Consider the following 51422-nt stretch of genomic DNA (forward strand, 5'->3'; position numbering starts at 1 on the left):
TGTCTCCGATTCTCATTTTTCTCTCATTATACAAGAAATACCCTATAGAATAGACCTTTTTTTAAGTGTCTATCCTATAGGGTACATTTTACACATCAGCTTGCTTTTTTATTTTGTTCATAAATATTGATTCCCGCTTCATGTAACATCCATTCAATGTGCACACCATATCCGGAAGTTGGGTCATTTACAAATACATGTGTAACTGCACCAATCACTTTTCCATTTTGAACAATTGGGCTTCCGCTCATTCCTTGTACAATACCACCTGTTTTTTCTAATAAACGCTTATCAGTAACCTTTATAACCATTCCTTTTGTAGCTGGAAATTTTTGCGGCACTGCACTTACTATGTCAACATCAAATGATTCTACTTTATCGTTATCAATTACTGTTAATATTTTTGCTGGTCCTTCTTTTACTTGATGAGATAATGCGATTGGCATCGCCTTATCCATTATCCCGTTTTTCACATTTGTATTTAGCTTTCCAAAAATTCCAAATGGACTATTTGTTGTAATATTCCCAATTACTTCATGATCTGGTGAGAATTTCGCTAACTTTTCTCCGGGATTTCCATGGCTTCCTCTTTCAATCGAAGTGACTGTCGAACGCATAATTTGCCCATCTTCCACTTGAATCGGTTTTTTTGTATCATTGTCAGAAATAACATGACCAAGCGCTCCATATTTCATGGAATTTGGGTCGATAAATGTCATCGTTCCAATACCAGCTGCCGAATCACGAATATATAGACCAATGCGATAAGATGATTCCCCACTATCTTTTTGTGGCGTTAGCTTTGTGCGAATATGCTTCCCATCCCTCAATAACACAAGATGAAGCGGTTCACCTGTTTCACCACTACTATGAATAAATGGTGCTACATCGCTCATTCTTTCGATTGTTTTTCCATTAATTGCAGTAATCATATCACCAACTTGTACACCTGCTAGTTCACCTGGTGATACTTTCCCTTTTTCCGTTTGAATTAAATGATGTCCAACAACAAGGACACCTTTCGTATTCAGCTTCACACCGATAGATTGTCCACCTGGAATAACTTTAAAATCTTTTAACACTTTTACGTTTACTTTCTTCACAGGGAAACCAGCCAATTGAAACACCATATCCGCCTCACCATTTTGATGTGAATTCACCATAATCCCCGGCGCTTTTTGTTTAGAACTTACGGTAAACACGTTATGATTGGTAGATGAAGCTTGAAAAACAGGCAGTGATTCTATTTCTGATTGTTCCCCTTCAAAAATAACAAGTTGTTTTGGAAATGAAATAAATGTACGTAATGGTTTAAAACAGACAATAAAAACTAACGAAACAAGGAGACAAATCCCTATTATTTTCCGGAAGTGTTCTAATCTCAATTTATTCACTCTCCTCGCTCCTACCCCACATTCAGCCTCTTCGGCCTCATCTTTTAATCTCTCCTTGCAACGCCCTGTTTATAACCGGAAGAATTAAGAAATCATTATTTGAACAAAAAAGCTATCCATTATTGGATAGCTTCTGCTGCTTGCTTAAAATGATTTGCTTGCGTAAGTAACTCTTTCGCATGTTCCGTAGTTAAATCCGTAATTTCTACACCAGAAATCATACGAGCAATTTCTGTCACTTTATCGTCTGGACTTAGTATTGTGACAGATGTCATTGTCCGATCATTCGCCACTTGCTTTCGGATAAATAAATGTGAATCCGCCATTGAAGCTACTTGAGGTAAATGAGTAATGCAAAGTACTTGTGAATTTACTGATACCCTGTAAATTTTTTCAGCAATCGCTTGTGCAACTCGGCCGCTCACACCTGTATCCACTTCATCAAAAATGACAGATGTGACACCATGATGTTTCGAAAAAATACTCTTTAAAGCTAAAATAATACGAGATAACTCTCCTCCAGAAGCAACTTTTGAAAGTTGTTTCAACGGTTCACCTGGATTTGTGGAAATATAGAACTCCACTTGGTCATATCCATCCACTGTTAATTTGACAGGTATTCCTTCAACGAGTGGATCTTCTATATTTCCTTCTTTTTTTGTTATTCTCACTTCAAATTTTGTTTTTTCCATATATAGTTCTTTCAATTCTTGGTGAATAGCACTTGTTAAGCGCTCTGCAAGTTCATGACGCATATCACTTAACATTGTCGCTTCTTTTAAGATTACACTTTCCAATTCTTTTAACTCTTTTTTAGCCTTTTCAATATGCACATCTTTATTTTCAATCGTAAATATTTCTTGCTCTATTTTATCTGCATACGCTAAAATCTCTTCTACAGTATTGCCATACTTTCTCTTTAGCATACGAATTTCATTTAAACGAGTTTCAATTTCATCTAAACGATTTGGATCATATTCCATCATATCTAATTTTTCTCTTAGCTGATAGGCTACTTCTTCCAGCAAATAATAGCTATTTGCTATTGAATCATGATTTTCTTGATACGATTCATCTAAATGTGCAATACTCTCCATTTGCCCCATTGCATTTCGCACATGATCAAGGCCTTGTCCATCTGCAGTTAATGAACGATAAGCATCACCTAACGCTTTATAAATCTTCTCAAAATTAGAGATTTTCAAGCGCTCCTCTGTTAATTCCTCTTCTTCATCTACCTTTAAATCCGCTTTACGAATTTCTTCATATTGGAATTGAATTAAATCCAATCGGTGAGCCATCTGTTGTTCATTTTCTGTTAAAGCTTTTAATTGTTTCTTCAATTGTTCATACTTTACATATACTTCTTGATATTTTTCTAATTGTTTTACAATTCGATTTCCATCGAAATGATCCAGCATAAAGAGATGCCGTTCTTCATTCATTAAATCTTGTGTCTCATGTTGTCCGTGAATATCAACAAGTGTTTTCCCAATTTCTTTCAATATGCTTAATGTAACAAGTTTACCATTTATGCGACATACACTTTTTCCATTCGCAGCTATGTCGCGTTTTAAAATCATCATGCCATCTTCAATTTCAATATCCAGCTCTTCTGCCTTCGCAATGCACGGGTGCTTATCGTCCTCTATATAAAACAATCCTTCAATTTCTGCTTTCTCTGTTCCATATCGAACAAATTCTGCTGACCCACGACCACCAACAAGCAAGCTAATTGCATCAATAATAATTGATTTTCCAGCTCCTGTTTCACCACTTAATACAGTTAAGCCTTTTTGAAAAGAAATATTTAATGACTCAATAATAGCAAAGTTTCTAATCGATAATTCCGATAACAATGCTTCATTCACCTCGTTATAAACTAATGCCCCATTAAGAGCTTTCATTACGTATTATTTAAATCGTTATCTTCTATATATCACATGTATCATGTATTCTTCTAACATGCTTCATTGTACCAAACATTTGTTTTATGGGTCAATCCGCCTCTTTATGTATACCATTATAAAAACCTTATTTTTCACAATAAAAAATATCTTGTTTACTTTCTCATTTTAGTAAGAAAGTAAACAAGATTCTTTTTTGTTACAGCATATTTAAGAAACGATCCGATACATTACCAGTATCTTCAGGCGTACGACAAATAATTAAGCAAGTGTCATCACCACAAATGGTTCCGATAATCTCGTCCCACTCTAAATGATCAATAAGCGCTCCTAGCGCGTGAGCATTACCAGGTAATGTTTTTAACACAAGCATATGCCCTGCTGTGTCTAATTTCACAAACGAATCAACGAGATTCCGTTTTAATTTTTGTAACGGATTGAAGCGTTGATCTGCTGGTAAGCTATATTTATAGCGACCATCATGTAATGGCACTTTTACTAAGTGCAGTTCTTTAATATCACGTGATACAGTTGCTTGCGTTACATTAAAGCCTTCGTTCCGTAAAATGTCAACTAGTTCATCTTGTGTTTCAATTTCTTTGTTCGCGATAATTTCTCTAATTTTAATATGGCGCTGACCCTTATTCATACATTTGCACCTCACACTATCTCTTACCATAGTTTAAACGTTGATATACTTCACTTATTTATGTTAACGTATAATTGTTTTATTGTACACAATTGTTTTTACAATCATTATACAATTCCAACAAAAAGAGGAACAACATACGTTATTCCTCTTTTCCCTTTTGTTTTAATACTTCATGCGCTTCTGTAACAACTTGCTCGATGGAAATTGGAGAATGGTTTTCACCAGTCTCACGCTCACCATACCATTTTAAATGGATTAAAAATTCAATATTTCCATCTCCACCTGTAATAGGTGAGAATGTCAAGTCTTGTACATCGTATCCTTCTTGTAACGCAAAGTCGACAATCATTTCGACAACAGCTTCATGTACTTTTTTGTCACGAACGATACCTTTTTTTCCAACTTGTTCTCGCCCAGCTTCAAATTGCGGTTTAATTAATGCAACTACATCACCATTTGGCGTAAGCATTGTTTTTAACACCGGCAAAATAAGCTTTAATGATATGAACGAAACGTCGATGCTTGCAAACTGCGGTAATCCACGCTCTAAGTCAGCTGGTGTAACATAACGGAAGTTCGTTCGCTCCATCACAACAACACGTTCATCTTGGCGAAGTTTCCAAGCTAATTGATTGTATCCTACATCCAGAGCATAAGATAACTTTACTCCATTTTGTAGTGCACAATCTGTAAAGCCACCAGTTGATGAACCAATATCAATCATAATTTTATCTTGCAAATCAAGTTGAAATACTTGTAATGCCTTTTCTAATTTATAACCACCGCGGCTTACATAAGGCATAACTTGTCCCTTTATTGTAATCGGTGTATCCTCAGGAATTTTTTCCCCCGGCTTATCGAGCCTCATCTCATTCGCATATACAAGCCCAGCCATAATGGCGCGCTTTGCTTTTTCACGTGTTTCAATCAACCCGCGTTCTACTACTAATACATCTACTCTTTCTTTTTTTACACTCATTTGTTACGCCCTTTTTTGTTTTGATGGAATCATTGTATGGATGCGATCTACAACCGCATCTGTTGTTAACCCAATTTCTTCTAATAATTTCGTCACACTACCGTGCTCGATAAAATAATCTGGAATTCCCATTCGTTCAATCAATGCACTATGATATCCATGTTCAGCAGCAAACTCCATAACTCCTGAACCAAACCCGCCGATTAAACAAGCTTCTTCAATTGTTAAAATCGGTATATTCTTTCCTAAAAGATCATGTAAGTATGCTTCATCCATTGGCTTAATAAAACGAGCATTTACCACCTTTACAGAAACACCAGCTTTTCCAAGACGCTCGGCTGCTTCCATAGCCATTGGAATTGTTGTCCCAAATGTTACAATAGCTGCTTGCGTACCTTCTCTTAATGTTTCCCATGTGCCAATTGGAATTACCTTGAATTCATCATCCATTGGAACACCAAGTCCATTTCCACGCGGATATCGAAGTGCAATCGGTCCATCTTCATATTGCATTGCTGTATATACTAAATGTTGTCCTTCATTCTCATCTTTCGGCATCATAAGGACGATATTGGGTAAGTGGCGTAAAAACGCAATATCAAATACTCCTTGATGCGTTTCTCCATCTGCACCAACTAATCCAGAACGATCAATACCGATGAAAACATTTAAGTTTTGACGACATATATCATGAACAACTTGATCATATGCTCTTTGTAAAAACGTCGAATAGATTGCTAAGAATGGTTTCATTCCTTGTGTTGCCATTCCAGCTGCCATCGTTGTTGCATGTTGCTCGGCAATTCCTACATCAATCATACGATTTGGAAATTCTTGATGAAACTTCTCAAGTTTAGATCCAACAGGCATCGCCGGCGTAATCGCTACGATACGCTCATCCACTCTTGCCAGTTTACGAACCGTTTCACTAACAACAGCGCTCCATGCTGGAGCAACTTCCTTCGGTTTCACAAAGTCTCCCGATTCAATCTTATATGGGCCAGTGCCATGCCAAGTACCGATTACATCGCTTTCAGCAGGTTTATATCCTTTCCCTTTCTTTGTAATCACATGAACAAGTACTGGACCTTTTGTTTTCTTCGCATATTGCAGTGTTTCAAATAGTTTTTCATAATCATGTCCATCAACTGGACCTAAATATGTAAAACCTAATTCCTCAAAAAAAACACCAGATACTAATAAATATTTCAAGCTATCTTTAATCTTTTCAGCCGTCGCTGCAACTTTCCCACCAACTGCTGGAATCTTTTTAAGAATATACTCCAGTTCATCTTTTACCCATTGATATTTACCAGCTGTACGCAAACGACCAAGTACATTATGAAGTGCTCCAACATTCGGTGCGATTGACATTTCATTATCGTTAAGTATCACAATCATATCTGTCTTTTCATGTCCGATATGATTCAGCGCTTCTAGAGCCATTCCTCCAGTTAAAGCACCATCTCCGATAATCGGTATAACATATTCATCTGTTTTCTTTAAATCACGCGCTAAAGCCATTCCCATCGCAGCAGATAATGATGTTGAACTATGACCAGTTTCCCACACATCATGTTCACTTTCACATCGTTTTGGAAAACCACACAATCCTTTATACTGCCTTAATGTACGAAACTCTTTTGCACGCCCTGTTAAAATTTTATGAACATAAGATTGATGTCCGACATCCCATAAAAATTTATCTTTCGGACTATCAAATAATGTATGCAGCGCAATTGTGAGTTCTACTACACCTAAGTTAGGAGCAATATGTCCACCTGTTTGAGAGAGCTCTTCAATTAAAAACTTACGAATATCCTCACTCAATTCCTCTAGTTCGCTGATAGACATATCTTTCAAAAAACTAGGGTTTTGAATTTGCGTTAGATCCACATGGATCACTCACTTTCATTTCATAATCTGTCAACATGTCAAATATTATAAAAAAACTTTACACAATACAAGAAGTTCTTAGCTTTTCCTACTACATTTTATCTTATCTCTACTTACTTTGATACGCCCACTTCTTTGTATGATGAAAAAAAGAGCCGCTCACACAACGTGACAACGGCAATGTAATCTAAATATATTTTTGCCAATAAAAAGAAAAGAAAAACCTTTTTCTACATTTATACCACAAAATGATAAATGACTCAACAAATGAAAACGCTGTTATACTAGTTGTTACGCTTTGCGATAAGATCACAAACAGAGAGCAAGTATGTATCTTGTAATTGCAGGGACATAATTGCATCCTTTGCTTTGGCAATCGTTTCTTCTAATATACTTTTTGCTTCGTCTATCGCAAATAATGTCGTATATGTACTCTTTTCATTAGAAGCATCGCTGCCAATTGGCTTTCCAATTTCTTCTTCCGTTCCTTCCACATCTAAAATATCATCTCTAATTTGAAAGGCAAGGCCAACATATTTTGCAAAGGCAAGTAGCTTTTCCTCTTCTTCTTTTGTTGCACCAGCAAGTATAGCACCAGCAAGTACAGCAAACTCTAATAATCTTCCTGTTTTATGCTTATGAATATACTCTAATTCATTCAGTGTAAGGTGCTTCCCTTCCGCTTCCATATCCGCTACTTGTCCAGCTACCATTCCTTCTGGCCCCGCGGCTTTGGCAAGCTCAAGTGCCAGCCTTAACTTTATTTCACTAGAAATCCCTTCATAATTATACGCTGAAACTACTTGAAACGCATAGGTGAGCAAACCATCGCCGGCTAAAACAGCCATCGCCTCTCCAAATACTTTATGATTGGTTGGCTTCCCGCGTCTTAAGTCATCATCATCCATACATGGCAAATCATCATGAATTAAAGAGTATGTATGAATCATTTCAAGTGCACAAGCTGCACCTATCCCAAGTTCTCGTTCTTTCCCAAACGCATGTAAAGTTGCAAATAAAAGTAACGGGCGGAGACGTTTTCCACCCGCTTCTAATGAATATGTCATCGCATCGCGAAGCACGTTTGGACATTGCAATTCATTCGCGTAACGCGCAAGTTCTTTTTCTATAAACATTTTGCTTTCTATTACAAAAGCATCGAAATCTCCATATGCCACTATGCTTCATCTCCTAAAGCTGTAAATGGCTCAAGCTGTCCATCTTCTCCAAGGATTACTGCCATTTGTTCTTGTACATCTTTCAATTTCTCATCACACAACTTAGACAATTCCATCCCTTCTTTAAAGTATGAAATTGCTTCTTCTAAAGGAACATCGCCTTGTTCAAGCTTGGAAACGAGATGCTCAAGCTGTGAAATCGCCTCTTCAAAGCTCAATTTATTTTCCATTTGATTCACGCTCCTTTACGCTCGATACATTACAATCTAATATACCATCTTGTAATTGCACGGAAACTACATCTCCAGCACTAACATCTTTTACACTTTTCAATACTTGATTCTTCTCGCTATATACAAGTCCATATCCTCTCATCATAACTTTAAGCGGACTTAATGCTTCTAGTTGCTTTGCTATTCTCACAAATGCAAATTCTTTCGTTTGTAACACCGTTTGCATTTCTCGTCGTAATTGTTTTTGCAACGTTTCAATCGCTATCTTTGTTTGTGAAATTCTTTGAGCAGGATGGTGCTTCTCCAAGTAAAATGAGAGCTGCTTTAACTGATTCACTTTTTTCTCCATATAGCGCTCTTTTGCTAAAACAAGTTGCTCAAGAGCTCGATCTAACTGCTCTTCTTTTTGTTCATATATTTGTCTTGGATAACGAAATGCATATGACTTTTGCAACGTTTGTAATCGCTCTTGCCTTTTATGTACTATTTCTCGCATCGCTCTTTGTAAACGAAGTGTTCTTTGCAATACTTTCTCTTGCATTTCAAGAATATTAGGCACAGCTAATTCAGCAGCTGCTGTCGGCGTCGGTGCACGTAAATCTGCAACAAAATCAGCGATTGTAAAATCAGTTTCATGTCCAACAGCAGAGATAATGGGAATCTTACTTGCAAAAATTGCTCGCGCGACTATTTCTTCATTAAAAGCCCATAGCTCCTCAATAGAACCGCCCCCGCGACCAACAATTAATACATCTATATCATTCATCTCATTTGCTGTTTGAATAGCTTGTACAATAGAGGGAGCAGCAAACTCCCCTTGTACAAGTACTGGAAAAACAATCACATTCCCAATTGGATAGCGACGTTTAATCGTCGTTATAATATCACGAATAGCCGCCCCCGTTGGTGATGTAATCACACCTATTGTTTTTGCATATGCAGGAATGGGTTGCTTATAAACGCGAGAAAATAATCCTTCTTCCTCTAGTCGAACCTTTAATTGTTCATAAGCTAAGTGAAGATTCCCCACACCATCAGGTTGCATATCATGAACATAAATTTGATAAGAACCACTTGCTTCATAGACAGAGATTTTCCCTTTTACAAGCACTTTCATTCCATCTTCTGGTCTGAATTTTATATTACGATTATGCCCCGCAAACATAACCGCTGCAATCCTTGCATTTTCATCTTTCAATGTAAAATACATATGGCCACGGCTATGATATTTAAAGTTTGAAATTTCTCCTTTTAACCAAACAGACTGCAAATGCGGATCATACTCTATTTTTGTTTTGATATAACGTGTTAATGCTGTAACGGTTAAATATTGCTTTTCCATTTCTCTCTCCTCATAGCCGCTTCAAATTATTTACAGATAAAACCTGCACGTTTAGCAGATTCAACTGTATTATGAAGAAGCATTGTAATTGTCATCGGACCAACACCTTTTGGCACCGGTGTAATGTAGCCTGCAATATCTAGTACATTTTCAAAGTCAACATCGCCGCATAGTTTTCCTGTCTCTAAGCGATTCACACCAACATCAATGACAACTGCTCCTTCTTTTATATAATCGGCCGTTACCATCTTTGGTCTTCCTACAGCTACAACTAAAATATCAGCTAACTTTGACAATTCTTTTATATTTTTCGTTTTAGAATGACAATACGTAACAGTCGCATTTTCATTTAAAAATAGTTGTCCTACTGGTTTTCCAACGATGTTACTTCTTCCAATGACAACAACATGTTTTCCAGAAATATCAATATTCGTTTCTTTTACTAATTCTAAAATGCCATGTGGCGTACAGGGAAGGAATGTATCTTGTCCTGTCATCATACGCCCAATATTAATGGGATGGAATCCATCTACATCCTTCTTAGGTGAAATTCTTTCAATGATAGCTTTCTCTTCAATATGTTTCGGTAAAGGTAATTGTACTAATATTCCATTGATACGATCATCCTCATTTAAACGATCGATTTCAGCAAGTAAACGCTCTTCAGTAATCGTATCTGGAAATTCGATAAGCTCTGAATAAATCCCCACTTGTTCACAGCCTTTTTGTTTTCCCTTTACATAAGAACGAGAGGCAGGGTCTTCTCCAACTAAAATAACTGCTAATCCTGGTACAATTCCTTGCTCTTTTAACTTCACAACTTCTTCTTTTAATTGTGCTCGTTTTTTCTCCGCAACTTCATTTCCTTTGATAATTACTGCTACCATTTTAAGATTCCCCCTTAAAGAAATTACAGTGTATCTTTTATATTAGATAAAACGCCGTTAATAAAACGACGAGATTCCTCATCCCCGAATGTTTTCGCAATTTCAATTGCTTCATTGATTGTTACATTATGCGGAATTTCTTCCATGTATTTCATTTCATAAACAGCTAAGCGCAAAATACTGCGATCAACGATACTAATACGTTCTAATTTCCATTTTTTTAAATTTTGACGAATTAACTCATCAATTGTTTCTTTATGCTCTACAAAGCCACCAACAAGTGAATCTAAAAATTCATTTGTTTCTTCTCCTTCATCTAGCGTATTCTCTACCGCTACTTTCGGATTTAATTCTCCGGTAATATCCATTTGGTATAATGCTTGCATGGCTCTTTCTCTAGCCGTCCTACGTTTCATTGTAACTCTCCTTTATACTTCAAGTCTTTCTTTATGATTTGTTATATTATTATAATTTATAAGTTCTCAATTTACTTACTTTTGTAGTTTTCATTGATTTTTCAACCTTATAATACAATGATAATAACACAATTTATCGTTTCATACACGGGTTACACAGCTGAAAAATAATAAAAAAATTAACTTCAAGTTCCACATCTTATCATAATGTACGTTTTTTAAGAAAAACATAGCCGTTCTCTTTCAGATTTCATATTTTTAAAAATAATATAATAATTAGAGGAGTTGCTTGGTGAAGAAATGAAACGACAAAAAAGGTGCCTAGTTCATGAGGCACCTTTTCATTCTTACACTGGCTCGATTTCTGTTTGTTGTGTTTCGAATGTTACGCCAACGATGTGAACGTTCACTTCTTTTGGCTCAAGACCAGTCATTGTAAAGAGCGCTTGACGAATGTTGTCTTGAATCTTTTGTGCGACAACTGGAATAGCAACGCCGAAATACATAATAACATAAACATCCACAATGATATCTTCGTTTACTAATTCAACCTTTACACCTTTACCATGATTTTTTTTCCCTAATTTTTCTACAACATCTGTCGCAAAATTCCCGCGCATTGCTGCCACGCCATCTACCTCAGCAGCTGCGATACCCGCAATCACTTCAATTACTTCTGGTGCAATCTCTACTTTTCCAAGACTTGTATCTTGACCCATATCTAACATATGTTCAGCCATAAAAAAACCTCCTTTAAATATATCCCGCATCAACAGGTAGTAAAACCCTCTTCAAAGTTCTTAGAACGAAAGAAAATCATATAGAAGGTTCCCTACCTATAAATGCCCAATTCGTGAAATCTACATGAGTGGAGCAGAACGTTCCACCAATAATCGTTTCACTTTATCACTGCGTCACAAGTTCATGTTCTTCCAAAAACTTTGTATTAAATTCACCTTTTACAAAATCCGGATGATTTAGCAATTGTAAATGGAACGGGATTGTTGTATGTACGCCTTCAATGACAAACTCACTAAGCGCTCGCTTCATCTTTGCAATTGCTTCTTCACGAGTTTTTCCGTGAACGATTAGCTTTGCAATCATCGAATCATAGTAAGGTGGAATTGAATAACCTGGATAAACAGCTGAATCGACGCGAATACCAAGCCCACCTGGCGGTAAATACATTTCAACTTTACCTGGGGATGGCATAAATTTTTTGGCAGGGTTTTCCGCATTAATCCGACATTCAATTGCCCAGCCATTAAATTGTACTTCTTCTTGCTGTAACGATAGCTTTTCTCCAGAAGCAACACGGATTTGTTCTTTAATTAAATCCATTCCTGTCACCATTTCAGTCACAGGATGTTCCACTTGAATTCGTGTGTTCATTTCCATAAAATAAAAGCTTTTCGTTTTATATTCATAAATAAACTCAACCGTACCAGCACCTGTATAATCAACTGCTACTGCCGCTTTCACTGCCGCTTCACCCATTTTTTGACGAATTTCAGCATCCAAAGCAGGTGAAGGGCTTTCTTCTAACAATTTTTGCAAACGGCGCTGAATTGTACAATCACGTTCTCCTAAATGAATGGCATTGCCGTGTGCATCTGCCATTATTTGAATCTCAACATGGCGGAAATCTTCAACGTACTTTTCTAAGTATACACCAGGGTTTCCAAAAGCGGTACTAGCTTCTTGCTGTGTAATTTGAATTCCCTTTACAAGCTCCTCTTCATGGCGAGCAACACGAATTCCTTTTCCTCCACCACCAGCTGTCGCTTTAATAATAACAGGATATCCAATTTCATTTGCAAGTTCGATCGCTTCTTCTATGTTTTTAATAATACCTTGTGAACCCGGTACAATCGGAACCCCTGCTTCTTTCATTGTATCACGAGCAACGTCTTTTGTACCCATCTTTGAAATCGCTTCTGGGCTCGGCCCAATAAAGATTAAATTACACTCACGGCATAGTTCAGCAAAATCAGCATTTTCAGCTAAAAATCCATAGCCCGGATGAATTGCATCACATCCCGTTAACTTAGCAACACTAATAATATTTGTCAAATTCAAATAACTTTCTTTTGACATCGTTGGTCCAACACAATATGCCTCATCAGCTATCTGTACATGAAGTGATTCTTTATCTGCTTCTGAATAAATAGCAACTGTTTCAATATCCATCTCTTTACATGCACGAATAATGCGCACTGCAATTTCCCCACGATTGGCTATCAATACTTTTTTTATCATTACAAAGACTCCCTTATTACGCTTTTACAAGAAATAGCGGTTGTCCATATTCAACAAGTTGTCCGTTATTAACAAGAATTTCAACAATTTCGCCCTCTACATCTGCCTCAATCTCATTAAATAACTTCATCGCTTCTACAATACATACAACAGAATCTTTTGATACGCGATCTCCAACCATTACATATGGAGGTGCATCAGGTGAAGAAGAAGCATAAAATGTCCCTACCATAGGCGATGTAATTTTATGTAGATTCTCATCTTTAACAACTTCCTTCTCTTCCTGCTTCGGAACTTTTACCTGCGCTGCTGCCGCTGTTGTTTCTACTTCTACAGCTGGAGCCGCTGCTTGCATAACTGCTGGTGCTTGCCCTACCACTACTTCGTGACCGCGTTTTTTCATTTTAATTGTTGTACCATCTTTTTTGTATTCAAATTCATCAATATTAGAGCTATCAATTAATTTAATTAATTCACGAACTTCCTGAATTTTAAACATATAAAACCCACTCCCATACTCTTGTTTGTCTCGTTTTTACAGTCGTCCTATGAGAAATAAGCGATTCGCTGTAAAAATACGATGCATTCTACTGGAAACATTCTCTTTCAAAATGTACCAATAGAAAGATTGACTAGTTCCATCTTACGATAAATATTTTCAACATTCCAACTTATATTTCTTTATTATAAGTCGAAACTCCTGTAAAAATATAATTTCATTTAATATTTTATCACCTAGTAATAATACCAAGTTTCACATGAAATTGGCAAGACCACTTCAAAAAAAAGGCTGTTTTCTTATCTATAAAAGAATGAAATGACATAATGTTTCCCATATGAATCGTATTTATAAATGTACGAAAATATATTTTACTAAATATTATTTTTTCGTTTACAAACCATTTAGTCTTCCTCCATATAAAAATAGTATGTTCAAAGGGAACGAAAATATTGTGTAGCGAGGTGCCGAAATATGATTTGGCTCATTCTATTTCTACCGGCTGTAACCGTTTGGGTCATTGTTACTTTTGTTCATATCAAATCTGTGGAAAGCAACCATCATTACCACGAACCTATTATTTTCCACTCTCAACGTATCCCTCCGTTTCGGATTGAAGAAGACCATACGAATGAAATGGAAAAAAGCTATCGAAAACGATAGCTTTTTTCCATTTCTCTCTGCCTTACCATCCACCTTTGATTACTTAACAGGATCAAACTTTACACCTACATCCTTCGCTCCAGCTTCACTTCGTACAAGTTGAATAATTTTATTTGCTTCTTTTTTCGAATGCTTTGCCGCTTTCACTGTTACTTTAATATCAGTTCCATCTGCTCTTACAAGGGCATCTTTATAACCCCCTTGCGATTTAATAACTGTTTCCAATAAGCTTTCCTTTGTCTCCATTGTAGTAATTGCATCAAAACTATCTTTCGCTTTGCTCTTTTCCTCTGCAGAAGATTTCGATGAATTAATTACATTTTGTAATTTTTCTTTCTCAGCACTACGCTGGTCTTCCATTTGCATACGAAGAGCTGTAAAATTCTCATCATTCGATTCAACAGTTACATTTCCTTCCTGTTTACTCGTTTCTTTATTACCACTATCTTTTTTCTCTGTTTCTTTACCCTCAGTTTCTTTTTTCTCTGTTTCTTGATTTGTCGTTTCTTTCGTTCCTTCTTTTTCAGCGTTTTGCTTTTCTTGTCCAATTTTTTCACTTGCTGTTGGTGTTACATTATTCATTTTCTCTGGTGTTGTTACATAATAAACAGATAAAACAACAACTAGACTTAACATCGTCAATAACCAAACTGTTTGTTTTTTCAACATTTCACTTCCCCCTTAACCTTTTTTTGGTAACACAGCAACGCGGTGTGCTGGAACATCTAACATGCGCGTTACTGCTTCTTTTACCATTGATTTAATTTGTATATTATCCACTCCCTTTGCCACGACAAGAACACCGCGTACTTTCGGCTTTTCTGTGCGCAAAACAATAGGAGTTTCTTTATCCCCTTCACGGATAATCACTGTTTTCTCGTCTGTTGACTCGTCCTCCACCTCTCTTTTCCCTCCCGTTTTATCTGTTTCTCCGGTTGTTTGGGATCGTTTTACAATATTTTTTTCGAGTATTTTTTGTTCAGAGGAGTCAAGATTCACTTCAATTGATACTTCTTTTACACCTGTAATATCTTCTAACGAAGACTTTAATTCTTGTTCATATGCTTTTTCATATTTTTCTACCACAGACATACTATCGTTATTCTTTTGTCCAAAAGTAGGTACATCTTTCTCTGTCTTTTGACTTGTCTGTTCTTTAAAAACTGGCACTTCTTCTTTCTTCGGTTGAAAGAAATTACTAGAGAACATAAGCAAGATTCCAAGTATAAGTAGGACAAGCAAAAATTTTGGTGTTACCTTTTTTCCCTTCTCCCTATCTTCTTTCTCCTCTCCCTTAAATAAGTTGCGAAAAAATGAGAACTTTGTCCCCTTATCGTTTTTGTCCATTTCCTCTACCTGTCCCTCCTTCCATTTGAACTTGGATTTGTTTATCCTCTAGCTGCCATTTGCTTGAAAAGAACTCCTTCATTTCTACATTCATTTCTTCCGTTGTTTGCTTCGGTTCTTTCGTATTGATTTCAATTGGTTTTACAGTTTCAATTGCATCATTTTTCTTCGGTTCTCTTTCTTTCAATGTTACAATAACAGACTCAATATCTTTTGCCGTTCTTACTTCTTCCTTTGTTTCTAGCGCAACTACCTCTATATTAGATACTGTCATACCATACTTTTTCTCAAACTCTTTACCGATTTCTTTTTTCATTTTGACAGCCATCTCTTCTAAACTATATGCACGTGTAAGGGCTTGTATTTCTTTTTTCTTTGCATCAATAGAATTTTTTATAGAATGATCTGTTGCATATTTTTCTGAATTAAAATTAGCAATTACCTCATTTACATCTGTTTGTAATAGCTTGAATAACGGAGTCAACATCAACACGACTAATAGTAGACTTACAACAAATTTTACATATTTCTGTAAATTAGAATTAGGAAGTAACAAATGAAGCATCGTCGCTAAAAGCAAGAATACAATAATGTTTCGAATCCATTCCGTAACAAATTGCATATTCCTCACCTCCTAGCGCATCATGAGGGTAATATTCCCTGCGGCAATCATAATTGTAATGCTAAGGAAGAACATAAAAGATACGATTGCTAGACAAGCAAACACATAAATAATGCTTCGTCCTATAATATCCAAACATTGAATGATTGCTCCCCCGCCAACTGGCTGTAAAACAGCGGCTGCAAATTTATAAATAAAGGCGATACAAAAGATTTGAATAGCTGGAAATGCTACGATTAAACATAAAATAACAAGCCCAATCATCCCTACTGTATTCTTAAGTAGTCCAGATGCACTAATAACAGTATCTGCAGCTTCTGTAAACATTCTGCCTACGACTGGTATAAAGTTTCCTGTGACAAACTTCGCTGTTTTTACAGCAATACCGTCAGCAACTGCTGTTGCTGTTCCTTGTACTGATAAAACTCCAAGAAAAACTGTTAAAAATATTCCGATAATCCCCACGCTGACTTTCTGTAAAAGTTTAGACAGTTTCGTAACTTTATATTGATCACTCATCGTACTTACGATACTTAAAATTGTTGCAAGCAACAAAAGTGGAAGAACGATATAATTCATAAGTAAACCGCTTGTATTCATTAAGAAAACGATAATAGGATGAAAGAATGATACAGATACAACACCGCCTCCAGTCGCTATTAAAGCCAACAAAATTGGAAGCAATGCCAATATGAAATCTACCATCGTTTGAATGGTTTCTCTTGCATAAGTCATGACTACATAAAAGCTATTTAACGCAAAAATAATGAGCACCATGTATACAACAGCATCTGCAATTTTACTAATGCTACTTTTTGCAAAAGCGGATTGCAAAGATTGTAATAGTGCACTAAAGATTGTGAGCATAATAAGAGTCCCAAGTAATTTTCCATTTGCAACAAGCTCATGGAACAAATATTTGAGTAAACCTATCATCCACTCCTTTATCGAAAATTCTTTTTCTCCTTTCACAAATTCCATAAAACTTCCCTTTTGACTTTCTGGTAAATAACCGTCATATTTAGTAATCAGCCCATCCCAAAACTGCTTCACATCCTCAATTCCAAGTTTGTCCAATTGCTGATCAACGACGTTTTGTTCTATGGGAGAAGCTTGTACGACAATTGGTAAAGAAAAGAAAAGGAAGCAAGCAAATAACAGCTTAGCTCCAAACTTCCGCAACATCTACTCCCCCTTATCCCGTAGGTAAAAAGCCAAGAATGGTTTCAATTACAACTGTTAAAATCGGAATGGCCATAACAAGTATTAATATTTTCCCGGCTAATTCGATTTTAGAAGCGATTGCTCCTTGCCCTGCATCTTTTGTAATTTGCGCCCCAAATTCAGCAATATAAGCAATGCCAATAATCTTTAATAGTGTTTCTACATAGACATTGCTCACCTTTGCTTCACTGGCAATTCGCTCAATCATTTTTAAAATAGAATGAATTTGATCGATTAATAGAAGAAACATTACACTACCAATAAAGACAATAAATAATGATGTAATGCTAGACTTATGTTGATTTAATATAGCCGCTAAAAAAGTTGCAACGAGGCCTAATCCGACAATTTGAATAATTTCGATGCGAATCGCCTCCTTTACTGGAAGAGAAAGACACTTTTAATCTTGTCGAATAATGTATTGATTAGAAATGCTACGTGGAATAAAATGACTACAAAACCGACAAGAATGACCCAATTTGCAATATCTTCCCGCTTTAATTCTTTTAATACCGTATGAATGAAAGCTAATATAATGCCAATTCCGGCGATTTGAAATATTAACCCTACGTCAATGGACATCGCCTTTCTCCCCCCTTTATAGCAGTAAAATCACAATAAGTAGCCCTGCTAATACCCCTAGGCTTTTAATCATTTTTTCATATTGCTGCTGCAATGCTTTCGCTTCTCCTTCCTCTCTTTCTAAATGTGTAATGCATAACCGAATATGTTTTTGTTGCGACTCTCGGTCATGCTGCCCTAACGTTTCACCAAATTGTTGCAAAATCTCATATTCAGCTTGTTTAAGAGATGTGAGCGCCCAATTTTCTTTTAAACTATCAAGCCAGGACTCTCTAACAGTTTGTTCACCGTTTTCAAGCCGCTTTGAAAAGCTTTGAAATATCCAATTTAATGGTTTCGGCATTTGTTTGACTAAACGTTCTGCCGCTTCTGATAAAGGGGTATGTCCATACATAATTTCAGCCTCTAATGATTGAAGGGCTGCTTTTAAAAGCCGTAATTGGCGCGGACGCTCACTATATCTCTTCGCATGTGAAAATCCAAAAAAAGTCGTTACTGCTACAATTAACACCGCACCAAATATTTTTATCATACGTTTTGAACCTTCTTTCGCCTTTGAATCGGTTTCCCTTCTCTATCCTTCACTTGCACTACAGTACCAGGCCCTTTTGCTTTTGAGAGTTCAATAAAACGCTCAAACACTCCAAATTCCATTACTGCTTTTAAAGATGGACGCTTTCGTATATCATCGAAAGAAAATCCATGTGCACTTATGAACAGTTGTACCCCTGCATGAACAGCCTCCATAATGGCTTCGCTATCTTCCATGCGCCCGATTTCATCAACAATTAATATATCTGGACTCATAGAACGAATCATCATCATCATTCCTTCTGCTTTCGGACACGCATCAAGCACATCAACACGTGGGCCGAATTCATATTGCGGAATCCCTTTTACACAACCTGCAATTTCTGATCTCTCATCCACAATGCCAACTTTACAAGAAGGGATGTTCGCAAAGCCCACTCCTTGACTCATACAGCGTGCTACGTCTCTAAGAAGCGTTGTTTTCCCCGTTTGTGGAGGTCCAATTACCATCGTATTTAACCAACGTGATTCGTATAAATAGGATAAAAGCGGTTCAGCTATTCCCATTTTTTGACGAGCAATCCGAATATTAAAAGATGACACATCACGAATCATCTTGACCGCACTTTTCTCCGTAATCACTTTCCCTGCGAGACCAATTCTATGCCCACCACGCAGCGTAACATAGCCACGCTTTAATTCTTCCTCTATCGTATAAATAGAAAATTGACTCAGTTTATTTAAAAGGTGCATAGCATCTTCCGGTGTAACTATATATTCATGAAAGAATACTTTTCCATGTGCAATACATTCAAGCGGTCTCCCAATTCGAACGCGAATTTCTTCTAACGCGTTATATTCCTTACATCCTTCAATTAACTCCCTCATCATTTTTGGTAAAACCTCTAATACTTCTTTCATCGCCTTCTCTCCACTCTAATTGACTTTCTATTTCAACACTGCGATAAAAATGCAAGCAACCCCAAGAGTCAGAAAAAAAAGCTTTAAAAAAGAGATTTCACTTGCGACACTTGCAATGCCAATTGTCATTGTCAAAATTAATACAGTAGGCCCAACAAATGCCAACATACCATTTATAAACAAGGCCTTTTTCGCATCATTTACATAAAGCATAAGCAAAGCGGCGCATATTTCCACGCTTCCAGAAAACACCCGAAGTAATCCCATAACAAGCACAGAAGTTTCTATTGCCGCTAGCCATTGTTTCATTCTTTCACCTTCTCTCCTCACAACGACTCTTTCGTTTGCTAAAAATGCTAATTTGAAAAAGAATATATTTGTACAACCATATGCAGTGGTTGTCTATTTCAGAAGTAAAAACATATTTTTTTGCATAACGTAACGAAATTTTCTGAATATTAAATTAAATCATGTTATACTTACGATTAGAAAGGAGTAAAGCCATGAAGCACGTAACATTATTACCACTGGATTTACAATATGCAGAAATTATTTTCACATTATCAAGTGATGCACAGGTAAAAAATGCATTAGGAATAAAAGTAGAGAAAATCGAAGACACAAAGGCGTTCCTTCTTTTCGCAATAGAAGAAGAACGCCAAAAGAAATCTTTATCGAGAATGATTGTAAATGAAGAGAATGAAATAATCGGTCTCACCACGCTTAAGCATATTAATTATGAAAAGAAACAATCTCACATTGGTAGTTGGCTTGGCTATCCTTACTGGGGAAAAGGATATAATGAGGCTGCTAAAAAAGAAATCTTTAAAATCGCTTTTTTAGACTTACAACTTACATATGTATTCGCTGGTGCTAAAAAGGCTAATATTCGTTCTTTAAAAGCACAAGAGAAATTACCTTACATTTCATTGCATGTGGAAGATAGATTCCCCGATGAGCACTCTGCTTTAGAGAAAGAAGTAAAATCTTCTTGTGTACTGCATGTCGTGTCACGTGAGAAATTTCTAAATTGGCTAGACCTACAAAATGAGGAGGAAAAATATGAGGGGATTAAAAATTAGTTTAACCATTGTAGTAGAATTAGTCCTTATCTATCTTTTTTCAAAATGGGTCGGTTGGTCATTTATGGATACCTTTTTCCTCGGTACTTTAACAATATTTGCAATTACATGGCTCATTATTATGAGTAAACATAGAAATAACATGACAAATCACGCAATAAATAAAACATTAGCTGGCGTTGAGACCGGTGAAATACGACCATTTCAAATTGTTGCGACTCCGTATATTATAGGCACCCTTTTCCTTGTCTTCATAAGTTTTGTTATCACCGCTATTTATTATCTGCCCTATTTCCTATAAAAAAGCACTCGTGATTATCACGAGTGCTTTTCTACTATGCACGAGAAACGTATTTACCTTCTGCTGTATTGATAACAAGCATTTCACCTTCATTAATGAAGATTGGTACTTGTACAACAAGACCTGTTTCTAATGTAGCTGGTTTTGTTACGTTAGAAGCTGTATCACCTTTAATACCTGGCTCTGTTTCAACAACTTTTAACTCAACAGTGTTTGGAAGCTCCACACCAAGTACTTCACCTTGATATGTCATAATTGACACTTCCATGTTTTCTTTCAAGAATTTTAGTTCGCGCTCGATTTGAGCTTCACTAAGTTCAATTTGTTCATACGTTCCGTTATCCATGAATACGTGAGCCTCACCGCTCGCGTATAAATATTGCATACGACGGTTTTCGATATGTGCTTTCTCTACTTTTTCACCTGCGCGGAATGTTTTCTCTTGAATAGCTCCTGTACGTAAGTTACGTAATTTAGAACGAACAAATGCCGCACCTTTACCTGGTTTTACGTGTTGGAATTCAATCACCTGCCAAAGGTCGTTATCCACCGTAATTGTTAAACCTGTGCGAAAATCGTTTACTGAAATCATGCAAAAAATCCTCCTGTATGTTACAAAATAATAAGTTCTTTTGGAGATTTTGTAATTACTTCATTACCTTCACTCGTTACAATGATATCATCTTCAATACGTACACCACCAACACCTGGAATATAAATACCTGGTTCTACTGTCACAACCATCCCTGGCTCAAGTACTGTTTCAGATCGGTATGCTAATCCTGGTGCTTCATGAACTTCAAGGCCCAGGCCATGACCTGTCGAATGGCCAAAATACTCACCATATCCTTTTTCCGCTATGTAGTCACGTGTTAATGCATCGGCTTCACGACCCGTTAACCCAGCTTTCATGCCATTTACACCACGAAGCTGCGCTTCTAAAACAACATGATAAATTTCTTTTAATTTATCTGACGGTTCACCGACTGCAATGGTACGAGTAATATCAGAACAATATCCTTTATAATAGGCGCCGAAATCTAACGTTACGAAATCTCCTGTTTCTATCACTTTTTCAGATGCCACACCGTGCGGCAATGCTGAACGTAGTCCCGAAGCAACGATAATATCAAACGAAGAAGATGTTGCTCCTTGTTTTCTCATGAAAAATTCAAGTTCATTTGACACTTCAATTTCAGATACTCCTGGGTGAATGAATGATAGAATATGTTCAAAGGCAGCATCTGCAATCTGTGCAGCTTCCTTTAATATCTTAATCTCTGAATCCGTCTTAATCAAGCGTAACTTTTCTACAAGCCCAGAAGTCGGGATAAATTCTGCTGCAATGGCTTCTTTATGTGCTGTATAAGAACTATATGTGAGAGTATCTTGCTCAAAACCAAGTTTTTGAATTCCTAAGTTGTTCACTTGGTTCGCCACTTCATCAAGAATCGGGCCTGTATGCTGTACAATTTCATAGCCAACAGCTTGTTTACTAGCTTGCTCTACATAACGGAAATCTGTAATGAATAGAGCATGCTCTTTCGAAATCAGTACGACACCCGCTGTCCCTGTAAAACCAGTCATATATCTACGGCTATATTCATTCGTTAATAAAATCCCATCAATACCAGCTTCATCAAACGCACTTCTTAATTTCGTAATCTTTTCCATTGATTTAGGCCTCCCCCAGTTTCTCCAACAATGCAAATAATGCTAGCTTATAGCCATAAAAACCAAATCCAACAATCTGACCTGCGCAAACTGCTGCTGTCACCGATTCATGACGAAATGATTCACGCTGATGGATGTTAGAAATATGTACTTCAATAACTGGAATCGAAATGCTTGCAATAGCATCTCGAATCGCATAGCTATAATGCGTAAATGCTCCTGGATTTAGAATGATTCCCTCATATATGCCATCCGCTTCATGAATGGTATCAATAAGAGCACCTTCATGATTCGATTGGAAACATTCTAATCCTACTCCCAATTTTTCAGCTTCTTGTTTCATATCTGTTTCAAGTGTCTCTAACGTTCCTTTCCCATACACATTTACCTCTCGAACACCGAGACGATTTAGATTAGGACCGTTTACGAGGAGTACTTTCTTCATCTTTTTAAAACTCCTTAATATAAAGAATATATATTTCATATTCTAACATAGGAGTCACTTATTTGAATAGTTTGTCTTCTCTGTATCTTCTCCTTGATTTACATTATTCGCCTCAAATGAAACAGAATAGGAGATGAATACACCATATAAAATAAAAATGCAAATTGTGGTTGTAACGGTTTCTTTCGGTAAATGCATTGCATTTTTAATAACCGGCGCAATTGAACCTAGTCCTAAAAATAAAAGACTCCACCAAAACAAACCATACAAGAGGCCGGGAAGTACCCCCTCAAACTTTTTAAAAAAAGTCTTATAAAGAAATGCTACTACAATAGAAAAAAATCCAATACAGATAATGCCTGCTATATTTCCCCAAACACCTTCTTTCCAATCTCCAAGTGCAAATGGCAAAAGTAAATAATTTGTTCCAACCTCTGTAAAAGAGAAAATATGAAGAAAATACCATATACTCCCCCAGAAAACACCACCAAATAAACCAATTTGTACAAAATTGTTTATTCCAGTTTGTTCCTGTTTCACATTCAACACCTCCGCTTACTAGTATGTCCGAAAGTCGTTTGAAGCATGTTTAAATCATGCGAAATTTGTCTATAAAAAGAATAAGAAATGTCTTACCTTCGTAACATTTTTCCTTGTCATCTGCTTGTATTTGTCGATAAAATAAAGGAAACTCGGTAATTGTCAAATATGCCTTGACAGAACCAAGTATGACAATTGCCTCTTTTCTACACAAGAGAGAAACGGATACAGGTTGGTGTTAAACATGTCAGAACAGTCAAAACAAATATATGGCGGGCAAGCAGTCATAGAAGGAGTTATGTTTGGCGGTAGAGAATATACTGTTACAGCGGTTCGTCGTAAAGACAAAACAATCGAATTTTATCGATTGCCACGCGTTCGTAATAAAATATCATCTGTGTTTAAAAAAATCCCATTTTTACGAGGCATTGCCGCTATCATTGATGCAAGTGCTAATGGAGCAAAGCATTTAAACTTTGCCTCAGAGCGATTCGATGTTCATCCAGAAGATGATCAACAACTTGCAAATAAGAAAAAAGAACAATCAAAATTAACGATGATATTAGGAGTAGCAGCTGTCGGAGTGTTATCGTTCATATTTGGAAAAGTGATTTTCACAGCAATTCCTGCACTATTAGCAGAATTAACGCGACCTATTTTCCCATCTCATACTGGGCAAATTATCGTTGAAAGCGTGATTAAGCTTATATTGTTGCTAGGCTATATCTACTTTGTTTCCTTAACTCCACTTATTAAGAGAGTATTTCAATATCATGGTGCAGAACATAAAGTGATTAATGCATATGAGAATAACCTTCCGTTAACTGTAAAAAATGTTCAAAAGCAAACTCGTCTTCATTATCGATGCGGTAGTAGCTTTATTATCTTTACCGTAATTATCGGAATGTTTGTCTACTTTCTTGTTCCAACAGATCCTCTTTGGGTTCGAGTTGTAAATCGTATTTTATTAATTCCAATCGTTCTTGGAATTTCTTTTGAAGTCTTACAGTTCACCAACCGATTACGTGATATTCCTATTTTACGCGTATTAGGATATCCTGGGTTATGGCTTCAACTTTTAACAACAAAGGAACCTACTGATGATCAAGTTGAAGTTGCAATCGCATCATTTCACGAATTATTACGGTTAGAAAATAAACAACAATCATGATAAAAAAATGATGTTCAACTCCTTTCCTCATCGCTAATATACTAATTTTAATACATGTTTTTAGGAGGTGTTCCTTATGAACGGTCGTTCGTTTATGTTCGCTTTTGTTAGCATTATTATTGGATTAGCAATATTCGGCCTTGTTTCTTCAGCAATTACAAATCCAATAGGGATGCTACAAAACATTGGCCTTATGTTGCTTGTTCTCGGTATCTTTTACTTGCTATACAAAATGTTTACAAATTCTAGTGGTTCCGCCCATTCGCATAACTCTTACAAGCGTGCTGCGAAACAATCGAACCGCAAATACGGAAAGCAAAATGTAGCACCCCTAAGCAAATCTTTTTTAAAACGAAATCATACAGACGATAAAGGAAAGAAGGGGAATTCTCCCTTATTAAAACGAAAACGAAAGCAATCTCACTTAACAGTCATTGAAGGTAAAAAAAATAAAAAGAAAGACCGTGCTTCCTTCTAGGAAATACGGTTTTCTTTTTGCTTCATTTCCTTCTAAACAAAAAAGGAAACGCATTTGTTCCCTTTACTTACTTTGTTCTCCATTTGCTTTTTGAACAGCTCGAAGCGTCTCAATTCGAAAATCATCTTCCTCAAAATATTGTACTAAATCCCCAATGCGGTCAATCGCTTCCCAACTTAAATGATGCTCAATCCCTTCCACATCATTATAAATCTTACTTTCATCCACACCGATAATACGCATGAATTGCTCCAATAATTCATGGCGATATACAAGACGCTCTCCAATTTTTTTACCTTTTGCTGTTAATACTAGTCCTCTATATTTTTCATAAATTAGGTATTCATCTTTGTCTAATTTTTGTACCATTTTTGTTACAGAAGATGGATGTACACTAAGCGCTTCAGCAATATCAGATACACGGGCATAACCCTTTTCATCAATCAACAAATAAATTTGTTCAATATAATCTTCCATACTAGGAGTAGGCATCGGTTTCCTCCATCCACATTCATTTTGCTTATTCCGTACGAAGCAATCAATAAAATGATACACCAGAAAGAATGCCGTGACAAGAGATGAAACAAGCCAAACTATATAAAAAAGCAAACTTTTCAAACAGCCTTGTAAAGAGGCTGTTTTTTCTTCTGTCTAATTTTACAAATTAAAAATTTTCATAAAGAAACAAGAAAAATGCAAAATAATTAACGTAAATTGTTGACGTGATGCTTTTATTATCGGTATCATATTTCTTCGTGAGCAATTATTTTTCGTTATATGATTTTTTTATTATTACTTCATTTTGAGAGGAGAAATTTGATGTCACTTAAGAAGAAAACGCAAGTACGCACCGGCAAAATGGTACGTGAATTAATGTTAGCAGACGAAGATGTAAGTGCTTCACTAATTATGGTATATAGTGAAAACGGTGTAAATGCAGAAATTAAAATCGAGGGCTTAACGCCAAAATGTAACGAAGAATTATTCTTGAGCGGGAAAGTAGATTGGAACAAAAGTGTAATTTATAAAATTGTTGATTTCTCAGGAAACGCTGAAGTTGGTAAAGTTACACTGACAGCGATGAATAAAAATAATGTTTCCTTGCAAATTGAACGTGTAATGTGGACGAAGGAGAACAAAGAGGCGATAGCACAGGCAACGGCTGAAGAAACTCCAAAAGAAGAAGTAGCGATTTCAATGCCACAAGCAATTACAGCTACTCCAAAACCTAGCGCAGAAGCTCCTGTCGAAACAAAAAGACCTACTCCGGTACCAACACCGAAGCCTGTACATGTAGAAACAGTTACAAAACCAGCTGCTCCAAAGCCGGTAAAAATAGAAGAGTTTACTCCGGTTACCAAACAAGAAACAGTTCCCGTTACACCTACAAAACCGAAACAACCTGTTTTAACTGAAACAAATTCTAAACTACAAGAAAATTATGTGAAGCTTGTAAAAAAAGCAATCGAAGTTTGCCAAGATTATGAACTTGGTATTGACATAGATGATTCTGTTGAAGGTTTGAAAGAAGAGCTTACAAATCAAGGTATTAGTGTTACATTTGACAAAGAAATTATGGACGTTGTAAATCGTCTTCGCTCTTTACAAGAAAAAGGAATCAAAGTAGAAAAAGTACTTAATTTATTATAAAAAATAAGGATGTGGCTACAGCCATATCCTTATTTTTTATAATTCCATTCATCACTTTCATACTTTTCTTTTGCTAATGTTTCTACTTCATGAAGCTGTTCTGCTGTTAATGTATATGGCAGCAATTCTATGTTTAAACCTTTTTCAAATCCAGTATGAAAAGCTTCAATTAATTGTTCAATTGTAAATGTTTGATCTGTCAATTCATTAATTGCAACCGCTTTAGAAGAAAACATACTCTTCATGCGCTCTTTCATGCGCTCATTTGGAAATAAAAATAGATCGTACAGCTCATCTAAATCAATTTCTAACGGAATCGACCCATGCTGTAAAATCACACCTTTTTGACGTGTTTGAGCACTGCCCGCAATCTTTCTACCTTCCACAACAATCTCATACCAAGATGGCGCATCAAAACAGACTCCTGAGCGTGGATTTTTTAAATTCTCACGATCTGCTTCTGTTTTTGGAACTGCATAGTATGCATCTAATCCAAGTGCTTTAAATCCCTCTAATAGCCCTTGCGAAATAACTCGGTACGCTTCTGTCACTGTTTTTGGCATCTCTGGATGATCTTCAGATACAATGACACTATACGTTAATTCTTTATCATGCAATACACCTCTACCACCTGTTTGACGACGTACAAAGCCATATTTTTTTTCTTTTACTACATCCATATTAATATCCTTTTCCACACGTTGGAAGTATCCTACCGTTAACGTTGGAATTTCCCACTCATAAAAACGAATCGTCGGCGGCATTTTCTTTTCACTTTGCCAATTTAATAAACATTCATCTAACGCCATATTAAATGCCGGTGAACATTGACCAGAGTTAATATAACACCATTTTTCTTTTCCCATCCTGCACCTCATATAACCAATTATTTTTCACATCTTCTAGTCTACCAAATTCGACAAAAATTGTGAAAGAATACGAAAATTCTTCTTATAACCAATGTATCTGTTGCATAAATACACATGGACATTATAATATTGAAAGTAGGATAAGAAAAAAGGGAGCGATAGAATCGTGTCAACAAACTTAATGATTATATTAGCCATCATTCTAGCATTTATCGGCTACTCTGTATGGATGTATTTCTATCAAAAAAAATTAATTCAAACACTTTCAGAAGAAGAGTTTCGCGCTGGATACCGTAAAGCACAGCTTATCGATATTCGTGAAGCGGATGAATATAACGCTGGACATATTTTAGGTGCACGTAACATTCCACTATCACAAATTCGTCTTCGCTACAAAGAACTTCGTAAAGATCAACCGATTTATTTGTATTGCCAAAGTGGATTCCGTACAGGCCGTGCAGCTCAATTCTTGAAAAAGAAAGGCTACAAAGATTTCTACCAATTGCAAGGTGGATTTAAGACATGGACAGGCAAAATCAAAAAGAAATAATAGGAAAAACTAGCTGAAATATTCAGCTAGTTTTTTTCATATTGTTAGCAATATATAGTAAGTTCCGCTTAATTACTTCACTTTCTTGCTGTACGAATGTATTTCGATATAATAGTTGATATTCAAGTTCTTTTTCTTTCCAAATAAGCGTTGCAAATTCCTCTTCTCTTTCCCCGTCATCTTTATTTTTAAAATAAGCCGTCACTCCATTATTTAATCGTATTTGTTCTTGAAATCGATTTTGTTCTACAATATATGGGAAGCTATAAGAAAAATTAGCGACTGTTAACTCTATATAGTCCTTTCTTCCCCGCTCTTGTTGTTTATATTTAATCGTTAAGACCGCTTTTTCCTTTCCAATCTTCCTCACTTCTGCTTTGGCATCATCCATCATGTCGTATGGTAAAAAAGTCGGAACTTTAAATGATACTGGAAAATAGTTTGGAATATCTTTTACTAACATGGGACCAAACACTCTGTCCGCTCCCCCACCTGTTGTCTCCACAAATTGTTTATCTTCCTTTACCGTTTGCTGAAATGCACATGCACTAATAAATACACTAGAAATCATGAAGCAAACGAGTGCTTTTTTCAACCTGTTTCAGCCCTTTCCTATCGATTTCTTAGCGAATATAGCGTTCATTATTGTTCCTATTCGTCTTTTGTTCTGGGGCTCCTTTGAAAACTTTCCTCTTTATTCTCACACATTTTGACATTAAATTTTAAGACAAAAAAGACTCCCTGCTATTCTCACGCCCCAAATGAAAAGGTTACGCGAATAACAGAAAGCCTTTCTTATACCATAGTTTGTGAAAAGCTTTTCAGGTCAAGTCTTTTTCACTATTTTTTCCATTCTTACATATTTCCCTTTATAATACAGATAGAGGTGATACTCATGGTAAATATAAAACAAATTGCACAAACTGCTGGTGTATCTATAACAACCGTTTCTCGTGTATTAAATGACCATCCTTATGTGAGTCAAGAAAAGCGTGAACGTGTATTACATGCTGTAGAACAATTAAATTATGCAAAGAATATAAACGCCATTCATCTAATAAAAGGAAAAACATTTACAGTTGGTGTCATGCTTCCTTTTATCAACCTCCCCTACTTCAGTACGATTATTGAAGGAATTGGAAATGAAGCTTTAATCGCCGGATATCATATCAATTTATGCCAAACAAATTATGATAGTATCGAAGAAATTCGCGTCCTTGAAATGATGAAAATGAAACAATTTGATGGCATGATTATATGTTCCCGAACAAGTTCTTGGGAGCAAATCGAACCTTATTCCAAATTTGCACCTATCGTCTCATGTGAAAAACTAACACATCCTCTTATTTCCTCTGTCTATGTGGATCATTATGAAGGCTTTCGCATCGGTACAAACTATTTACTAAATAAAGGACATACACGGATCGGTGTCTGCCTAGCAAGACGAAAAAGTATAAGTACCTTACAGCGTGAAAAAGCTTTTGCTGATGTTCTTCAAACTGCTCAAAGAAGAGTGCAACCTGATTGGATGTTTTATCAATGTTACACGATGCAAGATGGTGCGAAAGTCTTACAACGCATGTTAAATATGAAAGAGCGCCCAACCGCTATTTTTGCTGCTAATGATCAAGTCGCTGCTGGTTTAGTAACAGAGGCAAAAAAACAAGGATTGCATATTCCAGAGGACTTAGCTGTTCTTGGCTTCGATAATCACGAGGTTTCCAAAGCACTTGAAATCACAACAATTGAGCATCCCGGACTCACAATGGGCGCCCGTGCTTTTTCTTTATTTCATAAGCAAATGCAAGCTGAACAAATTGCAGGCTATGCGGAAGAACTTCCATTCCATTTAATCGAACGAAAAACGGTATAAAGAGTGCTGAAATGAGTACTCTTTTTCTCATTCGGCGCATTGACTTTCAAACGATTCTCTTATACAATTAAACTAACGAACGGTAGGTAGGGGATGAAAAATGACAGCAAACCGTATTAAAGCTGTGGCACTTTCTCATTTCGCACGCTACGGCTATGAAGGAACCTCATTAGCAAATATCGCACAAAAGGTCGGAATTAAAAAACCATCAATTTATGCACATTTTAAAGGGAAGGAAGAGCTCTATTTCATCTGTTTAGAAGAAGCTTTACAAAAAGACTTACAATGCTTTACAGATGATATAGAATTCCTTTCAGAATCTCCCACTGAAACATTGCTTATAAATCTTCTAAAAGGTTACGCAAAACGTTTCGGTGAAAGTGAAGAATCCATGTTTTGGCTGCGAACTTCTTATTTTCCACCTGATGCATTTCGCGAACAAATTATCGAAAAAGCAAATGCTCACATTGAAAAAATTAGAGAAATTTTATTCCCGATATTCAAACGGGCAAATGAACAAGGTGAATTGCATAACATTGAAATAAAGGACGCTTTAGAAGCTTATTTATGCTTACTAGATGGCCTTATGGTCGAACTATTATATGCTGGTTTCAATCGCTTTGAGACCCGTTTAAAAGCCTCATGGAGTGTATTTTGGCGCGGTCTTTCAAAATGACGGATTGCTTTTCGCAATGCGTCATTTTTCAGCCCTTTACCTAACGACTGGTAGGAAGGAGGATTATATGTGGCTTGGATTTATGTCATTTTAGCTGGTATCATTGAAATTTTTTGGGTGATTGGACTAAAACATGCGGAGGCACCACTAGAATGGATTGGTGTTGTTCTTATCATTGCAATGAGTTTTATCCTGTTATTTAAAGCTTATAAAGATTTACCTGTTGGAACCGTCTACGCTGTGTTTACCGGAATTGGCGCTGGCGGTATCGTTCTCACAGAGATTTTCATCTTCGGTGAACCTGTTTCCATTGTAAAAATTTTATTTATCGCTTTAATCTTCGTTGGCGTAATCGGCTTAAAACAAGTAACAGGTGAAGAAAAAAAAGAGAAGGAGGTAGCATAAAATGGCGTGGGTATTTTTAATTCTTGCTGGTATTTGTGAAGTTACTGGTGTATTGTTTATGAAAATAGCTACGAAGAAGAAAGGCTGGCTCCCAAAACTTATTTTAATCGCCAACTTTGGCATAAGCTTCTTCTTTTTATCGCTTGCTATGAACGTTTTACCGATGGGAACAGCTTATGCAATTTGGACAGGAATAGGAACAGCGGGAAGCGCACTCTTAGGTATCCTCATTTTCCATGAATCAGCCGATTGGCGCCGCCTTGTCTTTTTAAGCTGCATTGTATGCGGTGCAATTGGCTTAAAATTATTGAGCTAATGTAAGATGACAGTCATGTGGAAAGAAAAAGGGAAACAAATTAGAACAATATTCATTCTTAGTATCGCCATTTTACTACAAATCAGCTTTCATATCATTGAATGGCTATTTCATAAAGTGATTGCAATTCTTACGTTTTTTCCAGACATGACTCTTAAAGTGATATCCATCGTGTGTTCGATTGTTGCATCCATCCTTATCATAATCATTTGGAGTATCGCTAAACTTTGGAACAATTTATTTAAAAAGGACAGCTCTTCTAAACAGAAGTAACTGTTCTTTTTTATTATTATGATTCGATTTCTTATTATAATCGGATGCGCTCAAGTGAAATTTTAATCAGTGGATGGTTCTTCATCCCTCTTCGTTTCCCTCCGAATCTTGAGGCGGGCGTCTTACTGCTCTAAAATAGCAGGATACAACATACTATTCCAACAATGACACCACTAATATCAATTTCCTATCGCTATTTCCTTTTTAGCTTTTATCGCTCTATCATATCTCTTTTTCTTTTGGACATACTATACAAAAAGGAGCTGATTATATGCAAAATTCCGTACATAAACATATTCTATTTTTATTTTTTCTATTTCTTTTTCTTATTATTTTTTTCAGCTTTCTATTACACACTCCGAATGAAACATCGAATAACGTTTTTGTTTATAAACTGCTGCTTTCCTATTGTCATTACTGAAAAAAGGTGTCTGCAAGTAAGACACCTTTCTTCCCTTTAAACGGACTACACTCTAAAATTCCCTTTGTTTAAATATGATAATTGAAACAAACATTGAAATGAAATAGCTCATCCATGCCACTATACTTAAAATACTTATGACTAGCATCACATTGGAAGATTGAAAAAACATTAACATAAGCCTTTCCTCAGCAAATACATTACACATGAATCCTTGTAAACCAAATATAGGAAAAAGTATAACGATTCCAAAAATAGTGAGCATTTGTTTATTCCCGCTATATTTCATAGGAAGAATCATGGCAGCATAAAGAATAGAAAAGAAACCCGCTATCAATAATGCATACCACGGAATATTGATATGATCTCTGAATAGTAGTACAGGTACTATTAACAAAACACATGTAATTATGAAACCAGCCATAATAAAAAATGCTGTCGATATATATTTAGCAATGACAATTTCCTTCCGCGTACAAGGTAAACTTACTAATATTTTTTCTGTACTATTTTTCTCTTCAGTTACTATAGAAAATGAAATCATGAACAGACAAGTAGCAAAACAAACAGTCGCTAACTGATACGGTTCAATAGACTGTTTTAGCATTCCATAAAAAGGAAAAATAAAGCAGATTAGAAAAATTGTTCTCTGTAAAAAAATATCCTTCAAAATTAACTGTTGCATACACATTCCTCCCTATATGTCACGCGTTTCATACATTCGAATGGTTATAAACATAGATGTGATATATATACTAGCTAATACAATTCCTCCTAGAATAATCATTCCAATATGTGCCGGAGCCATAATCCAATTACTGAATGATGATCCTTGATTCCATCTGTCAGTCATAAACATCCCAATTAAAATACCGATTCCCGTCGTTATTCCCGTACAAATTCCACGTACTACTTTTGACCCAACTCCATAATAACTAGGAAGTAATGTCACAATAAAAATAACTGAAAATAATAAGCCTCTTGCCACTATATACCATGGAATTTCAATATATAAACTAGGATGATATATACCAATATCTCCAATTCCAGCGATACTTCTTACAAGAAAAACAGCCAACATGGTTGCAATCATTCCACCAATAACAAATATTGCACTGGAAATATATCTGGCAATAACAATTTCCTTCCGGCTTACTGGTAAACTGTTTAACATTACGCCGCTTTTATTTCTTTCATCGATTGCTATTAATACCGTAGAGGAAGTAGCTGTTATAAGTAAGCAACTTGCTGGAAACAGTTTTTCTCCATCCGGATTCAACCCAAAAAATATGAATGGCACAATAACATAAACTAGCCAAACTACTCGAAAAAAGAATAAATCTTTATATATGAGTTGACGCATAAACACCGCTCCCCTTCGCCGTATACACAACAATATCATCCAAAGTTGGCTTTTCAAATATAACCTCTTCACCAAACCAATCAATCACCGCTTGTTTATCCCTCGCCAATCCTTCGAAACCAAATTTATTTTTCCGTAACCCGATGAAAAGTTCTTTTCCTTCTGGATCTAGTAAATCATTACTTCCTTTTACGATGACATAACTTTCTAATATTTCATCTTTCTCTCCCGTAAAAGCAATTTCACCATCGTTGATAAATGTAATGTAATCCGCAATACGCTCTAAATCGGTTGTAATATGTGTTGAGAATAGAACAGATATTTCTTCTTCCATCACAATTTCTTGGAGCATATCAAGTAGTTCACTGCGTACAACTGGATCTAACCCTGATGTTGGTTCATCCATAATAATCAGCTCTGCATGATGTGATAGCGCCATCGCAATTGCAAACTTCATTTTCATCCCTTTTGATAACTGCTTAATCTTTTTATTTTTTGGAACTTGTAATCGCTCCATATAGGATTGGTACTTCTCTTCATCCCATTTTTTATATAGTGGTGCGATAATTCGCTTCATTTGTTCACATGTTATATCTTCATAATATTGATTTTCATCATATACAAAACCTATATTTTGCTTAATTTCTTTTTCAGCTTTTTTATTGTCCTTGCCGAAGATTTTTATATCACCACCATCTCTTCTAACTAAATTCATAATCATTTTAATAGTTGTACTTTTCCCAGCACCATTTGGTCCGATAAACCCCATAATATATCCGCGCGGCAATGTAAAACTTACATTTTTCACTGCAAATCCTTGATAATTTTTACATACATCTTTTAACTCTAACATCTTTTTATTCCCCCTTATATAAACAAGCAATCATCTGCTCTAGTTCTTCGAATGAAAGCTGAAGAAGCTTGCTCTCATTTACAACTTCCTCCACTTTACTCTCCAATAAACGCAAACGTTGCTCCCGAATCAGCTCGCTATTTTTCTCTGATACATAAGTTCCTTTTCCTGCAACTGTTTCAATATACCCTTCTTTTTCAAGTTCTTCATAAGCACGTTTCGTCGTAATCACACTAATTTGCAATTCTTTTGCTAAACTACGAATTGATGGTAATTGTTCTCCTCCCTTTAGACCTCCATTTAAAATAAGCTGCCGCAATTGCTTACTAATTTGTTCATAAATCGGATCCGGGGAAGAATTTGAAATAATAATATTCATATTTCCCTCCATTATGTATATACTGTATATACTCTATATGTACAGTATATACATAATTTTATATTTTAGCAAGAAAAAAAGACCAACAATTTCCTGTTGGTCTTTTGTATATGTATCACTTTTCAAAGCGATCTAACATTTCATCTCTCATCCCAAAACTAACAACCGCAATTCCAACATACATAAAAATTAGAAATGCCGGATGTACCGTATTATACCAGCTACTATCAACAATTAAATAAATTGTCAACGCTACAACAAGCACAAACGCCACAATAAACATATAAAAGTGTCTTGTACTACCCATGATAAACTCCTCTCTTCTCGCTTCACCATTCAACAGTATATTTTAACGAATAATTCAATATGACTCAAGGTTAACTTTACTGTATGTAATCCAACTCAATCTTTACAATATCATTACAAGCGATTGAAATGATTGTACCTTTTTGATCGATTGCCGTTACTTCCTTATGATCCATCACACGATGTGCCACACGCTCTAGCATTTTCACATCATCTCGATAACAAAATTCTTTTATATCTTTAATCGTTTCTCCATTTTCTAAATAATATACCATTCGATAACACCTATAGCCCATCATTCCACCCACCTTGTTCGTTTTTTCACATATACATAAAAATGACTTATTTGCACGTTTAAGTTTCATGAATTTCAATAAAATTCTAACAAAAATAAACAAATTTATCAAACTGACTTTTTCACCAAAAACATGTAAAAAACGCCCGTTTTACTACATCGCAATACAAAAAAGATACATTTTCAACATTCTTTTTATATAATCTAGATCATTACTCTAAAAAAAGAACTCGCATATAACGAGTTCTCTTCATATCATCAAACTTGTACAGGAGTTGGCTTTTGATAGCGTAATATCGGCTTACGAGCAGCCATCGTTTCGTCCAAACGTGTAATCACTGTTGTATGCGGTGCTTCTTGTACAATCTCTGGATTCTCTTTTGCTTCTTTGGCAATTTGAATCATTTTATCAATGAAACCATCTAACGTTTCTTTTGATTCGGTTTCAGTTGGCTCAATCATAATACATTCTTCCACATTTAACGGGAAGTAAATTGTTGGTGGATGGTAACCAAAATCAAGCAAACGTTTTGCGATATCAAGTGTACGTACACCAAGTTTCTTTTGACGACGTCCTGACAATACAAATTCATGTTTGCAATGTCTATCAAATGGAAGATCGTAGTATGGTGCTAATCTTCTCATCATATAGTTTGCATTTAATACTGCGTTTTCCGTTACTGCACGCAATCCATCTGGCCCCATAGAACGGATATACGTATACGCACGAACGTTAATACCAAAGTTTCCATAGAATGGCTTCACGCGGCCAATTGCTTGCGGACGATCATAATTGAAGTGATATCCATTCTCTGTTTTCTCTAAAATTGGTTTTGGTAAAAATGGAATTAAATCTTCTTTTACACCTACTGGACCAGAACCTGGCCCACCTCCTCCGTGAGGACCTGTAAATGTTTTATGAAGGTTTAAATGCACCACATCAAATCCCATATCTCCCGGACGTGCTTGACTTAATACCGCATTTAAGTTCGCACCATCATAATATAATTTACCACCTGCATTATGAACGATCTCTGCCATTTCTAAAATGTTTTCTTCAAATAAACCAAGTGTATTTGGATTTGTTAACATAAGCGCCGCTGTTTCTTCATTCACAACGCGTTTTAAATCTTCTAAGTCAACAAGTCCATGTTCATTTGATTTTACGGTAATTGTTTCAAAGCCTGCTACTGTTGCAGATGCTGGATTTGTTCCATGCGCTGAGTCTGGGACAATAACTTTTGTACGATTATGGTCACCATTTGCTTCATGGTATGCACGAATTAACATTAATCCTGTCCATTCTCCATGTGCACCAGCTGCTGGTTGAAGTGTTACAGCATCCATACCAGTAATTTCAACTAAATGCTCTTGTAAATCGTACATTAATTCCATTGCCCCTTGCACGGTCTTTTCATCTTGAAGCGGATGAATATTTGCAAAGCCTGGGAAACGTGCCACGTTTTCATTGATTTTTGGATTGTATTTCATCGTACAAGACCCAAGAGGATAAAATCCAGAGTCAACGCCGTGGTTACGGTTTGAAAGCGCTGTGTAATGACGCATAATATCCAGTTCAGATACTTCTGGAAGTTCTGCATCTTCTGCTCGAATATAATTGTTCTCAAACACATCTTCTAATTTTACTTCCTCTACATCCAATTGGGGTAAGCTATATCCTACGCGCCCTTCTTTACTCATTTCAAAAATAAGTGCTTGGTCTTGGTTCTTCATTGGATAGCCCCCATTTCGTTTACAAGTGTGTCAATTTCTGCTTTTGTCCGAAGCTCTGTTACTGCTACAAGCATATGATTTACTAATTTTTCATCATCGCGACCTAAATCATAACCACCGATTATACCCTTTTGCAATAAAGTGTCGTTTATTTCTTTTACCGGGCGCTTGCAATCCACAACAAATTCATTGAAGAACGGCCCAGTAAATACTATTTTGAAACCTTTTTCTTCAAATTGGCGTTTAGCATATTGTGCTTTAGAAATGTTTTGACGTGCCATTTCCTTTACACCTCGTTTTCCAAGTGCAGTCATTGCCACTGATGCAGCTAATGCATTTAACGCTTGGTTAGAGCAAATATTAGATGTCGCTTTATCACGACGGATATGCTGTTCACGAGCTTGCAATGTTAATACAAAACCACGTTTACCCTCTGTATCTACAGTTTGTCCGACAAGACGTCCTGGAATTTTACGCATAAATGCTTTCGTTGTTGCGAAGTAACCGCAATGCGGTCCACCAAATTGTGTTGGAATGCCAAATGGCTGTGCATCACCGATTACAATATCAGCTCCAAATTTCCCTGGAGGTGTTAATACCCCTAATGATAGTGGGTTTGAAGATACAATAAATAATGCTTTTTGCTCATGGACAATCTTTTCAATATCAGCTAACTTTTCAATTTGTCCAAAGAAGTTTGGATATTGAACGATTACACAAGCCACAGTATCATCCATTTCACTTTGTAATCCGTCTAAATTTGTTACACCATCTTTATGATCAATTTCAACTACTTCAAGATGTTGTCCTTTTGCATATGTTTCTAGTACTGCTCTTGATTCTGGATGAACTGCTTTAGAAACAAGAATTTTCTTTTTACGAGTATGGCCTGCTGCTAACATGGCAGCTTCTGCTAACGCTGTACCTCCGTCATACATAGAGGAGTTTGCTACATCCATTCCCGTTAATTCACAAATCATTGTTTGGAATTCAAAAATTGCCTGTAATTCCCCTTGTGAAATCTCTGGTTGATATGGTGTATACGCTGTATAAAATTCTGAACGGGAAAGAACATGATCCACAATTACGGGTGCATAATGGTCATATACACCTGCTCCTAGGAAAGAAGCGTATTCTTTTAAGTTAGCATTTTTACGAGCAAGTCCAGATAGCTCTTTTAAAAGCTCTGGTTCTGACTTTGCTTGTTTAATTTTTAAATCCCCTTTAAAACGAACACTTTCTGGAATATCAGAAAATAATTCATCAATGGTTTGAACACCGATCGTTTCTAACATTTCTTTTTTGTCTTCTTCTGTCATTGGAAGATAACGATGCAACATGAAATCTACCCCTCTCCAGGTTACTTTGAACGTTTATAAAATGGTGTTGGAACAACTACTGCTTTCACGCGTTTTTTTCGAATTTCAATTTCTACTTCTGTATCAATTGCTGCATATTTTACATCAATTAATGCCAAACCGATGCTTTTTTTTAACGTTGGAGATTGTGTACCACTTGTTACTTCCCCAATTTTTTCTTCTCCTACATACACAGGATAATGCGTACGCGGAATACCGCGTTCAATTACTTCGATGCCAACTAATTTACGAGGTGCACCGTTTTCTTTATATTCTTTTAATACTTCTTTTCCAAAGAAATCTGCCTCTTTATTCGTTTTGACAGCAAAGCCAATTCCAGCTTCAATCGGTGTAATATCTTTTGATAATTCTTGGCCATAAAGCGGAAGCGTTGCTTCAAAGCGAAGCGTATCACGAGCTCCTAAACCACATGGCTTTAAGCTGTCTTCTTCTCCAACTTCAAGAAGTTTCTCCCAAATTTTTATAGCATCTTCACTCTTACAGTAAATTTCAAATCCATCTTCTCCTGTATACCCTGTGCGAGATACAAGTGCTGGAATGCCATCTACAAGAACATCATTTTTAAATTTAAAGAACTTAATTTCTTTTAAATCTTCTGACACAACTTTTTGTAAAATGCCTTCTGCTTTTGGTCCTTGAATTGCAAGTTGTGCAATTTCATTAGAAACATTGACCACTTTCGTATCGCCAATGACATGACTTGCTAACCATTCGTAATCTTTCTCGATATTCGATGCATTGATTACTAATAAGTAGTCTTCTTCACCACGTTTGTAGATTAATAAATCATCTACAGTACCACCATTTTCGTAACACATTGCTGTATATTGCGCGCCTCCTACCTTTAAGGTAGAGACGTCATTTGTAACAACGCGTTGTAAAAATGCTAAACTATCTGCACCTGTTACTTCTACTTCTCCCATGTGAGATACATCAAAAAGGCCTGCTGCTGTACGAACAGCTTCATGCTCTTCTTTAATGCTTGAAAATTGAACTGGTAATTCCCAACCACCAAAGTCGATTGTTTTCCCACCATACTTCGCATATACATCAAATAGCGGTGTACGTTGTAATGTAATCATGTTCCTTCCCCCTTATGCTGTCTATGACAAATCAATAAAAGTTGGCTTCCCTTATCTAAACATTTTTTATTTTGAAAAGATGGGATATACGGAATCTCAATATGTTTTTTTATGAAAGCGTAAATAAAAAAGTACTTTCTTGGATAAAATACGAAAGATTCCACACATTTCACACCATTATCCTAACATTTTTCGATCTATTTCATCAATATTCTAGCATAAAAAATAATTTAGAATTTTTCATCCTCATTATTTATAAGTGCATCTTTACCTCAAAATAATAGAATTTAGTATGTAAAGGTAAAAAGTGCAGCAAAAAATGTTTCAATTTATAGAAGGTGGGAGAGTTTTCATGAATGTCAATATTTCCGTAGATCGAGCATGGCAAAATGACTTTTTAAAGAGAATCGATGAAGACGGTCCATGGACGAATTGGAATTTATATGATTTAGCCTATAAAACAGAACAATCGCTACTTGTTCCTACATTTGATGGTCTACAAGCACCAAAGCATTTACCGCATTTCACTCCGCTTCCTCATCAATTAGAAGTCGCGCAAACGGTGATTGAACAAATGAACGGGAAAGCGATACTAGCAGATGAGGTAGGACTCGGAAAAACAATTGAAGCCGGGCTTATTTTAAAAGAATATATGGTACGTGGTCTTGTGAAAAAAGTACTTATTCTTGTGCCAGCTTCCCTTGTTTCTCAATGGTCATACGAACTCAATACAAAATTTTTTATCCCTGCAGTCGCTCAAAGAAAAAGTTACTCGTGGGAACAAGCAGATGTTATTGTGTCATCCATTGATACAGCGAAGCGCTCTCCGCATCGTGATATTATTTTAAATTTAGAATACGATCTCATCATTATTGATGAAGCACATAAACTCAAAAATAATAAAACAAAAAACTATGAATTTGCACAACGTTTAAAGAAGAAATTTTGCTTATTACTAACGGCGACACCTGTGCAAAATAAGATTGAGGAAATCTTTAATCTCGTTTCTTTATTAAAACCAGGTCATTTAGGGAATCAGTCTAACTTTGAAGAATATTATGCTTCAAAAAACCGCTCACCAGAGTCAGATAAAGACTTAAAAGCACTCATTAATAAAGTAATGGTACGAAATCGAAGAAATAGCACGGGAATTGATTGGCCGAAAAGACATGTCCAAACTATTTTTGTTAACTTTAATGAGGAGGAGAAAGCTCTATATCACGCGATTGAAAATTGGAAAGGCCAAGATGCTTTTTCTTCTGCATTCTCCTCTTTAACCTTAAAACGAGAAGCATGTAGCAGCCGGGAAGCTGTTTACTATTCATTAAAAAAATATGTAGAAAAAAGAAAAAAAGAGAACGCAAATTACATACCAGACCCATACATTGATGTTCTAATGGAGAAAATTAATCATATTTCATTTAACTCAAAAGCAAATCAAACATTAGAACTTATAAAAAAAATTAATGATAAAGTCGTTATCTTTACAGAATATAGAGCCTCTCAAATGTACTTGCAATGGTTCTTAAAACAACATGGTATTTCTTCTGTCCCATTTCGCGGTGGATTTAAACGCGGCAAAAAAGATTGGATGAAAGAATTATTCCAGCAGCACGCACAAGTGCTCATCGCTACTGAAGCAGGTGGCGAGGGAATCAACTTACAGTTTTGTAATCATATGATTAACTACGACTTGCCCTGGAATCCAATGCGACTTGAACAGCGCATCGGACGTATTCACCGACTTGGGCAAAAAAATGATGTTCATATTTACAATTTAGCTACGAAACATACAGTTGAAGAACATATTTTGAAGCTATTATATGAAAAAATCAATTTATTTGAGCGCGTCATTGGTGAGCTCGACGAAATTTTAACAAGAATCAATATGCAAAATATCGATGCGCATATTGAAGAAATTTTTGCAGAATCAAAAAGCGAAGGTGAGATTCGGATTAAAATGGAAAATTTAACATCTATCATTGATTTTGCAAAGCGCAATGAAGCTGAGGTGCAAGACTATGCAGCAACATGAAATTCATCATTACTTATGGAACTTTTTTAAAGCAAATGATTGTGAAATTTTGCAGCGCTCACCGCATCGATTGGATGTTCAGTTAACCATTGAAATGGATAAACGCTTAATGAATCGTCCTTTTTATTGGCATTATCTTGAGAAAACAGGTGGCATACCAAATCCGATGCAACTCTCTCTTATTACAGATCCAAATCATGCTGAAGAAGAAGGTGAACTCATTCACTATGGTTCACCTCGTCTGCACCAAATTTTCCAAACAACAAAAGAACTTGGATCGTATATTCGCTTGTTTGAAGATACAAAAGGGAGCGGTACAGCACATACCCCCCTCCACCCATGGCTTGGTGTAAACGTAAAAGTATGTTACCAATGTGATCGTAAAAAAGATATGCTGCACTCAATCGGCATTCACCTGATTTCAGGAGCGATGGTGAAAAATTTTCACGAGACATTAACAAAGATTTCTTTAACACCAAAAATACCTGATTTTTGTTTTACACTTACACCAATTATTAAGCCGCAAAGCGGATTACAACGCATAGAAGATACATTAAAAAATATGATTGAAACTGATGATCATACGTGGGCAAAAGAAGCCCGTATTCGTTGGAATCATGATTTAGAACTTCTAAACCGCTTTTACGAAGAAAGCGAGGAGCTACCCGAAAGCTACGAAATTGAAAAACAAGCATTAAAGGAGCAATACGAGCCTCGCATTACAATGCAAATCATTAATGGTGGTCTCTTTTATGTCACAGCGAACCATTTTCTTTCATAGAGAAAAGCCCCTTCATGTAAGAAGGAGCTTTTCTTATATTTTTCCATTATATTTCCTACCATCATTATGCTCTTGCTGCTGCTTCTCTGTCATACGCTTTTGATATGCTCGATCTTTTGCACTTACATGATTTGCATCTGTCGGAAGATTCTTTTTTGAACGCCCTACTCCATTGCTCATCTCTTTCACCTCTTATATTTTTTACTTCATTTTATTGTCAGCTAGTATCGCTCTCCTTATACAAAAATAAGAGAAGCATTTCACTTCTCTTATTCCTTCACATATTTCTGAAACATATCATGCAATCCTTGATTTACAAGGTGAGAGATTTGCTCGTCAGATTTGTCTGGATAACGATCACGTAACCTAATAGATGCTTTCACCATTAAATTTTCTAATACCGAACGGCCACCTTCTCCGTAAATAATTTCAGCATATTCTACAAGCCTTCCGTCCTCTAATGTTGCTGGATTATGATTAAAGAAAAATTTACTCATTGTCTCCACCCTCCTTTTGATAACGTTTATATTTATATAAATTATTTATGTTATTTTTTTCACAATATTGTATGCATGTATAGATGATTCGTTTCATTATAAGATAACATATCAATAAGAATAGCATAGATTTTCGTCAATTTTGTGAACAACCCGAAGGAATGAAAGCGTTTTAATTATTATACAACAAAAAAATCCCCTACGCTAGATACAATCTTTTCATCAATTGCAAATAAGCCCTCTTATTTCTTTTGTTAATCTTATACAATATTCAAACATTCTATTGTAAAATATAGGTACAAATCAAGGAGGGCAAAAATGAATCAAAATAAAAAAGCTATATACGACATTGTTTTTTATCTCGTCTTTCCTTTTCTTATTTGGAAATTCGCAAAAGCACATATTGACCCCTACTATGCAATGCTAATTTCTTCTGTACCAGGTATTCTGTATACACTGTACACGTTCAAAAAAGAAAGGCAGTTCAATATTACAGGTTTCTTTATTCTCATCACCCTTATCACGAATACAACTGTAGATTTATTATCCGGTTCCGCTGAGAAAATGCTTTGGAATGACGCCTATTATCATATCGTACTTGGGTGCATTGTGATTTGCACAATTTTTATAAAGAAGCCACTTATGTTATATTTTGCAGCTGATATTGCCGCGCTGCAAGGACATGATCGTGACAAAAGTCGTGCTCTGTATCGCAATAAGCGCATCTATCCTGCCTTGCAATATTTAACATTATTTTTTGGCCTCCAATTCATTTTGAAAAGCTTTTTAAAAATCTATTTCATTTCTGTTTTCGGCGTAGATGGATATGGTGAAATGAGAGCAATTATGACTGCTGTCGGTTGGGGAATCTCTATATGTATCGGTATCGGATTTGTATGGGTAAACAATAAAATACACACAGTCACTGAGGAACACGGGTCAATGTAAAATATAAAAATCCCCCGGCATGTGTCATGCTGGGGGATTTTTATAGGTATAAATCTGTCGAATTAATGACAAGTATATACTCGTCGAGAAAGATTGTACTATACCATTTACCGCAATTACTAGCGGTAAATGATTCCAATTGTGATTAGCTTAATTTTTTTCTTTTCTTTTTAACATTTTGATAAAGCAAAGCGGCACTAAGTGGCATCATACCGAACCATCTGTTTAAAAACGGCGCTTTTTCTGCACGGCGCTGCTCTTTCTTCTGTTTTCGATCCTCTTTTGGAGCATCCATATAAGATACAAATTGTTGCGTTACAAAACGCACATAATCATTAGTAGACATGTTTTTATCACCTCTACTTGAATAGTGTACCCACTTTTTCATGAATTAATCCGACGAAGAATTTCTTCCGTAACCTCTTGTATACTTTTATTTGTCGTATCAATCTGTATCACTGCCTCTTCATAAAAAGCACGACGTTCTTCAAACTTCGCTACAAAAGCTTCGACATTCTCCTTTTGAAATAGCGGGCGCGTTATATCTTCATGCAGCCGATCTGCAATTACATAAAGATCACAATATAAATATACAACTGTTCCATTCTCTTTCATCCACTCGCGATTCTCTATGCGCTCAACAATACCACCGCCTGTTGTAATAATTACATCCTTCGTTGGTAATGAGCAAAGCATCTCACTTTCATATTGCCGAAATGAACGCTCTCCTTCTTTTGCAAAAATATCACGAATCACTCGCCCTTGCTTCTCTTCAATTTTCTGATCTGTATCTATGACGTCAATACCAAGCTCTTTACTTAATGCCTTGCCAATTGTCGTTTTACCTGCTCCCATATACCCCGTTATATAAATAGCTCTCATGTTCATATCCTCTTTTCTATTCAATCGTGCCCAAAGTTTTATTTGTATTATAACGAAAGATTCTGCTTGTGATATAGATTTCTGATCTAAAATAACGGAAAATTGTAATTCCATACAAACATAAATTCCTCAATATCACTCTCATATTCCTCCATTTGAATCATCAAATTTTACAGTAGATAATCTAAAATGAAAAACATTTTGTTCTATGATGATGGCAATAGAACAAAACGTACTATAGACAGATCAATTTTTCCTGAAAGGTAGGCGCTGACTATGAAAGAAAAAGTGAGATTCCATTTTCTTCTGCCACTTCTATACACGGTCAGCCCCTTTCCTTCCTCTAAAAAATGACAACTCTCTGCTAAGGTTTGATTTTATTCTCTACAGTCCACTGCTTCATTGCTCATCTAACCAATTGATAATCTTTTTCGTAACAGTATCATATTGAAAACTCGCTTTGTATAAGCGTCCTGCCTTAACGATACACTGTAATTCCACCAAAACAACGTCTTTTTCAAAGACATATCGTCCTCTTGCTTCTCCTTTTTCATAAACAAACGAAAAAGTATCATGCATCTCATTATTCTGTAAATCTGCCTTCACATCTGAAATCACTTGATCAACCATTTCTTCCAATGCAAAATTTTGCTCTGCTTCTATATAAAATTTTTTATCAGATAAAAGCATATTCGTTTCATAAATAAAAAATGACATAAGTAAGAAAAGAAGAATGAGCGTTCCAGGCATAACAAAACCAGCTTGCTTTCTCATACCGCTATCTCAATTGTATCATAACGTATTGCCACGCCATGATATACCTTTCCAGTTATATCTTGCACCCGTATCGATAACAAATGAGGAGTTAATTCATAAGCAATAGAGTCTACCTTTTGTAATATAATTTCTCTTCCTCTCCCGTTTACTTTTCGAACAATGTTATGATCGAGATTCTCATACGTGATGACGTCTCCATTTCCTAACTGAAACCGCAGAACTCGCGCCGCTTCCTCCAATACTATAACCTTTCCTCGCTGCACTTCACGAAATTCCAATTGTACTTGTCCCATAAATACATCCCATTCCCAATCATTTAATTCTTTTGCATATGCTTTTTCCATAAATAGACTATGAAAACGAGGTACTAATAGAAAAAAAAGAGAGAGGAAGAATAAACATATAAGCATTTCTAATAATGTAAAACCCTTCTCTCCCTTTTTTATTTTTGAATATGACGACATTGCTCCATCCTTCTTTGTTTCACATCCCTCCAGCTCGTACATACTTCTTCTCCTTTCCAATGCACGTTATACAATGTATCATCTATCTTTTCTTCCTTTGTTCGCCTGTCTTGATTTTGATATACATATAATGCAGCTTCCCTCTTTAACAGTAGTTGCGCTTTATAACGAAGATATATGTTTTTTCTCTCTTGCATGATCAGTAATGTTTGGGGAAGTAATACTGATATTGCCATCATTAACAAACTTAATGCTACGAGCATTTCGAGCATAATTGATCCTCTTTGGCACTTCACGATACGTAAATCTCCCTCTCCCTAGCTGGAATACAATTTCATAAGTATACTCTCGATAAGAAAGTAAGATTGTACCACCTCGATTAATATTTCCTCTTGCATTATAGGTCATAGGATTTGGAAAAGTATGCAAATTAATTTTTAAGTTTTTATCATACTCACGAGTAATCAGAAATGTATCTTTTCCTGATTCACCAATTGCATATACATGTTTATCCTGAAACCAACGCAATGTATAATGACTGTGATGACTGATCGCTAATTGCTGCATATACAAAATATCTTGTGAAAGCTGTTTTAAAAATTGTTCTACCTTTTGTTTTTCATACAGTGGTGTGACATTAAAATATGCGACAACACTTAATATCGAAATCATAAATAGAACGAGAAGCATTTCTAAAAGCGTAAATCCACTTTGCTTCACGACTTACTAACAATTACCTTTCCATCATTTGAAATACTGATTACTTCCCCTTTTGGACAAGTAGTGGAAGTAATATACTCTTCTTTCACTAATTCATCTATAGTAGGTATTTTATTATTCTGTAATTGGTATGCTTGCACTTGAGCTTCCACTGATTTCACATAGGCATCGCAGCCCTTCCCTTGTACCGCGGAACGTTGCTGAATTACGTTTGGGATAATTAAAAGCAACAATACAGCGATCACAACCATAACTAATAACATTTCTAGCAAAGTAAAGCCTTTTTCCTCCTTCATACAAATAACCTCCTATATAGAGTTCATCATTTGAAACATAGGCATAATCATCGCTAAATACATAAACACGACAATAATGCCGATACAGACAAATAACAGCGGCTGAATCACAACGAAAATACGATTCATTTTCCCTTCCATTTTTTCAATCATCAATTCACTATAGTCTCCTAATTCTGCTGCTAAATTTCCATTTTTTTGTCCATGTGCAATGACGTAAGATAGATCTGCTTCATAATATCCGCTCTTCATAATGATAGAATCTAATGGTTCTCCAGCCATTAATCGCTCCTCAATTCGAGCTGCTTCATATTGAAAAAACGGATGATGTCTTTGTTTACTCATGAGCGTTAAAGCTTCAAGTACCGATAATCCCCCTTGCAATAATCCACTCAGTTGAACAGAAAGATAATGAGAATGCGTAGAAATTAAAAATGTTTTACTAAGAGGAATCCGAAGTAAAATATTTACTCTTTGGACAGGAGGAAGTTTTCGAAGATAGAATACATATACACAAAATCCCACTAGTACTGTTAGAAAAAAGCCAGCTATTATATACGGAAGGGTTTGAATAAAGGAGATAATGGAATCTGTAAAAGAGGTGGTAGATGTACGTAAAGAACTGTATAGTATTTCAAATTGTGGGAGAAGGATAAAATGAAATACAGCAAGTATTCCAATTAAGAACACGGATAAAAAAATAGGATAACGAAGTACTTTTATCATCTCCTTTTGATGTTTATTTTTCCTCTGAAGCAGTAAACTTCCTTGTCGCAACGCAAACGAAATATCACCGTGCTTCTGTGCATAAAATAAATAACTCAATATATCTGGATGGAACATCAATTGATGAAAAGCATCATGTAAACTCTGCCCATTTTTCAACTCTTCTGTCATATGTTGTAGTTGTAAACGCTTCTGCGAAGATAATTGAAATTGTAAAAACTCTAACGCTTGTAAGAGCGAATAGCCTTTTTCCAATAAATCTCCTAACCTTTTTAAAAGCATAACTTGTTCATCTAATCGCCATTTTTTTCTATTAAACATAAACATCCTCTTCTAAAAATCCTAAAGCATAGCCTTTCTTTAATGAAGATTGTAATGTTTCATAGCGATACACCACACGTTCGCCATTCGCTTCGCGAATGGCTTTCTTCAATTCATGACCATATAGCAACTCATAAATGCTTGCTTGCCGTACTTGGCGTATCGATTTACATAATGGTGAACACTTCCCTTTACAAAACGGACATTTCAACTCTACAAGGCGCTGAGCGGCTACAGCTAATAACGACTGTTCAATTTCCTGTCTGCTAATTCCAAAATCCATCAAGCGCAATACAGCACCTTTCGCATCATTTGTATGCAGCGTTGTCATTACTAAATGACCTGTTAAACTTGCACGTACAGCCACTTTTGCTGTTTCTTCATCACGAATTTCCCCCACTAAAATAATATCTGGGTCATGCCGTAAAATTGCCTTTAAACCTGTCTCATACGTAATCCCTGCTTTTTCATTAATTTGAATTTGTAATAAACCGTTCTTTCTTTTCTCCACCGGATCTTCCAATGTAACAATCCGGCGTGTTTGACCTTTTTTGGCAACTTCTAATAACGCATACATTGTTGTTGTTTTTCCAGATCCAGTTTTTTTAGTAACATAAATACAACTCCGAATAAAAAGATAATCAAACCACGGATAGCGAGGGATACACAATGAAAACCAAAGAAGAAATGATAAAAGAAATAAAAGAATTTCAAAATGCGAAGGTTGGCTACAACCTTTACGATGATGAAGAGATTGTGGAGTGGTGCGTTAAATTGGTTCATGAAATCTTCATTCAAAAGAAGCATACGTATATACCAGATCTTGATAGATAATGAATAGAGTCTGCTGTATTGGTAGGCTCCTTCTATATATTCACAAATTCTTCTTATAATATATTCGCTTATTTGTTATACTGGATGACGTAATAATATTATGGAGGTATAACAGTATGGAAAAAAAGAAAAAAGCATTTTATAAGAAGTGGTGGTTCTGGGTAATCGTTGTGATTATAATAGCAGCCGCTGCTGGAGGTAGTGGGGACAAAGAAGAATCAAAAGCTACTTCTAACGAATCTAAACAAGAAGTTAAGAAAAATAATAGTAAAAATGACAAACCTAAAGAACTGTCCAAAGAAGGAGAATCTTCTAACGTTAAAATTTCAGTTGGTTCCGTTGAAACACTAGAGTCTGTAGGTAATCAATATGTAAATGAAAAAGCACAAGGTATATTTAAAGTTGTAGAACTATCTATCACTAATAATCAAAAAGATGCTATCACTATCGATGCTAATAGTTTTAAATTAGTAGATGATCAAGATCGTGAGTTCAAATACTCAACTCAAGCTCAAACATCATTTGATGTTGCTAACGGCGGGAAATCTGACTTCTTCTTGAAACAACTTAATCCTGGTTTAACACAAACAGGAAAAATAGTTTTTGATGTACCTAAAGATGCAAAAGGTTTGGTTTTAAAAGCACGTGGTGGAATGACTGGTAAAGAAATCAAATTAAAAGTTGAATAATAAAGATACTTACTATTAACGCTCTCTTCGGAGGGCTTTTTTTATTATTAATTCTTTTGTTTCCCAAAATATCTTTTTAAGTATAGGATATCTCATACCATTATTTAATTTTCGGTTTGAATCAAATTAAATCTGATTATTTTTAATATAAATTAATTACTTTGTGTGCATCTGACAATATTCGACAAAAATCTCCTATTTCTTTTGGTATTATAATATTACAAACTGGAACTACTTTAGAAAAAATACAAAAAGTTACAGGTTTTTTTGTATTTTTAGCAAATATTAATCAAGTACGGGGGCTTTTAAAATTGAATATTGAATTACCATTCCGTTTTACCCGAAACACCATGTATAATTTTTTAGGTCGAGTAATCTCAGATGGACAACCAGTAGAACAAGAAATTACTCTTGATTTTACAAATTTAGATTACATTGAGCCTGTAGCTATAACTATCCTTAGTAACACATTACAATGGCTAGACAAAAATGATATTGTAACTAGATTTAGACTACCGAATCAAAGTCAAATAGGATCCCATAGGAACTGTCCCATTAAATACTTAGATGATTCCATGTTTTTTAAAGAGTATCTTGGTACACCTCTCACTCCCGCAGCGAAAATTCGTCCAACAACAAGACCATTAGAACTAATTAACTATAGTAAAAGTCATTTTTGGATAGAACAAAACAAATCAATTCAACTATTAAACATCGTTTTCAATTCGAAACATCTCAAAAAAAAGAGGTAATAATGGCTTAGGACAATAAAAAGCCATAAAAAAGAAGCCGCCCAACAGGACGGCTCTTATTTTTGTTAATCAAACTATTCTTTTGTATAGAAATATTTAAGTCCTTTAGCATCTAACCATGCTGTTGCTCGATCTAGTTCATTCCCTTGACGATATGTTGTTTCAAATCTAACTAAACCTTGTTTATCTCCATAGGAGATAATGCGAGATTCATAACCAAGAGCATCCATCATCCCTAACATTTCTGGCACTAATGCTGTACCAAATTCATACGATACGACTTTATTAAATTTATCCACTTTAATCCCCACTCCTTCTTGTTTTTCAACAGTTTGATTTGTAAACCAAGCCAGCGATTTATTTCCGATTAATTTATTTAAATCGCATTTACCAATACCAGGCACGTGCCCTGTCTCTGTGTATTGCCAAATATCGCACTCATATGCAGGTTTGTTACCGCCATAACGAGGAATCCAAACAAAGTCAGATTTTACATTTGCCATACCAAACGGAGCATACATATGATGACCAACGTATAAACCAACTTTCTGAGCACCTAATCGGCGTAGTTCATCAATAAATGCTTGTGTGCCCGCTCTCATATCATTCATTGTTTTCACTTCAACATCCGCAACCCATACTGTCGCGCTCTTATCTCCACGGTTCCAGAAGTCACGCGCTTCTATTCTTGCATCATTTTCAGAAACGAAACGACAGAATGCATAGTTACCAAAAGGAATACCATGTTGCTTCATGGCTTGTACATATCCTTTATACAATGGATCTACATAATTTGAACCATCTTGTACACGAGCGATGATGAAATCAATGTATTGCTTTGCTATAGGCCAGTTAATGTCACCATTCCATTTTGAAATATCTACAATGTGTCCCATTACTCAACATCTCCTTTTTTATTATCATATTCAGAGCTTGTCTTATTGCTCTTATTACTTAAAATTTCAACTGCATTTGTTAATGCTTGTGGAAGGGGAATCCCCATTCGTCCAGCATTTTCTAAAAGTGATAATAGCTCGTTTCCAATAAAGAAAA

Annotated in this window: 67 protein-coding genes and 2 pseudogenes; 18 read left to right on the top strand and 51 right to left on the bottom strand. The window is 35.9% G+C overall.

Annotated features, from left to right (window positions below):
- Positions 1–95: 95 nt before the first annotated feature.
- The 13 genes from spoIVB to accB form a co-directional block, all read right to left on the bottom strand.
- On the bottom strand, positions 96–1394 hold the full coding sequence (gene spoIVB / locus MR056_RS18720) for a SpoIVB peptidase (RefSeq protein ID WP_012095326.1): 1299 nt from the start codon (positions 1392–1394) through the stop codon (positions 96–98).
- Between the two features lie 119 nt (positions 1395–1513).
- Positions 1514–3253 carry a DNA repair protein RecN gene (recN, locus tag MR056_RS18725; RefSeq protein WP_087099121.1) on the bottom strand — a complete coding sequence of 580 codons (1740 nt, stop codon included), beginning with the start codon at positions 3251–3253 and terminating at the stop codon, positions 1514–1516.
- Between the two features lie 247 nt (positions 3254–3500).
- The gene (gene argR / locus MR056_RS18730) at positions 3501–3950 is read right to left on the bottom strand and encodes an arginine repressor ArgR (protein WP_012095328.1); all 450 of its coding nucleotides are present in this window, start codon (positions 3948–3950) and stop codon (positions 3501–3503) included.
- A gap of 142 nt (positions 3951–4092) precedes the next feature.
- Entirely contained in the window at positions 4093–4932 is an 840-nt protein-coding gene (locus MR056_RS18735) for a TlyA family RNA methyltransferase (RefSeq protein ID WP_012095329.1), read from the bottom strand.
- Between the two features lie 3 nt (positions 4933–4935).
- Positions 4936–6828 (bottom strand): 1-deoxy-D-xylulose-5-phosphate synthase, encoded by a 1893-nt coding sequence (dxs, locus tag MR056_RS18740; protein ID WP_012095330.1) that lies wholly within the window; start codon positions 6826–6828, stop codon positions 4936–4938.
- A 284-nt stretch (positions 6829–7112) separates the two neighbouring features.
- The gene (locus tag MR056_RS18745; RefSeq protein ID WP_087095437.1) at positions 7113–7964 is read right to left on the bottom strand and encodes a polyprenyl synthetase family protein; all 852 of its coding nucleotides are present in this window, start codon (positions 7962–7964) and stop codon (positions 7113–7115) included.
- 41 nt (positions 7965–8005) lie between these two features.
- Positions 8006–8236 (bottom strand): exodeoxyribonuclease VII small subunit, encoded by a 231-nt coding sequence (xseB, locus tag MR056_RS18750; protein WP_012095332.1) that lies wholly within the window; start codon positions 8234–8236, stop codon positions 8006–8008.
- Entirely contained in the window at positions 8226–9581 is a 1356-nt protein-coding gene (gene xseA / locus MR056_RS18755; protein ID WP_012095333.1) for an exodeoxyribonuclease VII large subunit, read from the bottom strand. Before xseA ends, xseB begins: the two co-directional genes overlap by 11 nt.
- 26 nt (positions 9582–9607) lie before the next feature.
- The gene (folD, locus tag MR056_RS18760) at positions 9608–10468 is read right to left on the bottom strand and encodes a bifunctional methylenetetrahydrofolate dehydrogenase/methenyltetrahydrofolate cyclohydrolase FolD (RefSeq protein ID WP_048723599.1); all 861 of its coding nucleotides are present in this window, start codon (positions 10466–10468) and stop codon (positions 9608–9610) included.
- A 23-nt stretch (positions 10469–10491) separates the two neighbouring features.
- The gene (nusB, locus tag MR056_RS18765) at positions 10492–10884 is read right to left on the bottom strand and encodes a N utilization substance protein NusB (RefSeq protein ID WP_012095335.1); all 393 of its coding nucleotides are present in this window, start codon (positions 10882–10884) and stop codon (positions 10492–10494) included.
- 347 nt (positions 10885–11231) lie between these two features.
- Positions 11232–11624: an Asp23/Gls24 family envelope stress response protein gene (locus MR056_RS18770; protein ID WP_012095336.1), complete on the bottom strand. Its 393-nt coding sequence runs from the start codon at positions 11622–11624 to the stop codon at positions 11232–11234.
- 166 nt (positions 11625–11790) lie between these two features.
- Positions 11791–13143, bottom strand: coding sequence for an acetyl-CoA carboxylase biotin carboxylase subunit (accC, locus tag MR056_RS18775; RefSeq protein WP_012095337.1), 1353 nt, complete (start codon positions 13141–13143; stop codon positions 11791–11793).
- A 16-nt stretch (positions 13144–13159) separates the two neighbouring features.
- Positions 13160–13642, bottom strand: a complete 483-nt coding sequence (gene accB / locus MR056_RS18780) for an acetyl-CoA carboxylase biotin carboxyl carrier protein (RefSeq protein WP_087099103.1) — start codon at positions 13640–13642, stop codon at positions 13160–13162.
- Positions 13643–14116: 474 nt separating this feature from the next.
- On the opposite strand from accB, the gene MR056_RS18785 reads away from it, so the two are divergent.
- Positions 14117–14305, top strand: a complete 189-nt coding sequence (locus MR056_RS18785) for a hypothetical protein (protein WP_041810004.1) — start codon at positions 14117–14119, stop codon at positions 14303–14305.
- A gap of 39 nt (positions 14306–14344) precedes the next feature.
- Here the strand turns inward: MR056_RS18785 and MR056_RS18790 are convergent, their stop codons facing one another.
- Genes MR056_RS18790 through MR056_RS18830 form a run of 9 tightly spaced genes read right to left on the bottom strand, consistent with a single transcriptional unit; the run spans position 14345 to position 19841 of the window.
- Positions 14345–14974: a SpoIIIAH-like family protein gene (locus MR056_RS18790; RefSeq protein WP_242136636.1), complete on the bottom strand. Its 630-nt coding sequence runs from the start codon at positions 14972–14974 to the stop codon at positions 14345–14347.
- 12 nt (positions 14975–14986) lie between these two features.
- A complete protein-coding gene (gene spoIIIAG, locus MR056_RS18795) occupies positions 14987–15652 on the bottom strand; it encodes a stage III sporulation protein AG (RefSeq protein ID WP_012095340.1) in 666 nt (221 codons plus the stop codon).
- Positions 15636–16274, bottom strand: a complete 639-nt coding sequence (spoIIIAF, locus tag MR056_RS18800; protein WP_012095341.1) for a stage III sporulation protein AF — start codon at positions 16272–16274, stop codon at positions 15636–15638. The genes spoIIIAG and spoIIIAF overlap by 17 nt, the downstream gene beginning before the upstream one ends.
- Positions 16275–16286: 12 nt before the next feature.
- Positions 16287–17459 carry a stage III sporulation protein AE gene (spoIIIAE, locus tag MR056_RS18805; protein WP_012095342.1) on the bottom strand — a complete coding sequence of 391 codons (1173 nt, stop codon included), beginning with the start codon at positions 17457–17459 and terminating at the stop codon, positions 16287–16289.
- Positions 17460–17469: 10 nt separating this feature from the next.
- Positions 17470–17868, bottom strand: coding sequence for a stage III sporulation protein AD (gene spoIIIAD / locus MR056_RS18810; RefSeq protein ID WP_256941505.1), 399 nt, complete (start codon positions 17866–17868; stop codon positions 17470–17472).
- An 8-nt stretch (positions 17869–17876) separates the two neighbouring features.
- The gene (spoIIIAC, locus tag MR056_RS18815) at positions 17877–18080 is read right to left on the bottom strand and encodes a stage III sporulation protein AC (RefSeq protein ID WP_012095344.1); all 204 of its coding nucleotides are present in this window, start codon (positions 18078–18080) and stop codon (positions 17877–17879) included.
- Positions 18081–18096: 16 nt separating this feature from the next.
- Positions 18097–18612 (bottom strand): stage III sporulation protein SpoIIIAB, encoded by a 516-nt coding sequence (gene spoIIIAB, locus MR056_RS18820; RefSeq protein ID WP_012095345.1) that lies wholly within the window; start codon positions 18610–18612, stop codon positions 18097–18099.
- Positions 18609–19532: a stage III sporulation protein AA gene (spoIIIAA, locus tag MR056_RS18825; RefSeq protein WP_012095346.1), complete on the bottom strand. Its 924-nt coding sequence runs from the start codon at positions 19530–19532 to the stop codon at positions 18609–18611. Before spoIIIAA ends, spoIIIAB begins: the two co-directional genes overlap by 4 nt.
- A 27-nt stretch (positions 19533–19559) precedes the next feature.
- A complete protein-coding gene (locus MR056_RS18830) occupies positions 19560–19841 on the bottom strand; it encodes a YqhV family protein (RefSeq protein ID WP_012095347.1) in 282 nt (93 codons plus the stop codon).
- A 194-nt stretch (positions 19842–20035) separates the two neighbouring features.
- Here MR056_RS18830 and MR056_RS18835 point away from each other — a divergent pair, with 194 nt between their 5' ends.
- Both MR056_RS18835 and MR056_RS18840 read left to right on the top strand, forming a co-directional pair.
- Complete coding sequence (locus MR056_RS18835; protein WP_048723603.1) at positions 20036–20614, top strand: GNAT family N-acetyltransferase; 579 nt, start codon at positions 20036–20038, stop codon at positions 20612–20614.
- Complete coding sequence (locus MR056_RS18840) at positions 20595–20915, top strand: hypothetical protein (protein ID WP_048723605.1); 321 nt, start codon at positions 20595–20597, stop codon at positions 20913–20915. The genes MR056_RS18835 and MR056_RS18840 overlap by 20 nt, the downstream gene beginning before the upstream one ends.
- Positions 20916–20949: 34 nt before the next feature.
- On the opposite strand, the gene efp is transcribed toward MR056_RS18840, so the two are convergent.
- The 4 genes from efp to MR056_RS18860 are packed head-to-tail and all read right to left on the bottom strand — an operon-like array spanning position 20950 to position 23574.
- Entirely contained in the window at positions 20950–21507 is a 558-nt protein-coding gene (gene efp, locus MR056_RS18845) for an elongation factor P (protein ID WP_012095350.1), read from the bottom strand.
- Positions 21508–21527: 20 nt separating this feature from the next.
- Positions 21528–22589 (bottom strand): Xaa-Pro dipeptidase, encoded by a 1062-nt coding sequence (gene pepQ / locus MR056_RS18850; RefSeq protein WP_048723606.1) that lies wholly within the window; start codon positions 22587–22589, stop codon positions 21528–21530.
- Between the two features lie 4 nt (positions 22590–22593).
- Positions 22594–23034: a type II 3-dehydroquinate dehydratase gene (gene aroQ / locus MR056_RS18855; RefSeq protein WP_012095353.1), complete on the bottom strand. Its 441-nt coding sequence runs from the start codon at positions 23032–23034 to the stop codon at positions 22594–22596.
- Between the two features lie 54 nt (positions 23035–23088).
- Positions 23089–23574, bottom strand: a complete 486-nt coding sequence (locus MR056_RS18860; RefSeq protein WP_012095354.1) for a YqhR family membrane protein — start codon at positions 23572–23574, stop codon at positions 23089–23091.
- 244 nt (positions 23575–23818) lie between these two features.
- On the opposite strand from MR056_RS18860, the gene MR056_RS18865 reads away from it, so the two are divergent.
- The gene (locus MR056_RS18865) at positions 23819–24745 is read left to right on the top strand and encodes a DUF1385 domain-containing protein (RefSeq protein ID WP_048723608.1); all 927 of its coding nucleotides are present in this window, start codon (positions 23819–23821) and stop codon (positions 24743–24745) included.
- 76 nt (positions 24746–24821) lie between these two features.
- Complete coding sequence (locus tag MR056_RS18870; protein WP_012095356.1) at positions 24822–25223, top strand: SA1362 family protein; 402 nt, start codon at positions 24822–24824, stop codon at positions 25221–25223.
- 63 nt (positions 25224–25286) lie between these two features.
- Here the strand turns inward: MR056_RS18870 and mntR are convergent, their stop codons facing one another.
- Positions 25287–25715, bottom strand: a complete 429-nt coding sequence (gene mntR, locus MR056_RS18875) for a transcriptional regulator MntR (protein WP_012095357.1) — start codon at positions 25713–25715, stop codon at positions 25287–25289.
- 327 nt (positions 25716–26042) lie between these two features.
- Between mntR and MR056_RS18880 the strand changes: the two genes are divergently transcribed.
- Positions 26043–26873, top strand: coding sequence for a hypothetical protein (locus tag MR056_RS18880; RefSeq protein WP_048723609.1), 831 nt, complete (start codon positions 26043–26045; stop codon positions 26871–26873).
- A gap of 29 nt (positions 26874–26902) precedes the next feature.
- On the opposite strand, the gene MR056_RS18885 is transcribed toward MR056_RS18880, so the two are convergent.
- Positions 26903–27739, bottom strand: a complete 837-nt coding sequence (locus tag MR056_RS18885; RefSeq protein ID WP_012095359.1) for a lipoate--protein ligase family protein — start codon at positions 27737–27739, stop codon at positions 26903–26905.
- A 169-nt stretch (positions 27740–27908) separates the two neighbouring features.
- Between MR056_RS18885 and MR056_RS18890 the strand changes: the two genes are divergently transcribed.
- Positions 27909–28292 (top strand): rhodanese-like domain-containing protein, encoded by a 384-nt coding sequence (locus tag MR056_RS18890; protein WP_012095360.1) that lies wholly within the window; start codon positions 27909–27911, stop codon positions 28290–28292.
- Positions 28293–28314: 22 nt separating this feature from the next.
- Here MR056_RS18890 and MR056_RS18895 read toward each other — a convergent pair whose 3' ends face one another.
- Positions 28315–28863, bottom strand: a complete 549-nt coding sequence (locus tag MR056_RS18895; protein ID WP_041810533.1) for a hypothetical protein — start codon at positions 28861–28863, stop codon at positions 28315–28317.
- A gap of 324 nt (positions 28864–29187) precedes the next feature.
- Between MR056_RS18895 and MR056_RS18900 the strand changes: the two genes are divergently transcribed.
- The 5 genes from MR056_RS18900 (at position 29188) to MR056_RS18920 (ending at position 31835) form a co-directional block, all read left to right on the top strand.
- Positions 29188–30165 carry a LacI family DNA-binding transcriptional regulator gene (locus tag MR056_RS18900; RefSeq protein WP_087099105.1) on the top strand — a complete coding sequence of 326 codons (978 nt, stop codon included), beginning with the start codon at positions 29188–29190 and terminating at the stop codon, positions 30163–30165.
- A 100-nt stretch (positions 30166–30265) separates the two neighbouring features.
- Positions 30266–30841, top strand: coding sequence for a TetR/AcrR family transcriptional regulator (locus tag MR056_RS18905; protein ID WP_087099107.1), 576 nt, complete (start codon positions 30266–30268; stop codon positions 30839–30841).
- Between the two features lie 69 nt (positions 30842–30910).
- Entirely contained in the window at positions 30911–31246 is a 336-nt protein-coding gene (locus tag MR056_RS18910; RefSeq protein ID WP_012095364.1) for a DMT family transporter, read from the top strand.
- 1 nt (position 31247) lies between these two features.
- Positions 31248–31562 carry a DMT family transporter gene (locus tag MR056_RS18915; RefSeq protein ID WP_048723612.1) on the top strand — a complete coding sequence of 105 codons (315 nt, stop codon included), beginning with the start codon at positions 31248–31250 and terminating at the stop codon, positions 31560–31562.
- A 15-nt stretch (positions 31563–31577) separates the two neighbouring features.
- The gene (locus tag MR056_RS18920; RefSeq protein ID WP_087095335.1) at positions 31578–31835 is read left to right on the top strand and encodes a DUF3975 family protein; all 258 of its coding nucleotides are present in this window, start codon (positions 31578–31580) and stop codon (positions 31833–31835) included.
- Positions 31836–32308: 473 nt separating this feature from the next.
- On the opposite strand, the gene MR056_RS18925 is transcribed toward MR056_RS18920, so the two are convergent.
- From MR056_RS18925 to gcvT, 9 genes are all read right to left on the bottom strand, one after another.
- A complete protein-coding gene (locus MR056_RS18925) occupies positions 32309–32941 on the bottom strand; it encodes an ABC-2 transporter permease (protein ID WP_087099109.1) in 633 nt (210 codons plus the stop codon).
- A gap of 12 nt (positions 32942–32953) precedes the next feature.
- Complete coding sequence (locus tag MR056_RS18930) at positions 32954–33619, bottom strand: ABC-2 transporter permease (RefSeq protein ID WP_012095367.1); 666 nt, start codon at positions 33617–33619, stop codon at positions 32954–32956.
- Positions 33600–34472, bottom strand: a complete 873-nt coding sequence (locus MR056_RS18935; RefSeq protein ID WP_087099110.1) for an ABC transporter ATP-binding protein — start codon at positions 34470–34472, stop codon at positions 33600–33602. The genes MR056_RS18930 and MR056_RS18935 overlap by 20 nt, the downstream gene beginning before the upstream one ends.
- Before the next feature lie 4 nt (positions 34473–34476).
- On the bottom strand, positions 34477–34851 hold the full coding sequence (locus MR056_RS18940; protein ID WP_012095369.1) for a GntR family transcriptional regulator: 375 nt from the start codon (positions 34849–34851) through the stop codon (positions 34477–34479).
- A 115-nt stretch (positions 34852–34966) separates the two neighbouring features.
- Positions 34967–35158: a hypothetical protein gene (locus tag MR056_RS18945; protein ID WP_012095370.1), complete on the bottom strand. Its 192-nt coding sequence runs from the start codon at positions 35156–35158 to the stop codon at positions 34967–34969.
- A 76-nt stretch (positions 35159–35234) separates the two neighbouring features.
- Positions 35235–35453, bottom strand: a complete 219-nt coding sequence (locus tag MR056_RS18950; protein WP_041810008.1) for a DUF3929 family protein — start codon at positions 35451–35453, stop codon at positions 35235–35237.
- 257 nt (positions 35454–35710) lie between these two features.
- Positions 35711–37186, bottom strand: a complete 1476-nt coding sequence (gene gcvPB, locus MR056_RS18955) for an aminomethyl-transferring glycine dehydrogenase subunit 2 (RefSeq protein WP_087099112.1) — start codon at positions 37184–37186, stop codon at positions 35711–35713.
- Entirely contained in the window at positions 37183–38526 is a 1344-nt protein-coding gene (gene gcvPA / locus MR056_RS18960; protein WP_087099114.1) for an aminomethyl-transferring glycine dehydrogenase subunit GcvPA, read from the bottom strand. The genes gcvPB and gcvPA overlap by 4 nt, the downstream gene beginning before the upstream one ends.
- A gap of 20 nt (positions 38527–38546) precedes the next feature.
- Positions 38547–39647 (bottom strand): glycine cleavage system aminomethyltransferase GcvT, encoded by a 1101-nt coding sequence (gene gcvT / locus MR056_RS18965; RefSeq protein WP_012095374.1) that lies wholly within the window; start codon positions 39645–39647, stop codon positions 38547–38549.
- A 352-nt stretch (positions 39648–39999) separates the two neighbouring features.
- Here gcvT and MR056_RS18970 point away from each other — a divergent pair, with 352 nt between their 5' ends.
- Together MR056_RS18970 and MR056_RS18975 are read left to right on the top strand one after the other, a co-directional pair.
- The gene (locus MR056_RS18970; RefSeq protein WP_087095342.1) at positions 40000–41682 is read left to right on the top strand and encodes a DEAD/DEAH box helicase; all 1683 of its coding nucleotides are present in this window, start codon (positions 40000–40002) and stop codon (positions 41680–41682) included.
- Positions 41669–42463: a YqhG family protein gene (locus MR056_RS18975; RefSeq protein WP_012095376.1), complete on the top strand. Its 795-nt coding sequence runs from the start codon at positions 41669–41671 to the stop codon at positions 42461–42463. Before MR056_RS18970 ends, MR056_RS18975 begins: the two co-directional genes overlap by 14 nt.
- 33 nt (positions 42464–42496) lie before the next feature.
- On the opposite strand, the gene MR056_RS18980 is transcribed toward MR056_RS18975, so the two are convergent.
- A complete protein-coding gene (locus MR056_RS18980) occupies positions 42497–42643 on the bottom strand; it encodes a hypothetical protein (protein ID WP_012095377.1) in 147 nt (48 codons plus the stop codon).
- An 89-nt stretch (positions 42644–42732) separates the two neighbouring features.
- A complete protein-coding gene (locus MR056_RS18985; protein ID WP_012095378.1) occupies positions 42733–42960 on the bottom strand; it encodes a hypothetical protein in 228 nt (75 codons plus the stop codon).
- Between the two features lie 318 nt (positions 42961–43278).
- Between MR056_RS18985 and MR056_RS18990 the strand changes: the two genes are divergently transcribed.
- Entirely contained in the window at positions 43279–43908 is a 630-nt protein-coding gene (locus tag MR056_RS18990) for a VC0807 family protein (RefSeq protein WP_087099116.1), read from the top strand.
- Positions 43909–44053: 145 nt separating this feature from the next.
- On the opposite strand, the gene MR056_RS18995 is transcribed toward MR056_RS18990, so the two are convergent.
- The 9 genes and pseudogenes from MR056_RS18995 to MR056_RS19035 all read right to left on the bottom strand — a co-directional run.
- Positions 44054–44254: a YqzE family protein gene (locus MR056_RS18995; protein WP_048723620.1), complete on the bottom strand. Its 201-nt coding sequence runs from the start codon at positions 44252–44254 to the stop codon at positions 44054–44056.
- A gap of 38 nt (positions 44255–44292) precedes the next feature.
- Positions 44293–44790, bottom strand: a complete 498-nt coding sequence (locus MR056_RS19000; protein ID WP_087099123.1) for a shikimate kinase — start codon at positions 44788–44790, stop codon at positions 44293–44295.
- A gap of 399 nt (positions 44791–45189) precedes the next feature.
- On the bottom strand, positions 45190–45564 hold the full coding sequence (gene comGG / locus MR056_RS19005) for a competence type IV pilus minor pilin ComGG (protein ID WP_087099118.1): 375 nt from the start codon (positions 45562–45564) through the stop codon (positions 45190–45192).
- Positions 45561–46031 (bottom strand): competence type IV pilus minor pilin ComGF, encoded by a 471-nt coding sequence (gene comGF, locus MR056_RS19010; RefSeq protein WP_140388435.1) that lies wholly within the window; start codon positions 46029–46031, stop codon positions 45561–45563. The genes comGG and comGF overlap by 4 nt, the downstream gene beginning before the upstream one ends.
- Positions 46010–46327, bottom strand: coding sequence for a type II secretion system protein (locus tag MR056_RS19015; RefSeq protein WP_235436438.1), 318 nt, complete (start codon positions 46325–46327; stop codon positions 46010–46012). Before MR056_RS19015 ends, comGF begins: the two co-directional genes overlap by 22 nt.
- A pseudogene (comGD, locus tag MR056_RS19020) lies at positions 46305–46751 on the bottom strand (competence type IV pilus minor pilin ComGD); the annotation flags it as partial. The pseudogene comGD and the gene MR056_RS19015, both read right to left, overlap by 23 nt.
- Complete coding sequence (gene comGC / locus MR056_RS19025; protein ID WP_012095385.1) at positions 46748–47047, bottom strand: competence type IV pilus major pilin ComGC; 300 nt, start codon at positions 47045–47047, stop codon at positions 46748–46750. The pseudogene comGD and the gene comGC, both read right to left, overlap by 4 nt.
- Positions 47048–47059: 12 nt before the next feature.
- Positions 47060–48100, bottom strand: a complete 1041-nt coding sequence (gene comGB, locus MR056_RS19030; protein WP_041810011.1) for a competence type IV pilus assembly protein ComGB — start codon at positions 48098–48100, stop codon at positions 47060–47062.
- A pseudogene (locus tag MR056_RS19035) lies at positions 48087–48704 on the bottom strand (ATPase, T2SS/T4P/T4SS family); the annotation flags it as partial. The pseudogene MR056_RS19035 and the gene comGB, both read right to left, overlap by 14 nt.
- Positions 48705–48763: 59 nt before the next feature.
- On the opposite strand from MR056_RS19035, the gene MR056_RS19040 reads away from it, so the two are divergent.
- The 3 genes from MR056_RS19040 to MR056_RS19050 all read left to right on the top strand — a co-directional run bounded on the left by MR056_RS19040 (position 48764) and on the right by MR056_RS19050 (position 50369).
- Positions 48764–48928, top strand: coding sequence for a hypothetical protein (locus MR056_RS19040; RefSeq protein WP_164468640.1), 165 nt, complete (start codon positions 48764–48766; stop codon positions 48926–48928).
- A gap of 116 nt (positions 48929–49044) precedes the next feature.
- Entirely contained in the window at positions 49045–49617 is a 573-nt protein-coding gene (locus tag MR056_RS19045) for a DUF4352 domain-containing protein (protein ID WP_012095388.1), read from the top strand.
- Positions 49618–49928: 311 nt separating this feature from the next.
- The gene (locus MR056_RS19050) at positions 49929–50369 is read left to right on the top strand and encodes a hypothetical protein (protein WP_012095389.1); all 441 of its coding nucleotides are present in this window, start codon (positions 49929–49931) and stop codon (positions 50367–50369) included.
- Between the two features lie 74 nt (positions 50370–50443).
- On the opposite strand, the gene MR056_RS19055 is transcribed toward MR056_RS19050, so the two are convergent.
- On the bottom strand, positions 50444–51265 hold the full coding sequence (locus tag MR056_RS19055) for a GH25 family lysozyme (RefSeq protein ID WP_242136637.1): 822 nt from the start codon (positions 51263–51265) through the stop codon (positions 50444–50446).
- Positions 51265–51422, bottom strand: a 158-nt coding sequence (locus MR056_RS19060; RefSeq protein WP_242136638.1) for a phage holin family protein, incomplete at its 5' end; no start/stop codon positions are given. The genes MR056_RS19055 and MR056_RS19060, both read right to left, overlap by 1 nt.

The organism is Bacillus cereus group sp. BfR-BA-01360 (assembly GCF_022663595.1).
In the GTDB taxonomy this organism is placed as follows: domain Bacteria; phylum Bacillota; class Bacilli; order Bacillales; family Bacillaceae_G; genus Bacillus_A; species Bacillus_A cytotoxicus.

Coding starts and splice junctions, on each gene's coding strand:
- argR (WP_012095328.1), bottom strand. CDS start 3,950: ATGAATAAGGGTCAGCGCCATATTAAAATTAGAGAAATTATCGCGAAC.
- spoIIIAB (WP_012095345.1), bottom strand. CDS start 18,612: ATGATAAAAATATTTGGTGCGGTGTTAATTGTAGCAGTAACGACTTTT.
- MR056_RS18835 (WP_048723603.1), top strand. CDS start 20,036: ATGAAGCACGTAACATTATTACCACTGGATTTACAATATGCAGAAATT.
- comGF (WP_140388435.1), bottom strand. CDS start 46,031: ATGTCGTCATATTCAAAAATAAAAAAGGGAGAGAAGGGTTTTACATTA.
- spoIIIAE (WP_012095342.1), bottom strand. CDS start 17,459: ATGTTGCGGAAGTTTGGAGCTAAGCTGTTATTTGCTTGCTTCCTTTTC.
- MR056_RS18970 (WP_087095342.1), top strand. CDS start 40,000: ATGAATGTCAATATTTCCGTAGATCGAGCATGGCAAAATGACTTTTTA.
- spoIIIAF (WP_012095341.1), bottom strand. CDS start 16,274: ATGCAATTTGTTACGGAATGGATTCGAAACATTATTGTATTCTTGCTT.
- MR056_RS19055 (WP_242136637.1), bottom strand. CDS start 51,265: ATGGGACACATTGTAGATATTTCAAAATGGAATGGTGACATTAACTGG.
- gcvT (WP_012095374.1), bottom strand. CDS start 39,647: ATGATTACATTACAACGTACACCGCTATTTGATGTATATGCGAAGTAT.
- MR056_RS18785 (WP_041810004.1), top strand. CDS start 14,117: ATGATTTGGCTCATTCTATTTCTACCGGCTGTAACCGTTTGGGTCATT.
- MR056_RS18745 (WP_087095437.1), bottom strand. CDS start 7,964: ATGTTTATAGAAAAAGAACTTGCGCGTTACGCGAATGAATTGCAATGT.
- comGB (WP_041810011.1), bottom strand. CDS start 48,100: ATGTTTATGTTTAATAGAAAAAAATGGCGATTAGATGAACAAGTTATG.
- MR056_RS18885 (WP_012095359.1), bottom strand. CDS start 27,739: ATGGGAAAAGAAAAATGGTGTTATATTAACTCTGGTCAATGTTCACCG.
- spoIIIAG (WP_012095340.1), bottom strand. CDS start 15,652: ATGGACAAAAACGATAAGGGGACAAAGTTCTCATTTTTTCGCAACTTA.
- accC (WP_012095337.1), bottom strand. CDS start 13,143: ATGATAAAAAAAGTATTGATAGCCAATCGTGGGGAAATTGCAGTGCGC.
- MR056_RS19040 (WP_164468640.1), top strand. CDS start 48,764: ATGAAAACCAAAGAAGAAATGATAAAAGAAATAAAAGAATTTCAAAAT.
- nusB (WP_012095335.1), bottom strand. CDS start 10,884: ATGAAACGTAGGACGGCTAGAGAAAGAGCCATGCAAGCATTATACCAA.
- efp (WP_012095350.1), bottom strand. CDS start 21,507: ATGATTTCAGTAAACGATTTTCGCACAGGTTTAACAATTACGGTGGAT.
- MR056_RS18930 (WP_012095367.1), bottom strand. CDS start 33,619: ATGCGTCAACTCATATATAAAGATTTATTCTTTTTTCGAGTAGTTTGG.
- aroQ (WP_012095353.1), bottom strand. CDS start 23,034: ATGAAGAAAGTACTCCTCGTAAACGGTCCTAATCTAAATCGTCTCGGT.
- MR056_RS19000 (WP_087099123.1), bottom strand. CDS start 44,790: ATGAGAGCTATTTATATAACGGGGTATATGGGAGCAGGTAAAACGACA.
- spoIIIAC (WP_012095344.1), bottom strand. CDS start 18,080: ATGTCCATTGACGTAGGGTTAATATTTCAAATCGCCGGAATTGGCATT.
- MR056_RS18905 (WP_087099107.1), top strand. CDS start 30,266: ATGACAGCAAACCGTATTAAAGCTGTGGCACTTTCTCATTTCGCACGC.
- accB (WP_087099103.1), bottom strand. CDS start 13,642: ATGTTTAAAATTCAGGAAGTTCGTGAATTAATTAAATTAATTGATAGC.
- MR056_RS18920 (WP_087095335.1), top strand. CDS start 31,578: ATGTGGAAAGAAAAAGGGAAACAAATTAGAACAATATTCATTCTTAGT.
- MR056_RS18790 (WP_242136636.1), bottom strand. CDS start 14,974: ATGTTGAAAAAACAAACAGTTTGGTTATTGACGATGTTAAGTCTAGTT.
- MR056_RS18880 (WP_048723609.1), top strand. CDS start 26,043: ATGTCACTTAAGAAGAAAACGCAAGTACGCACCGGCAAAATGGTACGT.
- MR056_RS18950 (WP_041810008.1), bottom strand. CDS start 35,453: ATGGGCTATAGGTGTTATCGAATGGTATATTATTTAGAAAATGGAGAA.
- MR056_RS18735 (WP_012095329.1), bottom strand. CDS start 4,932: ATGAGTGTAAAAAAAGAAAGAGTAGATGTATTAGTAGTAGAACGCGGG.
- MR056_RS18865 (WP_048723608.1), top strand. CDS start 23,819: ATGTCAGAACAGTCAAAACAAATATATGGCGGGCAAGCAGTCATAGAA.
- MR056_RS18770 (WP_012095336.1), bottom strand. CDS start 11,624: ATGGCTGAACATATGTTAGATATGGGTCAAGATACAAGTCTTGGAAAA.
- MR056_RS18830 (WP_012095347.1), bottom strand. CDS start 19,841: ATGAAACAATGGCTAGCGGCAATAGAAACTTCTGTGCTTGTTATGGGA.
- MR056_RS18985 (WP_012095378.1), bottom strand. CDS start 42,960: ATGAGTAAATTTTTCTTTAATCATAATCCAGCAACATTAGAGGACGGA.
- comGG (WP_087099118.1), bottom strand. CDS start 45,564: ATGAGAAAGCAAGCTGGTTTTGTTATGCCTGGAACGCTCATTCTTCTT.
- MR056_RS18940 (WP_012095369.1), bottom strand. CDS start 34,851: ATGAATATTATTATTTCAAATTCTTCCCCGGATCCGATTTATGAACAA.
- MR056_RS18975 (WP_012095376.1), top strand. CDS start 41,669: ATGCAGCAACATGAAATTCATCATTACTTATGGAACTTTTTTAAAGCA.
- MR056_RS18915 (WP_048723612.1), top strand. CDS start 31,248: ATGGCGTGGGTATTTTTAATTCTTGCTGGTATTTGTGAAGTTACTGGT.
- MR056_RS18900 (WP_087099105.1), top strand. CDS start 29,188: ATGGTAAATATAAAACAAATTGCACAAACTGCTGGTGTATCTATAACA.
- MR056_RS18945 (WP_012095370.1), bottom strand. CDS start 35,158: ATGGGTAGTACAAGACACTTTTATATGTTTATTGTGGCGTTTGTGCTT.
- spoIIIAA (WP_012095346.1), bottom strand. CDS start 19,532: ATGAAAGAAGTATTAGAGGTTTTACCAAAAATGATGAGGGAGTTAATT.
- MR056_RS18990 (WP_087099116.1), top strand. CDS start 43,279: ATGAATCAAAATAAAAAAGCTATATACGACATTGTTTTTTATCTCGTC.
- MR056_RS18925 (WP_087099109.1), bottom strand. CDS start 32,941: ATGCAACAGTTAATTTTGAAGGATATTTTTTTACAGAGAACAATTTTT.
- MR056_RS18870 (WP_012095356.1), top strand. CDS start 24,822: ATGAACGGTCGTTCGTTTATGTTCGCTTTTGTTAGCATTATTATTGGA.
- MR056_RS18935 (WP_087099110.1), bottom strand. CDS start 34,472: ATGTTAGAGTTAAAAGATGTATGTAAAAATTATCAAGGATTTGCAGTG.
- MR056_RS18995 (WP_048723620.1), bottom strand. CDS start 44,254: ATGTCTACTAATGATTATGTGCGTTTTGTAACGCAACAATTTGTATCT.
- MR056_RS19045 (WP_012095388.1), top strand. CDS start 49,045: ATGGAAAAAAAGAAAAAAGCATTTTATAAGAAGTGGTGGTTCTGGGTA.
- mntR (WP_012095357.1), bottom strand. CDS start 25,715: ATGCCTACTCCTAGTATGGAAGATTATATTGAACAAATTTATTTGTTG.
- comGC (WP_012095385.1), bottom strand. CDS start 47,047: ATGAAGGAGGAAAAAGGCTTTACTTTGCTAGAAATGTTATTAGTTATG.
- MR056_RS18980 (WP_012095377.1), bottom strand. CDS start 42,643: ATGAGCAATGGAGTAGGGCGTTCAAAAAAGAATCTTCCGACAGATGCA.
- MR056_RS18840 (WP_048723605.1), top strand. CDS start 20,595: ATGAGGGGATTAAAAATTAGTTTAACCATTGTAGTAGAATTAGTCCTT.
- gcvPB (WP_087099112.1), bottom strand. CDS start 37,186: ATGAAGAACCAAGACCAAGCACTTATTTTTGAAATGAGTAAAGAAGGG.
- folD (WP_048723599.1), bottom strand. CDS start 10,468: ATGGTAGCAGTAATTATCAAAGGAAATGAAGTTGCGGAGAAAAAACGA.
- xseA (WP_012095333.1), bottom strand. CDS start 9,581: ATGGAAAAGCAATATTTAACCGTTACAGCATTAACACGTTATATCAAA.
- xseB (WP_012095332.1), bottom strand. CDS start 8,236: ATGGAAAATAAATTGAGCTTTGAAGAGGCGATTTCACAGCTTGAGCAT.
- MR056_RS18895 (WP_041810533.1), bottom strand. CDS start 28,863: ATGATTTCTAGTGTATTTATTAGTGCATGTGCATTTCAGCAAACGGTA.
- gcvPA (WP_087099114.1), bottom strand. CDS start 38,526: ATGTTGCATCGTTATCTTCCAATGACAGAAGAAGACAAAAAAGAAATG.
- pepQ (WP_048723606.1), bottom strand. CDS start 22,589: ATGGAAAAGATTACGAAATTAAGAAGTGCGTTTGATGAAGCTGGTATT.